This is a genomic window from Cobetia sp. Ld8 (assembly GCF_045066615.1).
GTDB lineage: Bacteria > Pseudomonadota > Gammaproteobacteria > Pseudomonadales > Halomonadaceae > Cobetia > Cobetia amphilecti.
The window spans coordinates 629836-687506 of the sequence record NZ_JBISHF010000008.1; the positions used below are offsets into that span (position 1 = coordinate 629836).

Genomic DNA, 57671 nt, shown 5'->3' on the forward strand with positions numbered 1-57671 from the left:
GGCTATCAAGCCGGTTGATCAAGGTATCCATGCGAACCTCTTTTCTCATTGCTTGGCAGAGAAGGCTGAACCGGACGGGCACTGTCCAGCGCCTGCCCGCATCATCTTGATAAGCATCGTGATGAACATCTTGATAAGCATCGTGACGAGCAGGGGCGGCAGCTGGCGTTTCGAGAGTCATCTTCTGCCACGGTCATCTATCCGACCTTGGGTATCCATCGGGTCGATGCCAACAGCACGCGGCCATCACGCCTCGCGGCGGGCTTCCACGGCCTGACGCAGGCGATCGATCAGCGGCTTGAGGCGATCATGCTTCATGGTCATGGCGGCCTTGTTGACCACCAGACGCGTGCTGATGTCGGTGATCAGCTCACGCGGTTCCATACCGTTGGCACGCAGGGTGTTGCCGGTGTCGACGATATCGACGATCTCGTCGGCCAGATTCATCAGCGGGGCCAGTTCCATCGCGCCGTAGAGCTTGATGACTTCGGCCTGGATGCCCTGCTCGGCGTAATAGCGACGCGCGACATCGACGAACTTGGTCGCGACACGGCGGCGAGCGCCCTGCTGCTGCTGACCGACGACACCGGCAGTCATCAGGCGGCACTTGGCGATTTCAAGATCCAGCGGCTCGTACAGGCCTTCGGCACCATGCTCGAGCAGCACGTCCTTGCCGGCGATACCGAGATCGGCGGCACCCAGCTGCACGTAGGTCGGCACGTCGGTGGCACGGATGATGACCAGCTTGACGTCCGGCAGATTGGTATCGAAGAGCAGCTTGCGGCTCTTGTCGAGATCTTCCAGCGGCTCGATGCCAGCGTCAGCCAGCAGCGGCAGGGTTTCCTTGAGGATACGCCCCTTGGAGAGGGCGACGACCAGTTGCTTGCTCATGGGGTATTCGCCCGTGCTTGTACGTAGGAATTCGGCACGCGCTGCCGGTCAATCAAGGCCGACAGCGCGAGGTGGGGCACTGATCAGCCGGCGGAGCGACGGATGATCACGTTCAGCCCGGACAGCTTCTCTTCGATGCACTCGTAACCGCGGTCGATGTGATAGATGCGGTCGACCATGGTCTCGCCGTCGGCGACGATCGCCGCGATCACCAGCGAGGCAGAGGCGCGCAGGTCCGTCGCCATCACCGGCGCGCCGGACAGGCGCTCGGTGCCGGTCACGACTGCGGTGTTGCCCTCGAGCGCGATGTGGGCGCCCATGCGGTTGAGCTCCTGCACGTGCATGAAGCGGTTCTCGAAGATGGTCTCGATCACGGTGCTGGTGCCTTCCGCGACCGCATTCATCGCCACGAACTGGGCCTGCATGTCGGTGGGGAATGCCGGGTACGGCGCCGTGCGGATATTGACTGCCTTCGGGCGCTTGCCGTGCATGTCAAGCTCGATCCAGTCATCACCGGTGGTGATGGTGGCACCGGCTTCTTCCAGCTTGGCCAGTACGGCGTCCAGGGTGTCGGCGCGCGTACGCGTGACACGCACCTTGCCGCGCGAGGCAGCCGCCGCGACCAGGAAGGTACCGGTCTCGATGCGGTCCGGCATGACGGAGTATTCACAGCCGTGCAGCTTCTCGACACCGTCGATGACGATGGTGTCGGAGCCCTGGCCTGTAATCTTCGCGCCCATCGCGATCAGGCACTCGGCCAGATCGACGACTTCCGGCTCACGCGCAGCGTTTTCCAGCACGGTGCGGCCATCGGCCAGGGTCGCGGCCATCAGCAGGTTCTCGGTGCCGGTGACGGTCACGACGTCAAAGACGATGCGCGCGCCCTTCAGGCGGCCACCCGGCGCCTTGGCGCGGATATAGCCATTCTCGACCGTGATCTCGGCCCCCATCGCCTCCAGGCCACGGATGTGCAGATCCACCGGACGCGAGCCGATGGCGCAGCCACCCGGCAGCGAGACCTCGGCACTGCCGAAGTGCGCCAGCAGCGGGCCAAGCACCAGAATCGAGGCACGCATCTTCTTGACCAGCTCATAGGGCGCGTGACAATGCTCGACCTTGGAGCCATCCAGCTGCACGGTCATGTTGTCGCCCATCACCGGCTCGACGCCCATGCGCCCGAGCAGCTCGAGGCTGGTCGTGATGTCCTGCAGATGCGGCAGGTTGCTGATGGTCACGGGACCTTCCGACAGCAGCGTGGCTGCCAGAATGGGCAGTGCCGAATTCTTGGCGCCGCTGGCCCAGACTTCCCCGTTGACCGGCCCGTTGCCAGTGATGATCAGCTTATCCATGAAATGTTCCGGTCAACCCTGAGCGTTGCCGGCGGCAGCTTCGAACTGCGCCGGGGTATAGGTACGAATGCTGATGGCATGCAGCGCGCCAGAGCGGATCTCGTCATTGAGTGCGGAGTAGACCAGCTGCTGGGCCTTGACGCGGCTCAGCTCGGCAAAGACATCCCCCACGGCGACGACCTGGAAATTGCAGCCCTCACCCTGGATATGAAAATCGACGTTCTCGATACGAGCCTCGAGCAGGGCCTTGACATCATTCGGTTGCATGACGGGCGGTGACTCCTTCGCGGTACATGTCGGGATCGTGGCAGGGAATCCTTGCGCGACGATCGATGCGATATGACCGCACATGGTAATCAAAAGCGCGCGGGAACGCGATTGGCAGTCAATCGCTGCCTCCACGTTGCCGCGCGCATGAATGGCGATACGGACAAGCCTCGAGCCTCCAGCAGAGCGGTGCGGCCTGACAGACGGCCAGGCCGCCGCTGACTCAGGACGTCTCGAGTGACAGCGGGGGCTCTGCGCTGATCTCGGCGACATTCAGCCCCGGCAGCAGGTTTTCCAGTCCGGAGACTGCCGCCAGTCGGCTCAATGCGGGAGACAGCGCGAGGTGAGCGACATGCCCACCATGCTCCGCCAGATGGCGCTGCCACTCGAGCAGTACGCTCAGGGTGGCGGTACTGGCGCTATCCACGCCGCACAGATCGATGGAAACCCCATCCTCGCGGCGCCCCAGCCATTTCCTGCCGGAATCCGCCAGCTCTGCGGCATTGTCGAAATCCGGCTGGCCACTCAGGCTCAGCCGTGCGTCACCGGCTTCCAGCGTGACGCCCTCGCGATCGAAGAGAGTTTTCATGGTCATGGCGACGACAGGGCTCAGCTGTTGCCCTGATCCCCCTCACCCTTCTCGAGATCGACATCCGGCTGCCAGCCCTTGATGACGGCATCGATATCGCGGCCGTTGTCACGCATGGCCTGATCGAACTGGTTGCGGAAGGTCAGGCCCAGGTTGACGCCATTGACGATCACGTTGACCACCTTCCACTCGTCGTTGCGCAGACGCATGGAATAGGCCACCGGGTAGACCTTGCCCTTGGTATCGACCACGTCCATGTAGACGGTGTCCTGGTCTTCATAGCGACGCTCGCCTTCGCTGTCCTTCACGTCCAGCCTGGCATAATCGAAGCTCACCAGACCCTTGGCGTAGGTACCGATCAGGGTGTCATGGAAGACCTTGGAGAATTCGGTGCGCTGCTCAGGAGAGGCGCCCTTGAAGTACTTGCCCATCACGCTGGCGGCGATGTAGCGATAATCCACCACCGGCTTCAGCGCGGAATCCACCAGGGTTTCCAGCTCGTCGACGTTGTCCTTGTAGTAGCTCTCGCGGCTATCGATCTTGGTGGTCAGGCCCTCGACCGTGTCGCGCAGCAGCACGTCCGGCTCCTGCGGGGCGGCCATGGCCAGCGGGCTCAGCGCCATCAGGGCGGACAGGCTCAGCACGCTCAACGGACGAATCAGCTTCTTGAGGCTAGAGGTCATCGGGGTTGCTCCTTGAAAATGTACATCGTGCTCGAACGTGAAACCGCAGGCACCGAGTCAGGTCTGTCGGTGCATCACACGCGTGCGCCGGGTGCCTGCACTTCGATGAACAGCGCATCGAGAATCAACACTTCGAGAGTCAGCTCTTCGAAAAATTGGACACGAACTGCTGGATCAACTCTTCCAGCACCAGTGCAGACTGGGTATCGCGAATGGTATCGCCGTCCTCCAGCACGTCCGGGTCTCCCCCGGTGCTCAGGCCGATGTACTGCTCGCCCAGCAGGCCGGACGTCAGGATGGCGGCGGTGGTGTCCTTGCTCAGCTTGCCACGCAGGCTGCTGTCCAGCTTCATCGTGACACGGGCGTCAAACCACTTCGGGTCCAGCTCGATCTTCTCGACGCTGCCGACGGCAACACCTGCCATCGTGACCTTTGACCGCGCCTTGAGGCTTCCGATCCCTGAGAAGTTGGCATTGAGCACGAAGGTGTCATCGGCCTGCTGGAAAGTGACGCCGCTGACACGCAGTCCCAGGAAGACCATTCCCAGGAAACCAGCGAGTATGAACAGGCCCACGCCGAACTCGAGCATGCGGGTACGTTTCATCAAATCTCTCCGAACATGACGGCCGTGAGGACAAAGTCGAGTCCCAGCACCGCCAAAGATGAATAAACCACGGTACGTGTGGTGGCGCGCGAAATGCCTTCCGAGGTCGGGATCAGGTCATAGCCCTGGAAGACGGCGATCCAGCTGACCACCAGCCCGAAGACCAGTGACTTGATGACGCCGTTCATGACATCACCGATGAAATCGACGTTCGACTGCATGCTGCTCCAGTAGGCGCCCTCGTAGATGCCCAGCCAGTCGACCCCCACCAGCTTGCCGCCCCAGATGCCGACGACACTGAAGCCGATGGTCAGCAGCGGCAGCGAGACGAACCCGGCCCACAGGCGCGGCGCGACGATGCGCTTGAGCGGATCGACACCGATCATCTCCATGCTGGTCAACTGCTCGGTGGCCTTCATCAGGCCGATCTCCGCCGTCAGCGCCGACCCCGCACGCCCGGCAAACAGCAAGGCCGCGACCACTGGCGCCAGCTCGCGCAGCAGTGACAGCGACACCATCTGCCCCAGCGCCTCCTCGGCGCCGAAACCGACCAGAATGGTGTAGCCCTGCAGCGCCAGCACCATGCCGATGAACAGCCCCGAGACCAGCACGATGGCCAGCGACAGCACACCGACGAAGTGCATCTGCCGTACCCACAGGCCGATGCCCTCACGGGACGGAATGCCGATACCGGCCTGCACCAGCAGCATGCCGGCACGCCCGATGGCCGCGATCACGTCGATGCTGCTGCGGCCCAGTGACGTGATGGCCCCGAGCGGGCCACGATTCAGACCACTCATGACTCTCTCCTGCGGGTTGCCGATTCGCGACCATCGAGAATGTCGCCGGCGAAGTCCGGGGCGGGGTAATGGAAGGGCACCGGGCCATCCGGCTTGCCGTGGATGAACTGGGCCACGCGCGGGTCCGACTCGGCGTTCAGCGCCTCGGGGGTGCCCTGTGCCATCACCTTGCCATCGGCGATCACATAGACGTAATCAGCGATGGTCAGCGTTTCCTTGATGTCGTGCGAGACCACCAGCGCCGTCATGCCCAGCGCATCATTGAGGCGCCGGATCAGATTGACCAGCACGCCCATCGAGATGGGGTCCTGCCCGGCAAAGGGCTCGTCGTACATGATGAGGTCCGGGTCCAGCGCGATGGCTCGCGCCAGCGCCACACGCCGCGTCATGCCGCCGGAGAGTTCGGCCGGCATCAATTCACGCGCGCCGCGCAGCCCGACGGACTCGAGCTTGATCAGCACGATGTCACGAATCATCGCATCAGGGAGATCAGTATGGACGCGCAGCGGGAAGGCGACGTTCTCGAACACGCTCAGGTCAGAGAACAGGGCACCGCTCTGAAACAGCATGCCCATGCGACGGCGCATGCGAAACAGCTCGCGCCGCGACAGGCCATGCACGTGCAAGCCGGCGATCTCGACGCGCCCCGCCGAGGGCGTCAACTGGCCGCCGATCAACTTGAGCAGTGTCGTCTTGCCGGTACCGGAAGGCCCCATGATGGCGGTTATCTTGCCGCGCGGGATCTTGAGGTCGATGCCGGAGAATATCTCGCGTTCTCCACGGGTGAACCGCAGGCCTTCGACACGAATCAGGGCGTCATCGAGATTGATCTCGCCTGCCGCGCCGCGTGAAGAAGCCTGCGCATCCTGGCCGTCCGCACCCGTCCGGGTTGCGGTCTGACCGGGCAAATCAGTCATAGAAGCATCCGCTGTGAGGGACCTTCGCCGTGACGAGCCACACGCAGTCGGCTCGCGAACAGGTCGAATGTCCGAGTCATGGGATCCAAGGATCAAGTTAGTTAGCGAACATCGTATCCGAACCCACCCCTGTGCCGCCAGTCTCATCAAGGCAACAGAGCCGTGCCGCGGGTGGTGATGCGCACAACAATGCGCTCGGCAGCACGCTCGACAATGGGAACATGGCCACTGTCTTGCAAAGGATTGGGGGGATGCGTTTAATGGCGCGGTTCCCGGCGATACGCCACCGCCCTGCCCCCTGCCCCGAGAGTTCTGATGCTATATCCCATCCTTGCAGTCGTCATCGGCCTGATTGGTCTTGTCTGGAGTGCTGATCGCTTCGTCGAAGGAGCCGCGGCCACTGCGTGGCGCGCCGGGATGAGCAAGCTGCTGATCGGGATGACCATCGTCTCCGTCGGCACCTCTGCCCCCGAGATCGTCGTCTCCATCATGGCCTCTCTTGATGGCACTCCGGATATCGCGACCGGCAATGCGCTGGGCTCCAACATCGCCAATATCGGCCTGGTGCTCGGCGTCACGGCGTTGATCGCCCCGATTCCGGTGCATTTCGGGCTGGTGCGCCGCGAGCTTCCGCTGCTGCTGGCGGCCACGGCGCTGGGCGGTTATGCGCTGTCCAACAGCGGGCTCGAGCGTCTCGATGGCATCCTGTTGCTGGCCCTGCTGGTCTTCACGCTGGTGTGGCTGTTCAAGGTCGATTCGCCGAGCGAGGCGGAAAGCCAGGATGACGTGCCCGAGATGAGCACCGGACGCGCCATCTTCTGGCTGCTGGTCGGGCTGGCGGTGCTGATCGCCAGCTCGCGTGCGCTGGTGTGGGGGGCGACCGACATCGCCCAGGCACTCGGCGTGCCGGAATTGATCATCGGCCTGACCGTGATCGCCATCGGCACCAGCCTGCCGGAACTGGCCGCCAGCGTGGCCAGCGCTCTCAAGCGCCATCACGACATCGCCATCGGCAACGTCATCGGTTCCAACCTGTTCAACATCCTCGCCGTGCTGCCCGTGCCGGGCCTGCTGGCGCCGGGCCCGGTGGATGGCAGCGCCATCAGCCGTGACTATCCGGTGATGCTGGGGCTGACGCTGCTGCTGGCCGCGCTGCTCATCTGGCAGCGCCGTGGGCGCATCGGCCGCGGCCCAGGTGTTATCCTGCTCGCCTGCTATCTGGCCTACACGGCCTGGCTTGCCATCAGCCTGACTCGCTGACGGCAGCGTCTTCATCATCGTTTGCCACGCCGCCGCGCGGGATGACACGCCCTTTCCGCGCGGTTTGAGCCCTGGCCAACCACAGGCAACAATTCGATCATGACCGAGCCTTCCAGCACCCCGCACGCCACCGCGCCTGGCACTTCTGCTTCAAGTCAGTCCGCCGCCAGCCAGTCCGCCGCCGATGAGACTCCGGCCAGCCAGGCGGATTTTCGCGCCAGCGCCCGCCGCACCTTCGCCATTGAGGAAGCGGCCATCGCCGCGCTCGAAAGCCATCTCGATGACGACTTCGACCGCGCCTGTCAGCTGATGCTGGCCACCAAGGGCCGCGTCATCGTCACCGGCATGGGCAAATCCGGCCATGTCGCCAGCAAGATCGCCGCCACCCTGGCCAGCACCGGCACGCCGGCCTTCTTCGTCCACCCCGGTGAAGCCAGCCATGGCGACCTGGGCATGATCACGCCGGCCGATGTGGTGCTGGCGCTGTCCAATTCCGGAGAGACCGCCGAAGTCACGGCGCTGCTGCCGCTCTTGAAGCGCATGGGCACCCCGCTGGTCTCGATGACCGGCAAGCCCGGCTCGACCCTGGCGCGTGACGCCGAGGCACATCTGGACACCAGCGTCGCCCAGGAAGCCTGCCCGCTGAATCTGGCACCCACCGCCTCGACCACCGCCGCGCTGGTGATGGGCGACGCCCTGGCGGTGGCGCTGCTGGAGGCCCGTGGCTTCACTGCCGAGGAATTCGCGCTTTCCCACCCGGGCGGCAGCCTGGGCCGACGCCTGCTCCTGCGTGTCCAGGACGTGATGCACCACGGCGATGCCCTGCCGCGCGTGGCGCTCGGCAGCCCGCTGCGCGATGCGCTGCTCGAGATCACGCGTCAGGGCATGGGCTTCACCTGCGTGATCGATGATGACGACCACCTGGTCGGCGTCTATACCGATGGTGACCTGCGCCGCACCCTCGACCAACACGGCGATCTGCGCGCGCTGAAGGTCGATGATGTCATGACCCGCGGCGGCAAGACCGTGCGCGCCAGCATGCTGGCCGCCGAAGCGGTGCGCATCATGGAAGAAAACCGCATCAGCGTTCTGGTAGTCTGTGACGAGGATGAGCACCCCATCGGAGCCATCCATATGCACGGCCTGCTGGCCAGCGGCGTGATCTGAACTCCCGCGGGCGTTCGCTGTCTCTGTTCGACGGCAGATCGTCCCGGCAAGACGCCACCGCTCAACGCCCATCAGCGCCGTTCACAGGACAGCGTCAAGCATGCACGGAGTGCGAGGAGAAAGACCATGAGCGACACGAATTCCCTGAGCGAAGAATATCCGCAGGACATCATCGACCGCGCACGCCGCGTGCGTCTGCTGGCTCTGGATGTCGACGGCGTGCTCACCGACAACCGTCTGCACTACGATGCCAATGGCGTCGAGACCAAGTCCTTCCACGTCCAGGATGGCCATGGCCTCAAGCTGGTGCTGCGCAGTGGCGTTCGCGTTGCGCTGATCACCGGCCGCAGCTCGCCGATGGTCGAGCGTCGCGCCAAGGAACTGGGCATTCAGGATGTCATCCAGGGCCGTGAAGACAAGCTGGTCGCGCTGACCGACCTGTGCCGCGAGCACGGGATCGAGCTGGAAGAAGTCGCCTATTGCGGCGATGACCTGCCGGACCGCGAAGCCATTCGTCGTGTCGGTCTCGGCGTCAGCGTGCCCAACGCCATGGCCTACGTGATGAGCGAGGCCAACTGGGTCACCTCACGCCAGGGCGGCGATGGCGCCGTGCGCGAGCTCTGTGATCTGCTGCTCAAGGCCCAGGGCCACTGGGCCTCGGTGCTGGATACCTACCTGCAGGAGTCGCGCCCCTGATGTTACGTCTGTCCCGCCCTTCTCCGCGCCTCTGGCTGATGCTGCTGTTGCTGCTCGTCGGTGGCGTGCTGGCGCTGATCGAGCAGCGCAACAGCCTGGAATCGACCGTCAATGTCGAGGTCGACAGCAGTGAGCCGGATTACTATCTCGACGGGGCAGACATGACACGCTTCGATGCGCGCGGCGTGGCGATCCAGTCCATGACCTCGCCGCATATCGAGCACACGCCAGGCGATGACGTGACCCGGGCGCAGACCCCGAAGATTCGCACCAACGACAGTGAAGACCGCCGCTGGTATGCCACGGGAGACAGTGGCGTGTTGAGCGCCGGCGGCGACACCTTCACCCTCGAGGGCAATGCCAGACTGCGCCAGCCCGATGACCGGTGGACCCTCGATACCGATGTCCTGCACTACAGCCGTGATCAGAATCGCGCCTGGAGTGACGTGCCGGTCGTGATCACCCAGAATGGCCAGCATGTCGAAAGCGACAGCTTCAGCGCCGACCTCTCCCAGGATTCCGCCGTGCTGCAGGGCCGTGTTCGCAGCGTCCTGCAACCCGGCACAGGCCAGAGCGAGGCCAGCAAGGAAGCCGAGCGCATCGACTCGGGCACCGACAGCACCAATACCGATGATGGGCGCGTCAACAGCACCTTCGAGGCAGCGCCTGCCAGCGGTGAATGAACCCGCCGGGCTGGCCGTCAAGCCATGACCCGCGCCGCAACACCTTCTTCTCTGCCGCTCGATGGCATCATTGCTCGGGCGGCGATCCCGTCATGCCAAGGAGCCACCATGACTTCCACGACTCGCAAGCCCTTGACGGCCTGTCGCCAGACCCTCAACAGCGGTGTCATGGCGCTCTGCCTGGCACTGGGCATGTCCACCTTCGCCCCGGCCGCCATGGCGCTGGACAGCGATGCCAGCCAGCCGATCAACATCGCCGCGGACGCCCTGTCACTCGATGACAAGGCCGGTACCGCCACCTACACCGGCCAGGTGGAGATGCGCCAGGGCAGCATGAAACTCGATGCCAGCCGCGTCGATATCAGCCGCGCCGGCAGCGGCGAGATCTCGCTGGTCAAGGCCACCGGCAAGCGTGCCTACCTGGAACAGCAACCCGCGCCCGACGAGAAGCTGGTCAAGGGCTGGGCCGACACCATCCGCTACCATGCACTGGAGCGCCGCGTGGAGCTGGTCGGCAACGCGCGTCTCGAGAAAGGCGATGACACCTTCGAAGGCGGCTACGTGGAGTACTTCCTCGACAAGCGCCAGGTGAACGCCAACAACAGCAAGACGGCACAGCAGACCGAAGGCGGTCGCGTGCACATGACTCTGACGCCGCGCGGCGCCAATGCCAGCAAGGAAAACTAAGTCATGACTGCTGCTACTCCGCGTACGCTGAGCGCTCGCCATCTGGCCAAGGCCTACAAGGGCCGCAAGGTGGTCAAGGACATCTCGCTGGAGATCCGCCAGGGCGACATCGTCGGCCTGCTGGGCCCCAATGGCGCCGGCAAGACGACCTCGTTCTACATGATCGTCGGGCTAGTGCGCGCCGATGCCGGCAACGTCTCCATCGATGACAAGGACCTCTCCGCTGCCGCCATGCATCAGCGTGCACGCGCCGGCATCGGCTATCTGCCGCAGGAAGCGTCGATCTTCCGCAAGCTGTCGGTGGCCGATAACATCATGGCGATTCTGGAGACCCGCAAGGACCTGGATCGCAATGGCCGCAAGGCACGCCTTGAAGAGTTGCTCGAGGAATTCAGCATCACGCACATCCGCGCCAGCGCCGGCATGAGCCTGTCCGGTGGTGAGCGTCGTCGGGTCGAGATCGCCCGTGCACTGGCCACCGAGCCGGACTTCGTGCTGCTCGATGAGCCCTTCGCCGGCGTCGACCCCATCTCGGTGGGCGAGATCAAGAGCATCGTGCGCCAACTGCGCGATCGTGGCATCGGCGTGCTGATCACCGACCACAACGTGCGCGAGACGCTCGATATCTGTGACACCGCCTATATCGTCGGCGATGGCCAGATCATCGCCCACGGTGACGCGGACTCCATCCTGGCCAACCAGCAGGTGCGCGACGTCTACCTGGGCCACGAGTTCACGCTCTAGGGTCAGCGGCTGCGCTGAGTCCTCGCGAGGCGAAAGCTTCAAAAGCCGCTGCGTGATTTTATCGCGTAGCGGCTTTTTCATGTCTGACATCAGACGCATGCATGACGTCCATACCACCTTGGTGGAAACATGGCATGCAAGTTGCTTGAATATTCACGGCAACCACTTGTCAGTGCCCCGAGTCACGGTATAGCGTAGTAAGCACGTTCCTTTGCCGTGAATTGACTGACTCCATGAAACCCACCCTGCAACTCCGCCTCGGCACCTCGCTGACCATGACGCCGCAGCTCCAGCAAGCGATCCAGCTGCTGCAGCTGTCGACGCTCGACCTGCGTCAGGAGATTCAGCAAGCCCTCGAGTCCAACCCCATGTTGGAGCTCGACGAGGACTACGAGTCGCTGGATGTCGTCGAGACACAGGATTCAAGCGAGATCTCCACTGCCGACTCCTCGAGCGAGATTCCCGAGGAATACCCCCTCGACAGTGACTGGTCGGACCTCTACCAGGACCACGCCGGTAGCCTGACCAGCTCCGGCAGTGGCAGCGGGAGCGAAGAAGGGCCGGACTTCGATCGCAATACCAGTGTCGAGAGCCTGCAGGACCACCTGCGCTGGCAGCTGGCGATGACCGACCTCGATGGCCGTGAACGCCAGATGGCGGAGAGCTTGATCGATGCCGTCGACGGTGCCGGCTATCTGAGCCTGTCACTCGATGAGCTGGTCGATGGCCTGCGTGGCCAGGGCCTGCCCGGCCTGAAGGCCTCCGAGCTCGAGCAGGTATTGCTGCGTCTGCAGCAGTTCGACCCGACTGGCGTCTTCGCTCGTGATCTGCGCGAATGCCTGCTGCTGCAACTGGCGCTGCTGCCGGATGATCTGCCGCTGCTGGCGCAGGCGCGCCGCTTGGTACGTCAATTCCTCGAGGCACTGGGCAACGATGACCGCAAGCTGCTCAAGCGGCGCCTGAGCCTTGACGATGACGAGCTGGACCACGTCATCCGCCTGGTACGCGCGCTCGACCCGCGTCCGGCATCCGCCTGGGGCGAGCCCGCCAGCGATTACGTGATCCCTGATCTGCTGGTGCGCCATACCCGCCATGGCTGGCAGGTCGAGCTCAACCCGGAAGCGCTGCCCAAGCTGCGCATCCAGCCGGAATACGCCGCGCTGATCAAGCGTGCCGACAAGTCCGCCGACAACACCTTCCTAAAGGACAACCTGCAGGAAGCGCGCTGGCTGATGAAGAGCCTGTCATCACGCAATGACACCCTGCTCAAGGTCGGCCGCGAGATCATGGCACGCCAGATCGACTTCCTCGAGCAAGGCGAGGAAGGCATGAAGCCGCTGATTCTGGCCAACATCGCCGAAGTGGTCGAGATGCACGAATCGACCATCTCGCGGGTCACGACCCAGAAGTACATCCACACCCCGCGCGGCGTCTTCGAGCTCAAGTTCTTCTTCTCGAGCCAGGTTGGTGGCAGCGGCAGTGGCGACGCCCACTCAAGCACCGCCATTCGTGCCCGCATCCGCAAGCTGATCGCGGAAGAGCCGGCCCGCAAGCCTCTCTCCGACTCACGGCTGGTCGATCTGCTCGCCAGCGATGGCATCGAGGTCGCACGCCGTACCGTGGCCAAGTATCGCGAAGCGATGGGCATCCCCTCCTCCAGCGAGCGCAAGCGTCTGGCCTGACGCATCACCTGCGGCTGCCATGCCCAGCTCTCACCTCCACAATGGCAGCCGTCGCCAACCTCAAGCGTTGGATTTTCCGCTCATCAGCCTCTGACTTCGCGGGTAGCGTTATGCCTGTCGCGCGCTCTGTCATGCCGTCAACCGCTCGCCAATTGCCCGTCATGGCCCATGACAGCGCGCAGAATGATGGTAAAAAACCGCCGTTCCGGCAGCGTCATTTACCGTCAATCGCATGTTTTTAAAGTCACTTTTGCGCGTATTGCACCTGGATGACACCCGAAGAACCTCCCGGAACGTCGCTTGCTCCACGCAATCGAAGCGCCTGAAAGGCGACGTACATGCAGGGATTGGCGACGAAAACCCGCCTTCTTGCGCGTCTTTCACGCACCACCCACCAGACGTGCCCTTGAAGTCCACTCCGTTACCCCTCACTGAGTTGAAGACAAGCACTGAGCCACGATGCAGCGCAGCGTTGATCTTTGCGCAAAGCTTGGGCATTGTCGGTACAGACGCTCACGACATCTGACGCCACTGGCAAGGGTGCGAAAACATCGCCAGACGGTGGCCGTCAAGCCTGTTGCAGAGCGTCCGATCAGGGTTTGCTCGTAGTCAAAAAGGGTTACAATTGAATGGCAACCCGCTGGATAAAGGAGCGTGTCCATGCAAGTGAATATCACCGGGCATCATGTGGAACTTACCGATCCTCTCCGCGATTACGTCAACGAGAAGCTCGCTCGCCTCGAACGGCATTACGACAACATCACCAATGTTCAGGTGACACTGTCGATCGAGAAGGAGCGCCAGCAGGCTGCCTGCACCTTGCACGCGGCAGGCGCTGACCTCCACGCCCTGGCAGAAGACCCCAACATGTACGCTGCCATCGACGCGCTCGCCGACAAGCTGGATCGCCAGCTGGTCAAACACAAGGAAAAGTCCCAGGCTCGCTCTCAGGGCACCGGGACCCGTTGACCTTCAGCCATGACACTTGATCAGATCCTTCCCCCCGAGCGCACGCTGTACGGTGTCCCCGGGGGGAGCAAGAAGCGGGTGCTTGAATTCTTCAGCACCTTCATCGCACAGAACATTCCCAGCCTGGACAGCCAGGAAGTCTTCTCGCGCCTGATCGGGCGCGAAAGACTGGGGTCGACCGGCATTGGCCACGGTGTGGCCGTGCCCCATGCACGCAGCCCGCATTGCAAGACGCCAATCGCTGCGTTTCTGAAGCTCGGTGAACCCATCGACTTCGATGCCATCGACGGAGAACCCATCGATCTGCTGTTCGTGCTGCTGGTGCCTGAGGAAGCGGATGAGACCCATCTGACGCTGCTCGGGCAGGTTGCGGAATTGCTCAATTCCCCGACCAATCGCTCGGCCCTGCGCCAGGCAGACAGCCAGCGTGCACTCTTTGAGGCATTGACCCAAGCCATCGCCGAATTACCGGCGCGCTGAATGACAGGCCCGGACATCGTCCGGGCTTTCGTCTTGCTGGCCTTCCATCGGCCGACGTACAGCGCACTGATAGCGGGCAGCCTTCTGCCCCACCCCTGCATTCTTTCGACGTTGACCTCGCCCTTGGAGAGCACTTCATGAAGATCGTGATCATCAGCGGCCGCTCCGGCTCCGGGAAATCCATCGCTCTCCAGGCGCTGGAAGACATTGGCTACTATGCCATCGACAATCTGCCCGGCATGCTGCTGGCGCCACTGGTCGATCAGCTCGAAAAGGACAGCCCGGCGCGCCGGCGCATCGCGGTCTCCATCGATGCCCGCAACCTGCCGGAAGCCTTGACCCGCTTCCCCGAATTGCTCGACAACGTCCGCCAGAGCGGCATGGACGTGCAGGTCGTCTACCTGACCACCGATTCGCGAGTGCTGCTGGAACGCTACTCGGCGACCCGTCGTCGTCACCCTCTGACGCGCGACAACGACCATACCCTGGCCGAGGCCATCGAGATCGAGCAGAAGACGCTCGCTCCCATTCGCCAGAAGGCCGATCTGGTCATCGACTCGACCAACCTGAGCGTGCACGACCTGCGCTCGCGCATCACCGAGCAAGTCGCCCAGCACAGCTCCCGCCACCTGACGCTGACCTTTGAATCCTTCGGCTTCAAGCATGGCGTGCCGACCGACGCCGACATGGTGTTCGATGCCCGCTGCCTGCCCAACCCGTACTGGGACATCAATCTGCGCGGCGATACCGGTCGCGATGACAGCGTGGCCGAATTCCTGCAGCGCTACCCCACCGTCCAGGCGATGCATGACGATATCGCCGGCTGGCTGGAACGCTGGCTGCCCGCCTATCAGGACAGCAACCGCAGCTATCTGACGGTGTCCGTGGGCTGCACTGGCGGCCAGCATCGCAGCGTCTACCTGTGCGAGCAGCTGGCAAGCTACTTTGCCGAGCGCCTGCCTGAGGTGCGCCTGCGTCACCGCGAGCTGGGCATTCATACCGCTCTGAGCAACGCGGGTGAGGCGAGTGATCAGCAAGAGCATCAGCAGGAGCATCGCGATGGCCTCTCGTGAGCTGACGCTGACCAACCGCCGCGGGCTGCACGCCCGCGCAGCCACCAAGCTGGTCAATTGCTGTGCGCCCTATTGCGCGACGGTGATGGTCAGCCATGGCGAGCGACGCGCCAATGCAGCCAATGTGATGGCATTGCTGATGCTGGCCGCGCCCTGCGGCACGACACTGCTGATCGATGTCGAGGGCGAACAGGCCGATGAGGCGATGCTGGCCATCGAGGCGCTGTTCGAAGCGCGTTTCGAGGAAGACGAATAACCGCCACTGACAGCGCTGTGCATTTGCGCTGTGTGTTAGCGCTGTACATCAGGGATGTGCATCGCGGCTCATTCGTCTGGCTCTCGCCTCCTTGCCCCTTTCACCCTTTGCGCACAGCCTTCCTTTAGGCCCTCCCCCTTTTCGGTCAGCCCCTCGCGCAGCTTCCTTGGGCAGCTCCATCACTGCTCACGCAGGATGTCTGTGCCTGTTCTTGCACCTCTCCTTGCGCCTACCCTTGTACCAATCCCAGCACCTCTCCTTGCGCCTGGCAGCCATGCAACGCTGCTTTTGTGCCAGTGGCGGGACGCGGATTGTCCTTTCGATAAGAAACACTGTTTTCTTTTGTCGACGTGCCCCCCTACGCCAATGGTAGAATCAGCGCTGTCCTTCATGTCGACAGGGGAAGCCGACAGATGAGCAAGACGTCTCGTAAACTCAAGCCAAGACTTGATCGCCTGTCACAGGCGCTGGAAAGCGGCGAGCTGGAACAGGCAAGACGCATGCTCAATCGCGGCCTCGCGCCAGTGGACGTGGCCCACCTGCTGGAATCCTCGCCCCCCAAGGAGCGTAATCTGCTCTGGGAGCTGGTCGATGCCGAGCTGCAGGGCGATGTCCTTCAGTACCTTGGCGAAGACATCCAGACCGACTTCCTCAAGGACATGGACGCCGTCGACGTTCTCGCCGCCACCGAGAACCTGGAACCGGATGATGTCGCCGACATTCTGCAGCGCCTGCCGAATGCGGTGATTCTCGAAGTCCTCGACTCCATGGAGGCGCAGGAGCGCCTGCGCGTCGAAACGGTACTGTCCTTCCCGGAGGACACCGCCGGCGGCCTGATGAACACGGACACCATCACCATTCGTCCGGACATCACCCTGGACGTGGTGCTGCGCTATATCCGCCGCCACGAGCGCCTGCCCGACTCCACCGATACCCTGCTGGTCGTCTCGCGTCGCGATGAATTCATCGGTGCCCTGCCCATCAATCGCCTGCTGGTCTCGGACCCCGGCGTCACGGTGCGCGAAGTGATGGACACCGACAGCGTGGTGATTCCGGCCCTGATGCCGGAAACCGAAGTCGCCTCGCTGTTCGAGAAGCACGACCTGATCTCGGCGCCCGTGGTTGGCGGCGATGGCAACCTGCTGGGTCGCATCACCATCGATGACGTGGTCGACGTCATCCGTGGCGACGCCGAGCACCAGGTGATGTCGATGGCGGGGATGGATGAGGACGAAGACACCTTCTCTCCCGTGATGCGCACCTCGTGGCGCCGCGCCGTCTGGCTCGGCATCAACCTGCTGACCGCCTTCATGGCCTCCGCCGTGATCGGCATGTTCGAAGGCACCATCCAGAAGATCACCGCGCTGGCCGTGCTGATGCCCATCGTCGCCAGCATGGGCGGCATCGCGGGCTCTCAGGCACTCACCGTCCTGATTCGCGGTATCGCGCTGGGCCACGTCAAGAGTGGCAATGTCCGCTGGCTACTCAAGCGCGAGGTCATCGTCGCGGGGCTCAACGGCCTGTTATGGGCCGTGGTGGTGGCAGGCATCGCCATCGTGTGGTTCGGGGATGTCCAGCTGGGGGCCATCATCGGCGCCGCGATCATGATCAACCTGTTGATCGCCGCCGTGACGGGCACGCTGCTGCCGGTACTGCTCAAGAAGCTCAATATCGACCCTGCCCTCTCCGGCAGCGTGATATTGACCACCGTGACCGACGTGATCGGCTTCATGGCCTTCCTCGGGCTGGCGACCTGGCTCTACCTGTAATACGCCCGACGGGTTCCAGTGACTTCTCCAGAAACAACACGGCCGCTCCCTTGGGAGCGGCCGTGTTGTTTCTCGCCTGTCGCGCGATCAGAGAGGCGTCAGCGATCAGCCTTCCAGCTCTTCGTCTTCGCCTTCGGACATGCCCGCGACGGTCATGCCATCGATCAGCCAGCTACCGCTGTGGATGCTGCCACGCGTATCGACATCATCGCCGACCGCCAGCAGATTGGCCGCCATGTCGCGCAGATTGCCGGCAATGGTGAACTCCTCGACCGCATGCTGGATCTCGCCGTTCTCGACCCAGAAACCGGAGGCGCCGCGAGAGTAGTCACCGGTGACGCCGTTGACGCCCTGGCCCATCAGCTCGGTCACCAGCACGCCGGTGCCCATCTGCTTGAGCATCTCATCGAGCGAGGTCAACGGCGCGGTGATGCGCACGTTGCGCGCGCCGCCAGCGTTGCCAGTGGTCTGCATGTTCAGGCGACGGGCACTGTAGGCGCTCAGCATGTAGCTCTGCACCTTGCCATCGGCAAAGTAGACATTGTCACGCGTCGCGACGCCATCGTTGTCGAAGGCGGCGCTGGACATGCCACCGACTTCCCGCGGCTTCTCGCCCAGCGTGAACCAGTCGGGGAACAGCGGCTGCCCCAGGCTATCGCACAGGAAGCTGGACTCACGGTACAGCGAGCCGCCGGCGATGGCAGACAGGTAGTGACCGACCAGCCCGGCCGACATCTGCGGGTCGAACAGCACCGGCATGCGCCCTGTCGCCACCTTGCGCGCATTCAGGCGTGCCAGCGTGCGGCGAGCGGCTTCACGCCCCACCGACTCGGGAGAGCGCAGGTCTGCCGGATTGCGCACGCTGGTGTAGTCATAGTCACGCTGCATGCCCTGTGCATCCTTGGCGATCAGCATGCACGACATCGAGTGACGACTGCCGCACTGGCTGGCCAGGAAACCATGGCTGTTGCCATAGACCTGCACGCCTTCACCACTGGAGAAGCTGGCGCCCTCGGACTGCGCGATGCCTTCCACTTCCAGCCCGGCACGCTCACAGGCCAGCGCCAGGTCAGTCGCTTCATCGACGCTGATCGCCCAGGGGTGATGCGCCTTGAGATCAGGGAAGTCGGTGGCCATCAGCTCGGCCGGTGCCAGACCGGCAAAGCTGTCTTCGCCGGTATAGTGCGCGATGGAGACCGCCTTCTCGACCGCGGCACGAATCGAGTCGCTGCCGGCATCGGAAGAGGTCGCGCTGCCCTTGCGATTGCCGAGATAGACGGTCACGCCGATACCCTGGTCACGCGACAGTTCGACCGTCTCGACTTCGCCGTCACGCACCGAGATACTGACGCCCTGATCGACGCTGGCACCGACCTCACAGGCGTCGGCACCCAGGCTGCGGGCAAGCTCGAGAGCTTCGCTGACGCGACGCTCGAGCAGTTGTTGCTGAGCAACGGCATCAAAGGCCTGGCTCATGTTGTTCTCCTTCTGAGGAGACGGGGGCCCGGCAGTGCTATACTGCCGCAAATTTCCCCGACTCATTGGAATTGGCATGCGTAAAGAAAGACCCGAGGAGCTCGTCGAGCGCCCCAGCAAGTCCCAGTTGAAGCGCGAGATGATCGAGCTGCAGGCGCTGGGCAAGAAGATCATCGATCTGCCGGAAGGCCAGCGCGCCAAGTTCCCGCTCTCTGACGACATGCTGGCCGCCATCGAGGAGACCCATCGCATTCGTAGTCACGAAGGCCTGCGTCGCCACATGCAGTACGTCGGCAAGCTGATGCGCAAGGAAGACCTGGACGCCGTGCGTGCCGTCTTCGAAGCCATGGAGCAGCAGAACGTGCGTCGCGATGCTTCCTTCCAGCGTCTCGAACGCTGGCGCGATCGCCTGCTGGACGACGATGAAGCCTTCGTGATCTTCGTCGAGGATTATCCTCACGTGGACCGTCAGGCCCTGCGTCAGCTGATCCGCAATGCGCGTGCCGAACGTGACGCCGGCAAACAGCCCAACAGCGCCAAGAAGCTCTTCAAGCTGCTGCGGGCCGAACTCGACCTCTGACACGGGTCCTGCCGCTCTAGCACTGCTCTGACGTACTGCTTCTGACGTGCTGATCCTCAAGCGCTTCCTCGACACCGCCATGGCCCTGCCACGGCGGTGTCGTCGTATTCATCGCTTCATTGTGAACGCGACCCGCTCAGGATTGCGTGCCGCCGACCGTCAGCTCATCGAGCTTCAGCGTCGGCTGACCGACGCCGACGGGCACGGACTGGCCGTCCTTGCCACACACGCCGACACCGGTATCCAGCTCCAGGTCGTTGCCGATCATCGAGACGCGGCCCATGGCTTCCGGCCCGTTGCCAATCAGGGTGGCGCCCTTGACCGGCGTGGTCACCTTGCCGTCTTCGATCAGATAGGCTTCGCTGGCGGAGAACACGAAACGTCCTGAGGTGATATCGACCTGACCACCGCCGAAGCTGACCGCGTAGAGGCCACGCTTGACGCTCTTGATGATCTCCTGCGGATCGCGATCGCCACCCAGCATGTAGGTATTGGTCATGCGCGGCATCGGCAGGTGCGCGAAGGACTCACGACGCGCATTGCCCGTCGGCGCCATGCCCATCAGGCGGGCATTGAGCTTGTCCTGCATGTAACCGGTGAGGATGCCGTCCTCGATCAGCGGCGTGTACTGCCCCGGGGTGCCTTCGTCATCGACGGACAGCGAGCCGCGGCGATCGGCCAGGGTCGCATCATCGACCACGGTGACGCCGCGTGCCGCGACCTGCTCACCCATGCGGCCCGAGAAGGCAGAGCTGCCCTTGCGGTTGAAGTCACCTTCCAGACCATGACCGACCGCCTCATGCAGCAGCACGCCCGGCCAGCCATTGCCCAGCACCACCGGCATCTGACCGGCCGGTGCATCGATGGCCTCGAGATTGACCAGCGCCTGGCGCACGGCTTCACGCGCGTAACGCTCGGCGACATTCTCATCGCGCAGACGGGTCAGCGGGAAACGACCACCGCCACCGGCACTGCCACGCTCGCGACGGCCATTGCGCACCGCGATCACGCTGATGTTGAAACGCACCAGCGGACGCAGGTCCGCGGCGAGGGTGCCATCGCTGGCACGCACCATCACCACCTCGTAAAGCGCCGACAGCGAGGCCGATACCTGACTGATGGACGGGTCAAGGCTGCGCGCGATGCGGTCCGCTTCCTTGAGCATCGCGACCTTGTCCTCGGCGCTCAGGCCATTCAGCGGGTCGATGCCCGCATAGAAGGACGGTGCCTCGGTGATGATCGAGCGCGCGACCGTGCCGCTGCTGCCGCTGCGCGAGATACCCGCTGCAGTACGGCCAGTGTCGGCAAGCGCGGCGGCATCGATCTGATTGGAATACGCGAAGCCGGTCTTTTCCCCCGCCAGTGAGCGTACGCCCACGCCGCCATCGATGTTGTAGCTGGCGTCCTTGACGACGCCGTCTTCCAGCACCCAGCTCTCCTGCCAGATACGCTGGAAGTAGAGGTCGGCATAGTCGGTGCCCGGGCCCATGGCATGTGCCAGGCCAGCATCCAGATCATCCAGGCTGAGCCCGCCCGGGGTCAGCAACAGGGCCGCGGCATCGTCGAGCACGCGACCGGAACTCGCATTTTGCGTCATTCGGCACTTTCCAGAGTAATGTTCGGGTCGCCCCAGGGGCCTGATACCCGATAGTGAATTTGCGTCACCTTGTCGATGAAGCGGCCGAAGATCTTGTCGGCCACGAACAGCGCCCCGCCCACGGCGGGCGCGCCTGCCAGCACGGCGGCCAGCGGAAGGTTCTGGCTGACCGGCACCGTGATGGCCATGCGTTGATCAAGGGTACCGCGAAGCAGATCGACCTGCCCGTTGAGTGTCACGGTGGTGGACGGCGCCTCGATACGCAAGGGGCCATCGCTTTCCAGCCGCCCATCGAAGAGCGTCGCTGCGCCGCGCACCTTGTCGAAGGCCGTCCCCTTGTCGGTGACGTCAGAGAAGTCCAGCGACAGGCGGCGCAGCAGGTTATCCACATTGACCAGCCCCAGCAGGCGGGCGGAGGTCGAGCCCAGATTCAGGAAGCGTCCGTCATCCAGCTTGATCTCGACGCGACCATTGGAGCGCGACAGGGCAAAGTCCTGCGGCGCGCCGGGCCAGGCCAGCTTGACCTCGGCCCGGGCGCGGTCCGCCTCGATGCCGCGCGGCTGGGAGAGACGCTCGAGCAACCCGCCCAGGTCACTGCCATCGGCGGACAGGCGAGCGCGCGTCAGACTGTTGGTGCCGGCATCCTCCCAGGTGATGTTGCCCACCGCGGTGATCTTGCCCAGCGTGATGGAGAGCGGCAACACCACCAGCTGCTGGCTGTCGGCGGTCCAGTCGGCACTGATCGGCCCCAGCTGCTGATCGCGCCAGATGAGGTGTGCCAGACGCAGACTGCCCGCGGGCAGGTCGGCAAGCTCAGCGGGATACGGCGTCGGCTCGATGCCGACATCGATAGCCTCGGTAAAGTTGCCTGGCGCACTGGCGGTCTGCGTCTCCTGCTCGGCATCCGCGGGCCACAGGGCATCGAGATTCAGGGTGTCCAGGTCCAGAATCAGCGGTCGCGCGGCGCCTGACTGCCACACCAGCTCGCCACTGGCGAGCTGACCATCCAGCGTCGCGGCCAGCCCCAGCCCTTGCTGCTGCGAGCTCTGGCGCGGCGCGGCCTCGAGCGTCATCGGCCCCGTACACCGGGACTGGATCATCAGGCAATCGGTGGCAACGCGCAGGCGTGACAAGGCACGCAGGGGGTCGCTCTGCTCAGCGTCGCTGCCCCCATCACTCGCGCTGCCATCACCGGAGAGCGCTCCCGCCCACGACTTCCAGAGCTCGGGGGCGAGGGTCGGCGTGCGCCAGGCGATGTCCCAGCCGGTCTGGGTGGGCCACTGCGGGTCACTCGGCCAACGCTCCAGCCACAGCTGCCCCGTCATCGGCACCGTACTGCCATCGTCACGCGTATTGCCGCCTTTCCAGCGTGCACGGGCGCGATTGTCGAGGCGAACATCGCCGCCACCCTCCGCGAGCCCGATATCCACCGCCAGCGGAGCCGCCTGATCGCGCGTCTTGCCAAAGGGTGCCGGCAGATTGATGGCGACTCCCTTGAGGTCACTCGAGAGCGCCAGACTGGCGCCGTCATCCGGCAGCATCAGGCGCGCCTGGTAGTTGAACTCGCCGCCCAGCGCGCGCGGGCTCTCGCCGTCCTGCAAGGCGGCCCGGGTGTTCTCGGCGGCATCGCCGATCAGGTGCTCGGGCGCGCCCAGCCAGCTCAGCACCGGTGCCAATGGCGCCTTGCCATCGAAGGTGATCGCGCCCTTGCTGCTTGAATCTGCCTGTCCGATGTAGAGCGCCGCCTTGACCGCACCGCCGAACAACTTGCCGGAGAGATTGCCGGCCAACTGTTCACGGCGCCCCTCGGGGCGGGATGGGTCATGCACGAACTCGAGTGGCCCGCGAATGCCCTCAACCTCGATGCCCGGCCCCGGGAAGGCCAGCGTCGCCGCCTGGCGCTCGCCGACCTTGCCCGCCGCCGTGATGCGCGTCTGCTCGGCGTCCTCCAGCGGCACGCGGATATCCATCGTCGCATCCACCGAGCCCTTGCCCTGCCATTCGGCGATCAGCGCTGCGGTATCCTCGAGCGGCGCATGCGAGAGCAGGTCGAACAGCGCCTCGACGCTGCCGGTCACATCACCCTGAATCTTCAAGGTGTTGTCCTGCATGTCGACGTCGGCCTGACGCACCGCCAGGGGCGCTGCACTGCCCAGCGCCGTGGCCGGCTGAGAGTGCGCCGCCGCGACCGTGGCACTCAGCGTATTGTCATGCAGCGCGAGGTTGCCCTTCACGCCCTCCAGCGCAGGCCAGCCCTCGGCATAACCGAGTCGCCCATCCTCAATGGCCAGCTCAAGGTCCATCGAATCGCCGGGGCCATAGCCATTTTCACCATTGTCGTCATCCCACACCTGAGTGAGATGCAGGCTGCCCTCGGGGACCTGCCCCGCGACATCGCGTGTCAACCACTCGCTCAGCGCCGGGTCCAGCACCTTCATCGGCAACCAGGAGGCCAGCGGAATGCTGCGGGCGTTCACGTCGCGCATCTCGAGATCCAGCTGGAAGCGATCATGGTCCTGTGCGGGAATCTGCAGGCCGAAGCCGCCCGTCACATCGGCGCCAGCGCGCTGGATATGCAGGTCATGCCCCGAGACGCTGCTGCCACTGTCATCGACCTTGACCTCGACCACTCCGTCGGCAGCCTCGAGCTGCCAGCCGTCGCCGAAGACCTCGGGGAAGTGGAAGCGCATGCCCTGGTCACCGCGAAACGCGATCCGGCTCGCGATGCCACCCTCATCAAGACTCTGCGCGGTGACCCAGGCCGCCAGGGGTCCGAGCCCCGGGGCACCCTGCCAGGGTTCCACCTCGGCGCCGGTGAGGCCCAGCGCCAGCTTCATGGTCAGCGGGGCATCGAGGCCAATCCCGGCCAGCGACAGGGAGAGGCCAGTGGCCGTGCCACGCGGATCGAGAGACTCGAGCACATTGCCCAGCTCGCCGAGCGCCAGCACATTGCGCCAACGTGCCACCTTCTCCAGATCGAAACTGCTGGTGACCAGCGACACGCTGCCCTCGGCGAGATCCCCCGACAGCGAAATACGCTCTGGCAGACTGGCAAGCGCCGCGGAGACTTCTGGCGATGACGCCGCTTGCGGCGCTTGGCCGTCACTATCTGCCACCGAAGCGTCGGCCGCCGGAGTGCCGGCCACCGGGGCGTCATCGAGTTGCGAGGCGCCGACCGAGATCTGATTGAGCCAGGCCTGCCAGCGATCACTGCCCGCCAGGTCGCGCAGCCACTGGCCACGCGCATGAATGTCCTTGAGCGCCAGCTGGGCGCCATGGTGATCCAGCGTCAGGCGATTGAGATCAAGACGCAGACGAGCATCTTCCAGTCGCGCGTCACGCCAGCGCGCCCACAGCGTCGCGTTGCCATCGGCGTCGCGCAGCATCAGGCTGTCGCGCTCGCCCATCAGGCGCCCGACACTCGCCAGCGCACCGGCGTCCAGCTCCACCTGCAGCTGGGCCGAGTAGTCGGCGAGGCCGTCATCTCCCGGCAGCACCTCCAGCACGGCGCTGACACCGGCCTGAGGCGATTCCCCGACCCGCAACTGGCCTTCCAGATGCGCGCGATCGCCTTCTCCCGACAGCAGCAGCTCGGCGGCATTCAGGTTGAGGGTATCGTTGCGACCATGCAGCACCAGACGCACGTCCTCGAGCCGCACACGCTGACGCGCCAAAAGCGCCAGCCCCTGCTCCGTCTGCGCAAGGCTCATCTGTCCTTCGGGTTCGAGCGCTTCGGGAGGACGCGGCGGCCCTGGCCAGCCCCAGCTGCCATCTTCGCGCTGGTACAGATGCACGATGACGCCGGTGGCGGTGGCGCGATCAAAGACAGGCGCCAGATGGCGCAGGGAGGAAAGTACATCGAGACGGGTTTCCAGATGCGACACGCTCAACAGCGGCGCCGCCTGCATCTCGTTGGGTCGAAAGAGGTTGAGACCCGACAGCTTGATGGCCGGATCAAGGTGATCCATGCGGCCCTCAAGCGATGACATCCCCACATTGGAGTGGGTCTGGGTGGCAATGAAGTCACTGATGGACTCACTGCGCGAATCCAACGTGGTCAACCACCAGCGCAGGCCCCCGATCAGGATGGCCAGCACCGCCAGCAGCACCGCGAGCGCCATCAGCAGCCCGCGCGCCCAGCGCCGCCCACGCGAGGGTGGCGCTGGCGTCGCAGCTGACGAAGACGGGGCGTCTTCGACGCCCTCCTGCGCCGCCTCTTGCGAGGTAGAACGTGCCGCCTCTGGTGAGGTAGAACGGGTCACTGGTGGTTCTCCGAACAGGACAGACTCACGATGTGGATAACGCGACTCCCGGCTTCATCGCAGGCGCGGCGGCTGACAGATCACATGAGCACAATATCGTACTGCTCCTGGGTGTAATGCGCCTCGACCTGGAAGCGGATGGTCTTGCCGATGAAGCTCTCGAGGTCCGCCACGGCCGCGGATTCCTCGTCCAGCAGGCGATCGACCACGTTCTGCGAGGCCAGCACCATGTAGGTATCCGGGCTGTAGGCGCGCTCTTCGCGCATGATCTCGCGGAAGATCTCGTAGCAGACCGTCTCCGGCGTCTTGAGGGTGCCGCGCCCCTGACAGGTCGGGCAGGCCTCGCACAGCACCTGTTCCAGACTCTCGCGCGTGCGCTTGCGCGTCAGTTGCACCAGGCCCAGCTCGGTCACGCCGGTCATCTTGTTCTTGGCATGATCACGCTCCAGCGACTTCTCGAGCACTCGCAGCACCTGGCGCTGGTGCTCGGTCTCTTCCATGTCGATGAAGTCGATGATGATGATGCCGCCGAGATTGCGCAGCCGCAGCTGGCGCGCGATGGCGGTCGCCGCCTCGAGATTGGTCTTGAAGATGGTCTCTTCGAGGTTGCGATGACCGACGAACCCCCCGGTGTTGACGTCGATGGTGGTCATCGCCTCGGTCTGGTCGATCACCAGATAGCCGCCACTCTTGAGCTGCACCTTGCGGCCCATCGCCTTGTGCAGCTCATCCTCGACACTGAACAGATCGAAGATCGGCCGCTCGCCGGGGTAATACTCGATGCGCCCTTCCATGTCCGGCATGAACTCGCTGGCGAACTCCTTGAGCCGAATGAAGTTCTCGCGCGAGTCGATGCGCACGCGCTCGATCTCGTCACGCATCACGTCGCGCAGCGTGCGCATGAACAGCGGCAGATCATCATAGATCACGCTGGGCACGGCGGCGGTCAGGCGACGCTCGCTGACCTTGCGCCACAGGCGCAGCAGGAAGTGCATGTCCTGCTTGAGCTCGGCCTCGCTGATGCCTTCGGCCGCCGTGCGCAGAATGAAGCCGCCGGGCGCTTCCGGGTCCAGCGCCGTCAGGCACTGCTCGGTGAGCTCCTTGAGGCGGTCACGCTCGGCATCGCTCTCGATGCGCTGCGACACGCCGGTATGCGGCGAGTCCGGCATGTAGACCAGGTAGCGTGACGGCACCGACAGATGCGTGGTCAGCCGGGCGCCCTTGGTGCCGATGGGGTCCTTGGTGACCTGCACCACCAGTGGCTGGCCTTCGCTGAGCAGCTCGCGGATCGAGAGCTGCTCATCATGCGGCGTGTGCGCCGGCATGACTTCCTGGGCATGGATGAAGGCGGCCCGTTCGAGACCGATGTCGATGAAGGCCGCCTGCATGCCGGGCAACACTCTCACCACCTTGCCACGGTAGATGTTGCCGACGATGCCGCGTCGCCCGCTGCGTTCGATGAAGGCTTCCTGCAGGACACCGTTCTCGACCACCGCCACGCGGGTCTCCATCGGTGTCAGGTTGATCAATACCTCGCCGCTCATAGCGCAAGTCCTTGTAAAGTCGTTGCTTGCGATTATGACATAGCAAGGGAGCCCCCGGCTGTGATCTATCGACTAAGGATTTCCTGCAACGGGTATTTTGTGCCACGCACGCAAGCCATCGTCCATCACGATGGCGCTGGAGTGCTGTCTCGACACCCGACTGACGCAGTGCGGAACATCCCCCCGTCAGAGCGGTTGCCACGGCTGAACGCCCGCCTTGCTCAGAAGCTCTGCGGTCTCATGCAGCGGCAGTCCGACCACTGCGCTGTAACTGCCCTCTAGATGACTGACGAAGACGGCGCCGAGCCCCTGGATGGCGTAGCCACCTGCCTTGTCAGCCGGCTCACCGGTCGCCCAGTAGCGCGCAGCCTCCTCAGGGGTGATGGTGCGGAAAGTCACGCGGCTCTCGACCAGCTCGCTCGCGCAGCGCATGTCGCGCCCGGCGTCGCCATGACACAGCGCCACGCCACTGAGCACCTGATGGCTGCGCCCCGACAGGCTGAGCAGCATCTCGCGCGCATCGGCCTCATCGCGCGGCTTGCCGAGAATGCGTCCATCCAGTGCCAGCGCGGTATCCGCGCCGAGCACTCGCCGCCCCGCCGTCTGGCCTGCCGTCCGCTGCGCCAGGGCCGCGAAGCCGGCCTGCGCCTTCTCCCGCGCCAGACGCAGCACGTAATGCTCCGGCGACTCATTGGCCTGCGGCGTCTCATCGATATCCACCGGCGCCACCTCACACTGGATGCCGATACTGGCCAGCAGGTCGCGACGACGCGGCGACCCCGAGGCCAGAATCAATTCCGCATGAGCAGCGCCCTGTTGATCAGTGCCCTGTTCATCAGTGCCCTGTTGAGCAATGCCCTGAGGCCTTACTTTGCGCTGCCCCGCGGCGTCAGAGTTCGCAAAGAGTGAGGAAGTGGGGCTTTCGGTATCAGGTGTGGATGGCCTGGAAGTGGATGACCTGGAAGTGGACGACATGGAAGACCTCGTGAAGAGAAACATGGCTGACAAGTACCAGAAAGCCGCCCGTAGGCGGCTTTTGGAAGCTCATAAGAAGCGCTATCGACGTGCCAGTGGCACTCAGGCCGCGACCCGCCGACGCAGCATCTGCAGCAGGGTATAGAGCCACGGCCACAGTGCGCCACCGATGACCGCCGAGAGCAGGAACGACAGGCTGACGGGGCCGGCACCGAACAGGCTGCGCAGCCATTGATCCAGCAACTGCGCGATGCCCAGCACCACGATCACCAGCAACGCCTGCTGCAACAGTGAATAGGCGCGAATGCGCTGATAGAGCAGCACACCCATGAAGGCCGTCAACGACAGTACCAGGGCGTTGTGCCCCAGCGGTGCGCCCTGCAGGACATCCAGCGCCAGCCCGAACAGGAAGCCGTGGAAGACTCCGACACTCTGCGGCGAGACGATGCACCAGTAGACCAGCATCAGACCCAGCCACTGGGGCCGCCAGATCAGCCATACATCCGGCAATGGCATGACCTGCAGACACAGCGCCAGCAGCAGCGAGAACCAGCACAGCAAGGTGGTCTGGGGACGAAAGGCCATCAGTTGTTCTCCCCGGCAGCATCGGTGGGTGCCTGAGCGTCTGCCGCATCCTCGGCGGAGCCTTGTGCGGCGTCGTCACCTTCAGGTTTGGGCGCCGCCAGGTTGTCACGCGGCAACTCATCGAGGCTGTCATCGACATACAGGTTGTCGGTATCCACCGGCGGCGGCATCTGAATCAGGAAGTTGCGCGAGCGCTCCAGCTGCGCGATGGGCTCGGCACTCACGCGGGCGAACGGCTTGCCGGGATCATGATAGACCTCGGTGACACGTGCCACCGGCAGGCCGCGCGGAAAGCGCAGCGCCAGTCCGGAAGTCACCAGCAGATCACCGACACGAATATCGGCGGTATCCGGCACATGCAGCACATCGACCTGGTCGATCTTGCCACTGCCCTGGGCGATGAAGCGCAGACCATTGCGATTGATCTCCACCGGCACGGCGTGACTGGCATCACTGATCATCAGCACGCGACTGTTGTAGGCCGAGGTGGAGATGACCTGGCCGACGAGGCCATAGGCATCGAGCACCGGCAAGCCGATGCGCACGCCATCCTGCTCGCCGCGGTCCACCACCATGCGGTGGGAGAACGGGTCAGCATCGAGGGTCAGCAATTGGGAGGTGATATAGGGGATATCGCTACGCTGCCCGGCATTGAGCAATTCGCGCAGGCGCGTATTCTCGGAGGTCAGGCTCGCCATGCGTTGCACACGGCTGGACAGATTGAGCAGCTGTTCGCGCAGCGCGCGATTCTCGTCGGCCAGCTCCTGCTGGTCGGCAAACACCAGCGCGCCCCAGCTGATGCCTTCCGTCGGCAAGCTGACGACCCACTGCACGGGCGATACCAGCGTCGCCATGCTGGCGCGCACATCGACCATCCAGCTGAAGCGATCTTCGGCAAACATCAGCGCGAGTGACAGCACCGCGCACAACAGCATGCGGTAGCCGGGCACGGGGCCACGCGTGAACAGGGGTTTGATAGCACTTCCTCCGACAGGCCGGGACCAGCCGTACAGCACACAGCATGCCCGGCCCCGGACGAGGTCAATCGCTCGACAGCAGCTCGAAGGTGTGCTGATCGATCATTTCCAGCGCCTTGCCACCGCCACGCGCCACGCAGGTCAGCGGGTCTTCGGCGATGATCACCGGCAGGCCCGTCTCTTCCGCGATCAGCTTGTCGATGTCACGCAGCAGCGCACCACCACCGGTCAGCACCAGGCCGCGCTCGGCGATGTCGGAGGCCAGCTCCGGCGGAGACTGCTCGAGCGCGCTCTTGACCACCGAGACGATGGCCGCCAGCGGTTCCTGCAGCGCATCGAGGATCTCGTGGGAGTTGAGCGTGAAGGAACGCGGAATGCCCTCGGCCAGGTTGCGGCCGCGCACGTCGATCTCGCGCAGCTCGCCACCCGGGTAGGCACAACCGATCTCTTCCTTGATGCGCTCGGCCGTCGCCTCACCGATCAGGCTGCCGTAATGGCGACGCACATAGGAGGTGATGGCTTCGTCGAAGCGGTCACCGCCGATACGCACGGATTCGGAATAGACCACGCCGTTGAGCGAGATGATGGCGATTTCAGTGGTACCACCACCGATATCGACCACCATGGAGCCCATCGCCTCTTCCACCGGCAGGCCCGCACCGATCGCGGCAGCCATCGGCTCCTCGATCAGGTAGACCTCACGCGCGCCGGCCCCTTCGGCCGATTCCTTGATGGCGCGACGCTCGACCTGGGTCGACATGCACGGCACACACACCAGCACACGAGGGCTGGGTGTCAGGAAGGTGCTCTGATGCACCTTGCGGATGAAATGCTGGAGCATCTGTTCGGTAACGGTGAAGTCGGCGATGACGCCGTCCTTCATCGGACGGATGGCCGTGATATTGCCGGGGGTACGCCCCAGCATGCGCTTGGCATCGGCACCGACGGCCGCCACACTGCGGGCATTCCCGGACTGGCGAATGGCCACGACTGAGGGCTCGTCGAGCACGATACCGCGACCGCGCACATAAATAAGCGTGTTGGCAGTACCCAGATCGATCGACAGATCGCTCGAGAACAGCCCACGTAAACGTTTAAACATGGAAGTTGATCACCTAGTCCAGACCGGAACCCTGTGCAGACGCGAACGGTACCATTGCCACCCCATGGCGGCAAGCTGACACGCCTGCCAGAGCGACGCAGATGTGGTACATTTCACGCCGAATCACACTGTAACGGCGCATTCGGCGACAGATTGCTCCATCGCTGCAAAGCGCGCTGTTTTACAGGGTAACGGGCATCGGGTTTGCCGGGACACCACAATTTTCGAATTCGGCCTTTCGCGTACCTTGCGCCAGCCGATTCCGCGTGGTCGTCTCCGACTCCTGCCGTCACCTCAAGCCTCTCGAAGCCAAGACAGGGAAACTTCAATGGCCCTTGAACATTCAGATGTGCTGCGTGCCGCTCACCTCGCACGCCTGGGTCTTGCCTCGCAGGATGCCGAAGCCTACGTCGAGGATCTCGACCGGATTCTCGCCATGGTCGACCAGCTGCAACAGGTCGATACCGACGGCGTCGCACCGCTGGCGCACCCGCTGGAAGCCACGCAACGCCTGCGCGCGGACGAAGTCACCGAATCGAATCAGCGCGAGCGTTTTCAGCAGGTGGCCCCGGCCACAGAGCAGGGTCTGTATCTGGTTCCGCGCGTCGTCGAGTGATCTCGCCTGGCAGGTCGCTCACGCATCGTGACCGGCTGCCATCGGATACCACGTCACGCGGCACGCCCCGTCCGCCCCGGAATTTCTGCGGACGATGCCCGGCGCATCGTCTGCACTGATGGAATCGAACATGTCATCGTCCATTGCACTACATGACAAGACGCTCAGTGAGCTGGCGCAAGGCCTGGAGGCCGGCGAATACACCAGCCGCGAGCTGACGGAAGCCTTCCTGGCCCGTATCGAACGCCTCGACGGCGAGCTCAACAGCTACATCACCCTGTGCCGCGAAGACGCGCTGCGTGATGCGGATGCCGCCGATGCGCGCCGTGCCGCTGGCAATGCCGCCGCGCTGACCGGCGTACCGATGGCCATCAAGGACATCTTCTGCACCGAAGGTGTGCGCACCAGCTGCGGTTCGAAGATGCTCGACAACTTCGTCGCGCCCTACGACGCCACCGTGATCGAGAAGCTCAAGGCCGAAGGCGTGGTGATTCTCGGCAAGACCAACCTCGATGAGTTCGCGATGGGCTCCTCGAACGAGAACAGCCACTACGGCGCCGTCAAGAACCCGTGGGATCTGTCCGCCGTCCCGGGTGGCAGCTCCGGTGGCAGTGCCGCCGCCGTCGCCGCAGGCCTTGCGCCGGCCGCCCTGGGCACCGACACCGGCGGTTCCATCCGCCAGCCGGCCGCCTTCTGTGGCATCACCGGCCTCAAGCCGACCTACGGTCGCGTCTCGCGCTACGGCATGATCGCCTACGCCTCCAGTCTCGATCAGGGCGGCCCGATGGCCCGCTCCGCCGAAGACTGCGCGCGCCTGATGAACGTGATCGCCGGCGCCGACCCGCGCGACTCCACCAGCGTGGTGCGTGGCGTGCCGGATTACGTCGAAGGACTGGACTACAACCTCAAGGGGCTGAAGATCGGCCTGCCGAAGGAATACTTCGGCGAAGGCCTGTCCGAGGAAGTCGAAGCTTCCGTGCGTGCCGCGATCAAGGTCTTCGAGGATGCCGGTGCCAGCGTGCAGGAAATCTCGCTGCCGCATACCCACCTGGCCATCCCGACCTACTACGTGATCGCGCCGGCCGAGGCCTCCTCCAACCTGTCGCGTTACGACGGCGTGCGTTTCGGCCATCGCTGCAAGGACCCGCAGGACCTGGAAGACCTCTACAAGCGCACCCGCGAGGAAGGCTTCGGCGACGAGGTGAAGCGTCGCATCATCATCGGCACGCACACCCTGTCCGAAGGCTTCTTCGATGCCTACTACATCAAGGCCCAGAAGGTGCGTCGCCTGATCCGCCAGGACTTCCTCGATGCCTTCGACCAGGTCGATGTACTGATGGGCCCGGCGGCACCGACCCCGGCGTTCGATCTCGGCGCGCACAAGGACCCGCTGTCCATGTACCTGCAGGATCTCTACACCATCGCCATCAACCTGGCGGGCATTCCGGGCATCAGCGTGCCGGCCGGCCTGGCAGGCAAGCGCCCGGTGGGCCTGCAGATCCTCGGCCCGCACTTCGGTGAGCAGACCCTGCTGGGCGTCGCGCACCAGTTCCAGCAAATCACCGACTGGCACCGCCAGCGCCCGGAATTCGGACAGGAGCAAGCCTGATGCAATGGGAAGTCGTAATCGGGCTTGAGGTTCACGCTCAGCTCGCCACCCAGTCAAAGATCTTCTCCGGCTCATCCACCACCTACGGTGCCGAGCCCAACACCCAGGCCAGCGCCGTGGACCTCGGCCTGCCGGGCACCCTGCCGGTGCTCAACGAGCAGGCCGTGGCCATGGCCGTGCGCTTCGGCCTCGCCGTCGATGCCGCCGTTGCCGGTCGTTCGGTGTTCGAGCGCAAGAACTACTTCTACCCGGATCTGCCCAAGGGCTACCAGACCAGCCAGATGGATCAGCCCATCGTCGGTCCTGGCGTGCTCGAGATCCTTCTGGAAGATGGCACGCGCAAGTCGATCCGCATCCACCACGCCCACCTCGAGGAAGATGCCGGCAAGTCGCTGCACGAAGACTTCCAGGGCATGACCGGTATCGACCTCAACCGTGCCGGCACACCGCTGCTGGAAATCGTCTCCGAGCCGGACATGCGTTCCGCCAAGGAAGCGGTGGCCTACGTGAAGGCGATCCACGCCATCGTCACCTACCTGGGCATCTCCGACGGCAACATGGCCGAAGGTTCCCTGCGTTGCGACGTCAACGTCTCGGTGCGCCCCAAGGGCCAGGAAGCCTTCGGCACCCGCGCGGAGATCAAGAACGTCAACTCCTTCCGCTTCATCGAGCGTGCCATCCACTTCGAGGTGGAGCGTCAGATCGAGCTGATCGAGGACGGTGGCAAGGTCGTGCAGGAAACCCGCCTGTATGATCCGGACGCCGACGAGACGCGCAGCATGCGCACCAAGGAAGAAGCCAACGATTACCGCTACTTCCCGTGCCCGGACCTGCTGCCGGTGGAAGTGGACGAGGCCTACATCGAACACCTGCGCCAGACCCTGCCGGAACTGCCGGCCGAGAAACGCGCGCGTTTCGAAAGCGAACTGGGCCTGTCCGCCTATGACGCCAGCGTGCTGTCCGCCAGCCGCGAGATGGCCGACTTCTTCGAGGAAGTGAAGGATGTCTGCGGCGACGCCAAGCAGGCCGCCAACTGGGTGCAGGGCGAGCTGGCCGGTCGTCTCAACAAGGAAAACCTCGACATCACCGTCAGCCCGGTCTCCGCGGCCCAGTTGGGCGGCCTGATCAAGCGCATCGTCGATGAAACCATCAACGGCAAGGCCGCCAAGCAGGTGTTCGCCGCACTGTGGGATGACGAAGGCAAGAGCGCCGACGAGATCATCGAGTCGCGCGGCCTCAAGCAGGTCACCGACACCGGTGCCATCGAAGCCGTGGTCGATCAGGTGATCGCCGACAACCCGGCCCAGGTGACCCAGTATCAGGAAGCCGAGCCGGACAAGCGTGGCAAGATGATCGGCTTCTTCGTCGGTCAGGTGATGAAGGCCTCGCGCGGCACTGCCAATCCGCAACAGGTCAACAAGGTGCTGAAAGACAAGCTGGATAGTCTCAGCTGAGCCTGTCCATCAGTCGCTGAATGAAAAAAGCCCCCACCGTCATCACGACGCTGGGGGCTTTTTCATGCTCTATCGAACGGCAATCAACAACCGCCTATGCAGGCTCACGACCGCCACACACCTGACAGCCGGGGTCGCGCTTGAGGCCCATGCGGCGCCATTCACCGCTCAGGCCATCGAAGGTGGCAAGGCCGCGATGCACGCTGCCGGCACCGCTGATCAGCTTGAGCGCTTCCAATGCCTGGAAGGCGCCGATGATGCCGACCAGCGGCGCGATGACCCCGCTTTCGGCACAGGTCAGCTCTTCATCGCCCAGCTCATCCGGCGGATACAGGCAGCCATAACACGGCGCCTGTGGCTCACGGCGATCGAACACCGCCAGCTGGCCGGAGAAGCGTATCGCCGCGCCGGACACCAGCGGGGTGCCCGCTGCCACGCAGGCGGCGTTGATCGGGAAGCGTGAGCTGAAGCGATCAGTGCAATCGAGCACCACGTCTGCGGCGGCCACCTGCTCGGACAGCGCCTCACCCTGCAGGCGCTCTGACAACGCGATCACCTCGGTATCGGGATTGATCGCCAACAGCGAGGCGGCGAGTGATTGCGCCTTGGGCTGATCGATGTCGGCGTCACCATGGGCGATCTGGCGCTGCAGATTGGACAACTCGACGTGGTCATCATCGGCCACCACCAGGGTGCCGATGCCCGCGGCTGCCAGATAGAGCGCTGCCGGGCAACCCAGACCACCCGCCCCGATCACCAGAACCCGCGCCACCAACAGGCGCTGCTGCCCGGCGATGTCGACCTGAGGGAGCAGGATCTGGCGCGAGTAGCGCAGCAATTGCGAATCTTGCATGGGAGAAAAGCCGCCTATCGGTAAATGAAGTGAGAAGCCACGAGCCCTGCCCGACAACAACAGGGCTTGCCATTACTTGGCATCCAGCTCCTCGATATCGGGCACATGCAGCGAGAACTGCTCCTTGACCTCTTCCATCACCACATAACTCTTGGATTCCTTGACGCCCGGCAGCGTCAGCACCACATCGCCGAGCAACTGACGATAGGCGGACATTTCCGGAATCCGGCACTTGAGGATGTAGTCGAACTGACCGGAGACCAGATGACATTCCTGGATCTGCGGCAGCTTGGAGACGGCGCGGCGGAACTCATCGAACACCGACGGCGACTGCGTCTCGAGACTGATCTCGACGAAGACCAACAGATTGGCCTTGAGCGCCTTGGGGTCGAGCACCGCCTTGTAACCGCGGATGACGCCGGCACGCTCGAGGCGTTTGACGCGCTCCAGGCACGGCGTGGTGGAAAGGCCGACTTCCGAGGCGAGGTCGACATAGGAGATACGGGCATTCTCTTGCAGGCAACGCAGAATCTTGAGGTCGATGCGGTCCAGAGAGCGTGATTTTGCTTTCATTGTAATAGTTTTCCCAGCAGGGTGACTTGCAGCAGGATCATCCGTGCTCCTGGCTTCCGTGCAGTCAGGCCGTCGGATAACAAGGGGGTTATCAGATGACCATGCCAATCATGCAGGTTCATTACTATCATACCCGGCCAACAGGGGATACGCCTTCACTGGCGGTACTGTGACGAGGATTCCACGCAGACTCCACTGAAAACGGTGGAATGCACTACAGGGGTGCCAAGCGCGAGGATGTCAGCGGGGAGCACGCACGGGCACCGCTACCCGGCGCCCGGCGATCATCAGGCCAGCTTGCCCAGCGTGATGCGTTCGCGCCCGCCCAGGTCTTCCAGGGTCTCGACGTCGACGAAGCCGCCGGCACGCAGTGCCTCGCGCACTTCATTGCCTTGGGTAAGGCCATGTTCCAGCATCAGGTGGCCGCCTGCGGCCAGGTGCTGCGGCGCAGTGGCGATCAGATGCAGGAAGTCCGCCAGCCCTGCCTCGGCCGCGACCAGCGCCGAGCGCGGCTCGAAGCGCACATCGCCCAGCGCGAGATGCGGGTCATCATCGGCCAGATAAGGGGGGTTGGCGGTAATCAGCGCAAAGCCGCTCTCGATAACGGCACTGAACCAGTCACTTTGGCGGAATTCGGCATTGGCGATCGCCAGACGCTCGGCATTGCCGCGTGCAAGCTGCACGGCCTCCTCGATGAGATCGACCCCCAGCACCTGCCACTGCGGGCGATGACGCGCAAAGGCCAGCGCGATGGCACCGGTGCCGGTGCCGAGATCCAGCAGCTTGCCGCTGGTGGCCTCGGCCAGTTCCAGCGCGCACTCCACCATGACCTCGGTGTCCGGGCGCGGAATCAGCGTGGCCGGCGAACAGGCCAGCGTCAGGCCATAGAACTCACGCCGCCCGAGCAGATGCGCCACGGGATGACCCTCGGCGCGACGCGCCAGCAGCGCCTCGAAACGTGCCACGCCCTCGGCGCCGGCCTCGCTCTCGAGATCACGATCGCCCCAGGTGTAGAACCAGGTGCGCTCTCGTCCCATTACCTCGCCCAGCAGCAGCTCGGCATCCAGACGCGGAGAATCGCTGCCCGCCTCGCTCAGACGGGCAGTCGCGGCTGCCAGGGTGACATCGATTCTCACCTTATTGCTCCTGCAGTGCGGTCAGCTGATCGGCCTGGTATTCCACCACCAGCGGCTCGATCACTTCGTCCAGCTGGCCGGCGATCACTTCATTGAGCTTGTAGAGCGTCAGGTTGATGCGGTGATCGGTCAGACGCCCCTGCGGGAAGTTGTAGGTGCGGATGCGCTCGGAGCGATCCCCGGAGCCGACCAGCTTGCGACGGGCATCGGAGGTGGCCTGTGCCTGGGTGTCCACCGCGGCCTGCTTGAGGCGCGCCGCCAGCAGTGACATGGCGCGCGCACGGTTCTTGTGCTGGCTGCGCTCATCCTGACACTCCACCACCACGCCGGTGGGCAGGTGGGTGATGCGAATCGCGGAGTCGGTAGTATTGACGTGCTGACCACCGGCGCCGGAGCTGCGATAGGTATCCACGCGCAGGTCGGCCGGATTGATGTCGACGTCGCCGACTTCATCGGCCTCGGGCATCACCGCCACGGTGCAGGCCGAGGTATGGATACGCCCCTGGGATTCGGTGGCGGGCACGCGCTGTACGCGGTGCGCGCCGGACTCGAACTTGAGGCGCGAGTAGACGCCCTCGCCCTTCACGCGGGCGATGACTTCCTTGAAGCCGCCGTGCTCGCCGTGGCTGGCGCTGACGGTCTCGACCTTCCAGCCCTTGAGCTCGGCGTAGCGCGAATACATCTTGAACAGGTCACCGGCGAACAGCGCCGCCTCGTCACCGCCCGTACCGGCGCGCACCTCGAGGAAGACGTTGGCGCCATCATCCGGGTCACGCGGAATCAGCAGCTGGGTGATCTCGGCTTCCAGCGTCTCGAGCGCCGCATCGGTATCGCGGACTTCCTCACGCGCCATGTCGCGCATCTCGGGATCACTGTCCTCCGCCATCGCCAGCGCGGCGTCACGGTCTTCGTTCAGGCCGCGATGGCGGCGCCATGCCTCGATCAATGGCTCAAGCTCGGCATACTCCCGCGACAGGTCGCGGAACCTGGCCTGGTTCCCGATCACTTCGGGCTCCGACAACAGTGCGGAGATCTCCTCGAAGCGGTCATGGAAGGTGTCGAGCTTGGTGATGAGGCTGTCTTTCATGAAGGGTCCTGTGATGAATCAGCCGGCGCGAGCAGAAGCGTCTGGGCCGTCTGAAGAATATCCTGGCGATCGTCTCCCGAGGCCTGGCGCAGTGCCAGCGTCGGGTGATGCATGAAGCGATTGGCCAGCTGGCGTGCCAGCTGCGCGACCACTTCCTGGGGGTCGCGTCCCTGATCGAGCTCCGCCAGCGCCTGCGCCTCGCATTCGGCGCGCAGTTGCTCGCCATGGCTGCGGTAGCGCTTGATGACTTCGCCGCCACTGCGCACCCGCTTGAGGTGCAACCAGGCGTTGACGCCCTGGCGAATCAGCTCTTCTGCCTGAGCAGCGGCCAGCTCGCGGTGGCGACGATTCTCGTCGATCACTTCCTGCAGGTCATCGACCGTATAGAGGAAGACGTCGTCGAGGTCGCCGACCTGCGGCTCGATATCGCGCGGCACGGCGATGTCGACCATGAACACCGGCTTGTAGCGGCGCTTCTTGAGTGCGCGTTCCACCATGCCCTTGCCGAGAATCGGCAGCTGGGAAGCGGTGGAGGCTATCACGATATCGGCATTCTCGAGGGCATGCGGAATGCCTTCCAGGCCGATGGCGCTCCCGCCCAGCTCATCGGCCAGACGCTCGGCGCGCGACACGGTGCGGTTGGCGATGCACAGGTTGGCGATGCCCGCTTCCTTGAGATGGCGCGCGACGAGCTCGATGGTCTCGCCGGCACCGATCAACAAGGCGTTGGCCCGCGAGAAGTCATCGAAGATGTGGCTGGCCATGCTGACGGCGGCGTAGGCCACCGAGACGGGGTTCTCGCCGATACCGGTCTCGGTACGTACCTGCTTGGCGACCTGGAAGATATGCTGGAAGAGCTGCTCGAGCTCACCGCCCAGCCCCACCGAGTTGCGCGCGAATTGATAGGCGTCCTTGAGCTGGCCCAGAATCTGCGGCTCGCCCAGTACCATCGAGTCCAGCCCCACCGCGACACGGATCAGGTGGCGTACCGCCTCTTCTCCCAGGTGCTGATAGCTGCAACGCGACAGCTCCTCCACCGGCAGGCGATGAAAACGCCCCAGCCACTCGAGCACCGACTTGGCGCCATCGCTGGTCACGCAGTACAGCTCGGTACGGTTGCAGGTCGACAGCACCGCCGCTTCGGAGACCGCCGGCAGGCGCTTCAATTCGCCCAGCGCGGCATCGAGCTGCGCAGGCGTGAAAGCAACGCGCTCGCGCACGTCAACGGCGGCGGTGCGGTGATTGATGCCAAGGGCAAGAAGGGTCATGGAGTCAGTCGTCAGGGTCTGGCCGGCAGGAATCGGCGTCAATGTCAGGCGGCTCTTGGTGCTGGTCTGCCGCGCGGCCAAGGCCAGGACAGCAGGTAATCCGCGCAGGCTCGGTGCCTTTACACCTGTCGACTCAAATGGGGACAAAGGCGGCTGACATAAAGGCACGCAGGGCTGCCGAAGCGGCTGAGATCGTAATATTAGCGCGCTCATTCTACCACAGCGTCTGTACCACGCGACCCCGCAGCATGTCGCAGCCGATGAGGATTTTCCATGATGATGGCAGGCTATCGCTATCAGCCCGCGCGGCGTCTCTGTCGGCATACGAGGCATCCGGTGGGTCATGCCACTTCCTCGCGTCGGCAACGCTATCCCCGCTCGCCACCAGCCGTTATGCTGCGAGACACGACGCCTTCGTCAGCGCCACGCTGCGCGCATGACCCGGCCTGCGGCTCGACCGCCCCGATCCCTCATCCTGCTCCCACTGACAAACGCGAGGTTGCATGCACGCTTCGACTGCCGCTGAACATAGCCCCCCGCACGCGTACGCCATCCTTGATGCCCCCCGTCGCCCGCGCGGCGGGTGGAAGTCCTGCGTCGTGGGCGGGTTGCTGCTGGGCATGACCGGCTGTCAGTCGATGAGCGACTCCGCGCCCCTGATGGCGCAGCCCGACCCGCTGGCCACGGCGCCGCCCATCCAGCAGGGTCTGGATGCCGACAGCCTCAATCAGCTGCTGAGCGCCGAACTCGCCGGACAGCGCGGTGACTATCCTCGCGCCGCCAATGGCTACCTGGCCGCCAGCCGTCACTTCGATGACCCGGAACTGGCGCGACGCGCCGTGCTCGCGGCCCGTTTCGCCGACAACCCGGCTCTGCTGGAGCGCGCCGCCGAACGCTGGCAGCAACTCGATGAGTCCGCCAGCGAGCCCGGCATCATCCGCGCGCGCCTGGCGGTCGAGCGAGGCGACTGGCAGGCCGCGCTCGAGCAGCGCCTGATGCTCACCGCCAGTGGCGGCAATGGCAATCTGGCGACCCTGGCCGAGCAGGCGATCGATGCCGGTGCCGAACTCGAACCCCTGCTGGCGATGCTGGAGACGCATATCGCCCAGTATCCCGAGCAGCCGATGCCCGAAATTGCCGCGGCACTGTTCGAGGCAGCGCTGGGCAATGAGACACAGGCGCGTGCACGCTTGGTGCGCCTGGAAAGTGCCCACGCCACGCTGGCGGAGCTATGGCTGGCGCGCAGCGAGATCGAACGCAGTGCGGGGCGCCTCGAGGCGGCGCGGCGTGCGGTGGCCCAAGGCCTAGAGATCGCTCCCGATGACAGCCGCCTGATCCTCAGCGCCGCGCAGACCGAACTGGCCAGCGGCGATCTGGACGCCGCACGCGAGCGTATCGACAGCCTCATCACCCGCCATCCCAACGCACCACGCCTGCGCCTGGCGCTGGCCAGCCTCTATCTTGATGCCGATTCCCCCGAGGACGCCCATCGCCTGCTGCTGCCGCTGCTCGACGAAGACCCGGTGCCGGACGCCGCCTATGCCCTGCTGGGGCTGGCCGCCGAGTCCAGCGGCGATGTAGACAACGCCATCCTTTACTACCGTCAGGTGCCGGACGGCGAGCGCTACATTTCCAGCCGCGCCCGCGCCGCCCAGTTGCTGGTCGAACACGAGCGCACGGACGAGGCCCGTCAGTTCCTGGCCGTGGAACGCCTGCGCCATCCGCGTCATGCCATGACGCTGCTCAGCTTCGAGATCGACCTGCTCGACTCCCAGGAGGCGCATGCCGAGGCCGACGCCCTGCTGAGCAGTAGCATCACCACGCGCCGCAAGGCGCTCAAGCAAGCCATCGCCGCCCAAAAGACCGACACGCGCAACACGCTGGAAAGCGAGCTGGGCAGCCTGTTGTTCCTGCGCGGCATCCGCCGTCTGGAAGATGATCAGCTGGGCGGCATGGAAGAAGACCTGCGGGAAGTCATCGCGCTGGAGCCCGACAACGCCAGCGCCTACAACGCGCTCGGCTACACCCTGCTGGTGGAGACGGACCGCCTCGAGGAAGCACTGGCCCTGATCGAGCGCGCCCATGCGCTGTCGCCCGACGACGCGGCCATTCTGGATAGCCTCGGCTGGGGCCGCTATCTGACCGACGACCTCGACAATGCGCTGGCACCGCTGGAAGCCGCCTGGGCCCAGCAGCAGGATGCCGAGATCGGCGCCCATCTCATCGAGGTGTTGTGGGCGCTGGGCCGCGAGGATGAAGCCCGTGGTCTGGCGGTAGAGCTGAGCGAGCGCTTTGAAGAAGCCAGCGAGCTCGAAGCCCTGTTCCAGCACATCCCCGAGCTACGCCCGGTCGTCGACGCGCCCTGAAGGGCACTGCCACGCTACCCGGCACTTTCTGCCCACTGGCGAGTCCATTATCCTGACCCGTCAGTGTGTGGAGTCTCACTCACCGTCACTCATCTTCTCGCCATCCGGAAGGCCTTCGCGTCATGATCACTTCTCCCCTGTCACTTCCCCTGCTGAGCCAGGCACGTCGTCTGCTCGGGCCAGCCCTGCTGGCCATGACACTGGTACTCAGCGGCTGCGCCAGCCAGATGGCCAGCGACAATGCCGGTGACCTGACGCGCAGCGACGGCGACTGGCAGCAACAGGACGCGCAACTTGCCGCCCTGATCCACTGGCAGCTGGCAGGCAAGGTCGGCATTCGCACTCCCGAGGAAGGCCACAGCGCCAACCTCGACTGGCAGCAGGACGGCGATGACTACCACATGCTGATCACCGGCCCGCTGGGTGCGGGGCGCACGACCCTGGTGCGCGACGCCGATGGTGTGCGCCTTTCCTCCTCCGAGGGTGACTTCGAGGCCCCGGATGCCGAGAGCCTGATGCTGGCGCAACTGGGCTGGTCATTGCCGCTGGGCGCCCTCGACAACTGGGTGCGCGGCGTACCGGCCGCTGGCGAACATGACCTCGAGACAGATCAACTTGGCTTCCCGACCACCCTCTACCAGGACGGCTGGGAAGTGGACTATCAGGATTGGACCCGTGCCGAAGGCCTGTGGCTGCCGCGCAAGATGAAGCTCTACTACGGCGACCTCACCGCCACGCTCATCGTCAACCAGTGGCAGGCGCTGTGATCGTGACACCTTCTCCTTCTTCCATGACGACCCCGACAGCCGCATCCGCATCGACCATAACTCTCACCCTGCCCGCTCCGGCCAAGCTCAACCGCATGCTGCATATCACGGGCCAGCGTGCCGATGGCTATCACGAGCTGCAGACGCTGTTCCAGTTTCTCGAGCACGGCGACAGCCTCAGCTTCACGCTGCGCGACGATGAGGCCATCCGCCTCTCGCCAGCCATTGACGGTGTGCCCGAAGAGGCCAACCTGATCGTGCGCGCCGCGCGCCTGCTGCGAGAAGCCGCACACGCGCAGGGCAAGGTCGCGTCACCCACCGCATTGCCCGGTGTCGATATCACGCTGGAGAAAGTGCTGCCGATGGGTGGCGGCCTGGGGGGCGGCAGCAGCGACGCCGCCACGACCCTGCTGGCGCTGGACAGACTCTGGGGGCTCGAGCTTGGCGAAGACGCCCTCGCCGAGCTCGGCCTGTCGCTCGGCGCGGATGTGCCGGTGTTCGTGCGTGGCTTCGCCGCCTGGGCCGAAGGCATCGGTGAACGCCTGGTGCCAGCCCCGCTGGACACCCCATGGTTCGTGGTGATCCACCCCGGCGTCGAGGTCGCGACACCCGCCGTGTTCGGCCACCCGCAATTGACACGTTCCAGCCTCGCGATTAGTATGGCGCGCGCACTGCAGGGGGGCCGCAACGACTGTGAAGTCGTGGTGCGCACTTTGTACCCGGCAGTCGCCGACGCCCTGGACTGGCTGGACCAGTTCGGCACCGCCAGACTGACGGGCACCGGCGCCTGTGTGTTCTGTGCGTTTGACGACGCACGACAGGCCAGCGAGGTGCTGGGTCGACTCGAACTCGAGCGCCCGATGTGGCACGCCTTCTCGGCACGCGGTTGCAATATCTCCCCTCTACATGCCGCTCTGGCTTCGGCCTGAGCACAGCAACTGGTTGAAGTGAACGTTGCTGGGGTATCGCCAAGTGGTAAGGCACCGGTTTCTGGTACCGACATTCCCAGGTTCGAATCCTGGTACCCCAGCCAATCCTGGCCGTTCCCGGTCAACCCGGAATTCTCCACTCCCGAGATCCCACAAGACTCCAAAGGTGGCTGCGCGTGTCAAAACTGATGGTATTCGCGGGGAATGCCAATCCCGCTCTCGCCCGCAAGGTAGCTGAAGCCCTCGATACCCGCCTGGGCCATGCAACCGTCGGTCAGTTCAGCGATGGCGAGATTGCGGTAGAAATCAACGAAAACGTTCGCGGCAAGGACGTCTTCATCATGCAGTCCACCTGCGCACCGACCAACGACAACCTGATGGAGCTGATCCTGATGGTGGACGCGTTGCGTCGTGCGTCTGCGGCGCGTATCACTGCGGTCGTTCCCTACTTCGGTTACGCCCGTCAGGACCGCCGCGTGCGCTCTGCTCGCGTGCCGATCTCGGCGAAGGTGGTCGCGGACATGATGGTCAAGGCTGGCGTCAATCGCGTCATGACCATGGACCTGCATGCCGATCAGATCCAGGGCTTCTTCGATGTGCCGGTGGACAACGTCTACGGCTCACCGATCCTGCTCGACGACATCGAACGTCAGAACTATGACAACCTGATCGTCGTCTCCCCGGATGTGGGCGGCGTGGTACGTGCCCGTGCCATCGCCAAGCAGCTCAACTGCGAGCTGGCCATCATCGACAAGCGTCGTCCCCAGGCCAACCAGGCCCAGGTGATGAACATCATCGGTGATATCAAGGACCGCACCTGCGTGCTGGTCGATGACATGATCGATACCGCCGGCACCCTGTGCAAGGCGGGCGAGGCACTCAAGGATCATGGCGCCAACCGCGTCGTGGCCTATGCGTCCCACGCGATCCTGTCCGGCCCGGCGGTCGACAACATCACCAACTCCGTCCTCGACGAAGTGGTGGTTGCCGACACCATCCCGCTGTCCGACGCCGCGCGTCGTTCCGGCAAGATCCGCCAGCTGACAGTCGCTGGCCTGATCGCCGAGGCGATCCGTCGCGTCAGCAATGAAGAATCCGTCAGCGCCATGTTCCACTGAGTCCTGTCGGCGGGCCCTGCTCGCCGCTGCTCGGGGAAGAGGCACTGACAACGGCAGATGATCCGTCATCTGCCGACAAGCGGCCGGCCCGGAAATCTCCGGGCCGGCCTCATGGATCCGGTAGCGCTCTGGTCGCGGGGGCTACCGGATTCTCATTAGACCCTTGAGGTATCTGCAAAATGAAACTGTTCAAACTGAATGCTGAAGTTCGTGAAGACCTGGGGAAAGGTGCGAGCCGCCGCCTGCGTCGTACGAACGACTTCGTGCCGGCCATCATCTACGGTGCCGACCAGGCTCCGACCCCGGTCATGATCGACAAGCCGAGCCTGTACAAGGCGGTTGACGATGAGGCGTTCTACTCCTCCATCATCACCCTGAATGTTGCGGGCAAGACCGAGAAAGTCGTCATCCGTGACCTGCAGCGTCACCCGTTCAAGCCGCTGCTGACTCACGTCGACTTCCTGCGCATCGATCCGACCCACAAACTGACCATGAACGTGCCGCTGCACATCACTGGTCAGGAAGCCTGTGTCGGTGTCAAGGACCAGGACGGCGTCCTGCACGTCCTGGCGACTGACGTCGAAATCAGCTGCCTGCCGGAAGCCCTGCCGGAATACCTGGAGCTGGACGTGTCCAAGCTGGAAGTTGGCCACACCCTGCACCTGTCCGACATCGCTCTGCCGGAAGGCGCCGAGTCCGTTGCCCTGTCCCACGGTGCCGATCACGACACCGCTGTGGTCAACGTCACTCGTCCGAACATCTCTGCTGACGCAGAAGATGCTGCTGAAGGCGAAGAAGCACCTGCTGCAGAATAACGCAGCCTGATCAAGGAGCCAGACAGCGCATGTCACGAGTGAAAGCGATCATCGGCCTCGGTAACCCGGGGAACGAATACGAAGACACCCGTCACAATGCCGGCGTCTGGCTCCTTGACGCTCTTGCGCGCCACGGTCACACCACGTTGCGTCCGGAACGCAAGTTCCATGGCCAATACGCGAAGGTCCACTTCGCCGGTCAGGATCTGCATTTGCTGTTCCCATCGACGTTCATGAATCGCAGCGGTCAGGCCGTGGCCGCATTGTGCAACTTCTACAAGCTCGCCCCGGATGAACTGCTCGTCGCCCACGATGAGCTGGACATCGACCCCGGCACCGCCCGCTACAAGCAGGGTGGCGGCCATGGCGGTCACAACGGGTTGCGCGACATCATCAGTGCACTGGGCAACGACAAGTCGTTCCATCGTGCCCGCATCGGCATCGGCCACCCCGGCAATGCCAAGCTGGTGACCAACTTCGTGCTCGGACGTCCCGGCAAGACTGAACGCCAGGCCATCGACGACGCCATCGACGAAGTGGTGATGACCCTCCCCGACGCCATCAGTGGCGAATGGGCACGGGCCATGAATCGCCTGCATTCCTTCAAGAGCTGAACCTCTGCATCACCCCTCTCCGAATTTCGGTGATTCGCTCAGCGCATCACCTCGCTTGCGTGCGCGCGTCTCGCCACGCGATCAGCAGCAAAAGGCATCATTTGTCGCGCGACATGCGCCCAATGGATGACCTCGGCGGCATGAGGCCTTACACTTCCCGCCTGTCTTCATTCCGTGCCTGCCCACTCGTTTCCCCGCATGCCCAGTGCCTGTGCACTCAGAGCCTGCTGGTCGAGACGACTGCCAGTGCCACGCCCCATTCGATACGTCACACCAGGATCTAGCGCCATGGGTTTCAATTGCGGCATCGTCGGCCTGCCGAACGTCGGCAAGTCCACTCTCTTCAATGCATTGACCAAGTCTGGCATTGACGCCGAGAACTTCCCCTTCTGCACCATCGAGCCGAACACCGGTATCGTGCCGATGCCTGACCCTCGCCTGAACGCGCTGGCCGAGATCGTCAAGCCGGAGAAGGTGATCCCGACCACCATGGAATTCGTCGATATCGCGGGTCTGGTCGCGGGCGCTTCCAAGGGCGAAGGTCTGGGCAACAAGTTCCTGGCCAACATCCGCGAGACCGACGCCATCGCGCACGTGGTGCGTTGCTTCGAGGATGACAACGTCATCCACGTCGCCAACCACGTCGACCCGGCCGCCGACATCGAGACCATCAACATCGAGCTGGCCCTGGCCGATCTCGACAGCGTCGAGCGCAGCATCCAGCGTCTGGCCCGTGTCGCCAAGGGCGGCGACAAGGAAGCCATCGCCACCAAGGCCGTGCTGGAACGTATCCAGCCGCACCTGGCCGAAGGCCAGCCGCTGCGCAGCTTCGGTCTCAGCGATGACGACCTGAAGATCGTGCGCGGCTTCGGCTTCCTGACCCTCAAGCCGACCATGTACATCGCCAACGTCAGCGAGGAAGGCTTCGAGAACAATCCCTACCTCGATATCGTGCGCGGCATTGCCGCCAACGAAGGCGCCAGCGTCGTGCCGGTGTGCAACAAGATCGAAGCCGAGATCGCCGAGCTGGACGAGGAAGAGCGCGAGATGTTCCTCGACGAGCTGGGCATGGAAGAGCCGGGCCTGGACCGCGTCATCCGCGCCGGTTACGAGCTGCTGGGCCTGCAGACCTACTTCACCGCTGGCGTGAAGGAAGTGCGTGCCTGGACCGTCAAGATCGGCGCTACCGCACCGGAAGGCGCTGGTGTCATCCACACCGACTTCCAGAAAGGCTTCATCCGTGCCGAAGTCATCTCCTATGACGACTTCATCGCCTACAAGGGCGAGCAAGGCGCCAAGGATGCCGGCAAGTGGCGCCTGGAAGGCAAGGACTACATCCTCAAGGATGGCGACGTGGTGCACTACCGCTTCAATGTCTGATGGCTCATCGGTGCCCGGCGACGCCCGGGCCCAGCTGACGCCCTGACAGCCTGCCCTGACAGAACGCCCCTGATCTCTCACGAGGTCAGGGGCGTTCTGCGTTGTGGTGCGGCAAACTGTACAAACAGGGACACCGATCAAGCCATGGAGTTCTCAACCAGTGGAGACCTCAACCAGCGATGGACTCAGACCGCTGAGGGCTCTGCCAGCGGCACCTGCAGCCACTGCGCGGCCTGCCTGGCGAGCTGGTCCGCCAGCGACTGCGCCAGCCGCGAACGCCCCGCCTCGCGTCGCCACACGGCACTCAGCACCAGCTCACCCGCCTGAGGCAGCTGACGAGCGCTCAAGCCGCGCTCCGTAGTGGCGGCATGCGCCGTGAGCGCATCGACCACCGCCAACCCCTCCCCCGCCTGAACCAGCGCCGCCGCCAGTGGATAGGTCTGCACACGCGTCACGATGCGCGGTGAAGATGGCAAAGCGCCTGAAGCTTCCTGCGCCACGCTTGCCAGCAGACCATCGAGTCGCCGCGCCAGCGGGTCGTGCGCTCCCAGCGCGATCAGGCGCTGACCGGCAAGCTCCGCCACCGTCATCGGCGCCTGGTGACAGTCCTGTGCCCAATACCCTTCAGGCGCAAGCACCAGTAGCGGCATGCGCACCAGCGGACGCGTCATCAGCGCAGGATGCGTCGGCGCACTCAGCGTGAAGGCGATATCGACCTCATGCAGCAACAGGGCATCGACGATCTCGCGGGTATGCTGGGTCGCCAGCTCACAGCTGACTCGCGGCTGACGCCGGCGCCACTGACCCAGCGCCTGCGGCAGCAATTGCTGGGCGATGGCAGGCGTCGCCACCACCTTGAGCGTGCGCGCCTCGCCCTCACGCAAGCCATCGACCAGCCGCCTGACATCATCCAGCTGACCGAGCATCCCCTGACTGGCCGCTTCCAGCTTGCGCGCCTCCTCGGTGGGATGAAGCTGCCCTGCACTGCGCGTGAACAGCGTGATGCCCCACTGGCGCTCGACCTGCTGCAGCGCCTTGCTCGCCGCCGGCTGGGAGATATGCAGCAACCGCGCCGCGCCGGTCACGCTTCCGGCCTGCAGGACGGCGTGAAAGATCTCCAGGTCCCTGAGCCGCATGCGCTATCTCCCTGTCCGGTTGTCTAGAGGGCTTACTTGAGGGCGTACTTGAGGGCGCACTTGAGCGCCTGCGCATCAGGTTACCCCATAACCTCGGGTTATGGTGCAGCACATCCTTTTCATTCGCCACTTACGCACGCGACCGGCAAGCTCGAGCACAACGAAACACGACCTTCACGACCCGGGAGCCCAGCATGCAACGCCACGTGACCGTCATCGGAGGCGGCGTGATCGGCCTCGCCAGTGCCCATGCCCTGGTGCGCGCCGGCCACTGCGTGACCCTGATCGACGCCCATGCCGAGGTCGCCAGCGAGACCAGCCACGCCAATGGCGGCCAGCTGAGCTATCGCTATGTGGCGCCATTGGCCGATAGCGGCGTACCCCGCCAGGCCATCAAGTGGCTTTTGGCAGGCAATGAGGCACCGCTGAAACTGCGCCCGAATCTGGACCCCGCACAATGGCGCTGGATGGCCCGCTTTGTGGCCGCCTGCAATCACCGCACGCATCAGACCAGCGCAGCGCAGATGCTCTCTCTGGCGCTGCACAGCCAGGCGATCATGAGCGAGTGGCGCACTCGAGACGCGCTCGGCGACTTCGCTTGGCAGCAGCGCGGCAAGCTGGTGATCCATCGTGACCCGATGGCGCTCGACAAGGCGGCCGCCGCGCGCGTCGCCCCGCAGGACCAACAGGTGCTCGATGCGCGCCAATGCATCGCGCTGGAGCCCTCACTGGCCCATCAGCAAGCCCATCTGTCGGGCGGCATCTTCAGCGCCTCGGACGAGACGGCGGATTGCCATGCCTTCTGTCAGGCGCTGGAGCGCAAGCTGCAGGCCTCCGGGCGCTATACGCGCATCGCCAATACGCGCGTCGCCGCGCTGAGCGCACGCAACGGCCGCATCGCGCAACTCAAGCTCAGACACCTTGATGGCCGCCGAGAACGCCATGCCGTCGAAGAGGTCGTCATCGCGGCCGGCAATCATGCCGCCGAGCTGGTGCGCCCCCTGGGCATCCGCCTGCCCCTGCAGCCGCTCAAGGGCTATAGCCTCACCTTGGCGCTGGCAGCTGACACCCCGGAGACGGCCGCGCCGCGCATCAGCGTCACCGACTCGGCACGCAAGGTGGTCTATGCCGATCTGGAGTCGTCGGCATCACGCCAGCTGCGCGTCGCGGCGATGGTGGATATCGGCCAGCGGGAACGCGACAGCTTTCACCCCGAACTGGATGAGCAGCGCATTGCCGCGCTGCGCAAGCTGGCCAGCACCACCTTCCCCGCAGCCGGCGATTTCGCGCAGGCCACTCCCTGGGCCGGACTGCGCCCCAGCACGCCCAAGGGACCGCCGATCCTCGGCCGTCCCCGGCAAGCGAACAGCCCGGACAATCTGTGGCTGAACGTCGGCCATGGCAGTCTGGGTTTCACGCTGGCCTGCGCCAGTGGCGACCTCATCGCACGCGCCATCTCGCGAGAGGCTATACCCAGCTCTCTCTCCGACAGCCTACCTGATGCCCTCGCTGCGCGGCCGGGACGCTAGCCTGATGAATTCCCTGCCACTTTTTCGCGCTGATGCGTTGACAACATCGCGGACAATCCGTAATATTCGCCTCCGTTGGACGGCTACATAGCTCAGCTGGTTAGAGCACATCACTCATAATGATGGGGTCCCCTGTTCAAATCAGGGTGTAGCCACCAACCAAGATTCGAAAGGCCTGACTGCTTGCAGTCAGGCCTTTTTCGTTGTGCGCGATCCATACGCAAGACTCGCGCATCCGGCGCCCTGCGCCGCAGCCCTCGAGCCAGGTCGCAGGCATCAAAAAGGGCGACCCGTAGGCCGCCCTTTTTCCAGGCTCGTCTTTTTACGATATTACGCTACGCGCCCGCTCTCCCAGCACAATCCGGCTCGACTCAGTCCAGCTGCTCGCGATTGCAGAAGGCTACCAGCACCTTGATCAGCATGGCGACATCGGCACTGCCGGATGTCTCACGAATCGAGTGCATGCCCCACTGCGGCAGCCCCACATCCAGAGTCGGCACCCCCACCTCACTGGCGGTGATCGGCCCGATGGTGCTGCCACAGCCCATGTCGGCACGACTGACGAAGGTCTGCACCGGCACATCCTGCTCGCGACACATCTCACGGAACAGCCCGGCCGTGGTGCTGTTGGTGGCGTAACGCTGATTGGCATTGACCTTGATGACCGGCCCGGCATTCAGCTTCGGCCCATGCCCCGCATCATGCTTGTCGGCGAAATTGGGGTGCACGGCGTGGGCATTATCGCAAGAAATCATCAAGGAGCGCTGCACGAGGCACTGATAGCCTTCTTCGCTGTCCAAGCCGACGTAGTGATTGATGCGCTTGAGCACATCGGCCAGGAAGGGCCCCTGGGCGCCACAGGCGCTGGCACTGCCGACTTCTTCATGATCGGTGGTGACGAACAGCGCCCCCTGACTGCCATCGGCCTCCAGCAGTGCCTCGAGACCGACGAAACAGGACAGCAGATTGTCGAGGCGCGCACTGGTGATCAACTCACCTTTCAACCCCGACTGCGCCGCCGGCTGCAGATCATGCAGACCCAGCTCGAAGTCGACGACATCCGCGACCCGCACGCCGTGCTGCTCCTCGATCAGCTCGATCAACAGCGCATTGAAGGCCTCCGCGGGTGTCCCGGCCTCGTCCCCCAGCTGCATGACCACGGCTGACATCTGGGTCTGGGCATTGATGGCACGCCCGCTGTTGACGTCACGATCCAGATGGATCGCCAGGCTCGGCACGCAAGCAAACGGACGCATGACCGTCAGCAGCAGCGTCTCGCGACGACCGTCCGCATGCCGCACCTGGACACGGCCCGCAAGCCCCAGATCGCGATCGAACCAGGTGCTCAGCAACACGCCGCCATAGGTCTCGACGCCCAGCGCCAACCAGCCCTGACTGGCCTGTGCCGGATTGGGCTTCAGGCGCAGGCAGGGCGAATCGGTGTGCGCACCGATCATCCGAAGTGAGCTCAGCGACGTATCACCCTTCGGGAGCTGAAAGGCGATCAACGAGGAATCATTGCGCGTGACATAGGCGCGCTCACCGGGCGCCAGCTGCCAGGAAGACGTCTCGCTGAGGCGGCGATAGCCCGCCTGTTCAAGACGCTGCGCCATGGAAGCCGTCGCGTGCCACGGCGTGGGAGAAGAAGACAGGAAGTCGAGCAGTGCGGGAACGCGGGAATCCGCAATCGCATGAGTCATGATGGCGTCTGGTCCTCGAAGATATATGCAAGGCACTGTATAAGAAGAAACATGATGGGGAAAACCTGTGACGACCCTTCGATGACATGACTGCCATCCAGCCACCATTCAGCGGGGCGTCGAGAAGCGCGGCATGCCAGCCAAAGCCCTGCGCTGACAGAGTTTTCACAACCCCAACGCATCAACGCCAGACAACTGTGTATGGTGCGTGAGACTGCTACAATGCCCGCTCGACCCCCTGCGGGGAGGTCGTTCAGGGAGCAGAGTGTACATGAATCGGGAGTGCTTCATTGATGAGCCTGTTCGCAAACGTCCGGCGCACGGCATTCGTTGCCCTGTGTCTTGCCATGGCCGGCCCTGCCAGTGCCGCGGTCACCCCTACTGACGCCGATGCACAGGCTGCTCGCGAAGTTGCCGAGTCTTTGCGCTATGGGCATTACGAAGATGTGACCCTGGATGACCACTGGGCCAACCGCGCCTTTACGCAATACCTCAAGACTCTCGACCCCCAGAAAGCCTATCTGCTGGATGCGGACATCAGCGAGTTCAGCGACCTGCGCCATGATTTCGACGACGCCATGGTCGATGGTGATCTCGAGCGTATCTATGGCCTCTACGAGCGCTATCAGCAACGCCTCACCGCACGCCTCACCTGGCTGGTGAAGACGCTGGATGCCAAGCCGAGCTTCGATTTCGACAAGGATGATCGCCTGGCGCTGGACCGCAAGGACAGCCCGTGGGCCGATAGCGAGCAGGAGCTCGACGAGCTGTGGCGCAAGCGCCTCAAGAATGCCTGGCTGTCGATGTCGCTGTCCGACAAGAGCGATGACGAGATCGCCAAGACGCTCAGCGAGCGTTATTCCAACCAGCTCAAGCGCATCAAGCAGACCAACGATGAAGATATCCTGACGCTGGTGATGCATGCCGTGACCGGCAGCATCGACCCGCACAGTGAGTACTTCTCTCCGCGCCAAGGGGAGTCCTTCGACATCCAGATGAAGCTGTCACTGGATGGCATTGGCGCCCTGCTGCAATCCGAAGGTGAATACGTCAAGGTCTCGAGCCTCGTGCCCGGCGGCCCTGCCGAGAAGGATGGCGAGCTCAAGCCGGCCGACCGCATCGTGGCCGTCGGCCAGGGTCAGGGCGACAGCGAGTGGACCAACGTGGTCGGCATGCGCCTGGATGACGTCGTGGACCTGATCCGCGGCCCGAAGGGCTCCGTCGTGCGCCTGGAAGTGATTCCGGCCCAGTCGCTGGATGTCACCAAGACGCGTGAACTGGATATCACCCGCGACACCGTCAAGCTCGAGGACCAGGCCGCCAATGCCAAGGTCATCGACGTCAAGCGCGATGACGGCGTCCACAGGATCGGTGTCATTCATGTGCCCGCCTTCTATGTCGACTTCGATGCCTGGCAGGCCGGTGAAGACGACTACCGCAGCACCACCCGCGACGTGGCGCGCCTGATCGACGAACTGAAGGCCAAGCAGGTGGAAGGCATCATTCTCGATCTGCGCAACAACGGCGGCGGCGCCCTGCAGGAAGCCAATTCGATGATCGGCCTGTTCATCGATCGCGGCCCCACCGTGCAGGTGCGTGACGCACGCGGCCGTATCAGCCTCTACGGCGATACCGACGCCGGCACCCACTATGACGGCCCGCTGACCGTGCTGGTCAACCGCCTCTCGGCCTCGGCGTCCGAAATCTTCGCCGGCGCGATTCAGGACTACGGCCGCGGCCCGATACTCGGCAGCCAGACCTTCGGCAAGGGCACGGTGCAGACCATCTCCTCGCTGAGCGAAGGCGAGATCAAGCTGACCCGCGCCAAGTTCTATCGCATCTCCGGCGACTCGACCCAGAACAAGGGTGTCAAGCCGGACATCGCTTTCCCCAGCGTCATCGACCCGCAGGAGATCGGCGAATCCAGCCTCGACTACGCGCTGCCCTGGGACCAGGTGCGCCCGGTGAAGTATCGCCGCTACGGTGATCCGGCACGCTATCTGGCCGCATTGCGCGCCCGCCACCAGAGCCGCGTCGAACAGGACCCCAACTTCAGCTACCTGAAGAGCGAAGTCGCACTGTCAAAGGCACTGCGCGCGCAGCAGACCAGCATCAGCCTCAATCGTGAGCAGCGCAAACGCGAGATGGATGCCCAGGAAGCCGAGCAGCTGGCACTGGAAAACAAGCGCCGTCGTGCCCTCAACCTCGAGCCACTGACAAGCTTTGCCGAACTCGATGCCGCCAGCGACCACATCTCTTCCCCCGAGAGTGATCCCGAGCAGGAAGCCGATATCGAAGAAGCCAGCAGCGACAAGGAAGCCAAGGACCCGATCGATCAGGCCCAGCTTCAGGAAAGCGCCGAGATCCTGCTCGACTACGCCCACCTCACCGGTGATCGCTAGACTCTCGTGATCCACACCACGGCCACCGCCTGACGGACACGATCGACCGCCAAGGCCCCTGCTCTCATGCAACACCGAGCGCAGGGGCTTTTTCATGCCACAAAGAAAGCCTGTGGCACGCAGCATCACGGCCGCGCGAGGCAGCAACGCGCGCACAACAATGCACAGGCAGCAACACATACGAAGCAACGACAAGGCAGAAAACGTAGCAGCAGAAACGGAATGGCATGCATCGCAACGCCAGGCAGCTGCCGCGCAGAGGATGACAGCAGAATGCTGGCGACGCGGGAACACGCTCTCGAGGCAGAAAGCACGAAATGCCGAAGCAGGGTGTGGAGCAGGAGCGGACTGGCGAGCAGAACTGACAAGCAAGGATCGCGAGCAGCGCTCAGACGCAAAACTGATGAACAGGGCTTGCGAATAGGGGGCAGGCGCAGAGCCAACAAGCAAAGCTCAGGCAGCGATGGTGCGACCAGCAGAGAACACGAGGGGAAGCAGGGAAGTGATATTGGCTCCTCGAACAGGACTCGAACCTGTGACCCAATGATTAACAGTCATTTGCTCTACCAACTGAGCTATCGAGGAACAACAAAATATCGATCGATATCAGGGCGATATCGAAGCTGACGACGAGGAACTCATCTATCAGCGTCATTTCCGGCATTGGCAGGAAGCCTTGGATTGGCTCCTCGAACAGGACTCGAACCTGTGACCCAATGATTAACAGTCATTTGCTCTACCAACTGAGCTATCGAGGAACGACCGGAAATTCATCTGTCAGTGACATCATCATGGATGCTATCAGGCTGACATTTCAAGCATGCTGCATGTGCTATTGGCTCCTCGAACAGGACTCGAACCTGTGACCCAATGATTAACAGTCATTTGCTCTACCAACTGAGCTATCGAGGAACAACCTTGAACACGCGACGAATTATACGGAAATACTCAATGGCGTCAACCACCTTCGGCCATTCAGACCACCGCAGAACTCGCTCGATTCCTCCTGCCGGATCCACCTCCGAAAGCGCACTAAGCGACATCCAGATGTGACAAGGCCCGCACGGATGCAGGCCTTGGAATCACTGGTGGCTACACCCTGATTTGAACAGGGGACCCCATCATTATGAGTGATGTGCTCTAACCAGCTGAGCTATGTAGCCACACGACGAGGCGTATATTGCAGGTCAGGCTGCTGAATTGCAAGCACTTTTTATCAAAAGCTCAACAGACGAGCCCGACAGGCCGATCAGATCCCCAGCGATGTCTTCACCGCGGCAAGGCCAGGCTGGCCCTCTACGGTCTCGACTCCCTTGAGCCAGGCCTCCAGCACCTGCGGGTTCTGCTTGAGCCAACTGGCCGCCGCGTCATCCGGGTCTTCGCCGCCATCCATGATGTCGCCCATCAGCTGGTTTTCCATCTCCAGGGTGAACTCAAGATTGGAAAGCAGAGCCCCGACGTTGGAGCATGCTTCGCTGTAGCCCGCGCGGGTATTGGTATACACCGTCGCACCCCCCAGATTCGGCCCGAAGTAATCATCGGCCCCTTCCAGATAGCCCATCTCGAAGCGGGTATTCATCGGGTGCGGTTCCCAGCCGAGGAACACGACCCACTCCTCGGCGGCAATCTTCGACTTCACTTCCGCCAGCATGCCGGCTTCCGAGGAGTCGATCATCTCGAACTCACCCATGCCGAAGGCGTCGTCATCGATCATGTCGGCAATGATCATGTTGCCGTCGTTGCCCGCCTCTATCCCGTAGATGCGACCATCGAACTTCTCGAGATTGTCGGCAAGGTCCGCCACCGAGGTCACGCCGGCATCCAGCACATACTGCGGCACCGCCAGGGTGTATTTCGCGCCCTCCAGATTGGCGCGCGGGCGATCGACCTGCCCCTTGTCGATGTAGGGGTCACTGATGGAGGCCATCGACGGCATCCAGTTGCCCAGGAAGACATCGAAGTCATCATTCTTCATGCCGGCATAGGCGATCGGCACCGAGATGGTGTCAGAGGTCGTCTCATAGCCCAGCCCCTCCAGCACGGCACGCGTCAGGGCGGTGGTGGCCGTGATGTCCGTCCAGCCGACTTCGGCGAAACGCACCGTGCGACATTCCTCCGACACGGCGGCCTGGGCCTGATTCGCCATGACCGGCACGGCGATAACGCCCAGTGCCAACAGCACCTTACCAGGTGATCGTTTCATGCTAACCCCTTGTTTTATTGTTCGTTGTCATTCAACTCTCGAGCGTCGCTGCAACGTTCAACCTACGTTGAGATCGACATGCTGCCCCTCCATGTTCTACCGCACTGTAGCGCTTTTACCAACCGGCCTCGCCAACCCACAGTCTTGAACGCCCGCCTATCGCTGGCCGCCACCGGCCCTCGATGCCTCGCCCGCCTCCCCCTCCTGACCATCCCTGACTGCTTCCGACTGCCCCGCCTTGCCTCAACTTGACGCATCGGGAACCAGCCTCTACACTTTTTGTTAATTGAACGTTCAATAAAAACCTTGCACACGACAGCATGGTGCAGCGCTCGCGGCAAACCGGTGATGATCCAGTACCATGGCCACACCAAGTGTCACACCGACCCGATATACGAAAAGGACTCCGTTGATGCCCAAAGTGGGAATGGAACCTATCCGCCGCCGCCAGTTGATCCAGGCCACCATGCAAGCCATCGATGAGGCAGGACTCGCCGACGCGACCGTGGCCCGCATCGCCCGTCACGCAGGTGTGTCCACCGGCATCATCAGCCACTATTTCGGCGGCAAGGATGGCTTGATGGAAGCCACCATGCGCCAGATTCTCACTGACCTGCGCAGCGCCGTCAGTGAGCGTCGCGCCGCACTGGCCGACGATGACGTCCGCAGCCATCTGCGCGCGGTGATCGACGGCAACTTTGATCGCAGCCAGGTCAGCCAGAGCGTCTCCAAGACCTGGCTGGCCTTCTGGGCCTCCAGCATGCACCGCATTCCGCTGGAACGCCTGCAGCGGGTCAACGACAGGCGGCTGATCTCCAATCTATGTGCCCTGTTCCGCCGCTGCATGCCGCTGAACGAGGCACGTGATGCCGCGGCCGGACTGGCCGCCTTGATCGACGGCCTGTGGTTGCGCGGTACGCTGGACCCGACCGGCCTCGATGTCGAGCGCGCACGCCGCCTCGCCTACGAATACGCTGACTACCAGCTGACACGTCACATGGCAGTATCCCTGAACGCGACAGACTCCCCCACTTCCCCTGAACCCAGTAAGGAGCGCACGCATGGCTAACGGCAACGCAAGCTTCCCGACCCAGACCCTCTACATCGGTGGCCGTCGGGTCGAGGCCACCTCCGGCGAGACCTTCGAGACCGTCAACCCGGCCACCGGCGAAGTCATCGCCGAGATCCAGCAGGCCAGCGGTGCCGACGTCGATACCGCCGTCGAAAGCGCCCTGCAGGGTCAGAAGGTGTGGGCCGCGATGACCGGCATGGAGCGTTCACGCATCCTGCGTCGCGCCGTGGACCTGCTGCGCGAGCGCAACGACGAACTGGCGCTGCTCGAGACTCTCGACACCGGCAAGCCGCTGTCCGAGACCGAAGCGGTCGACATCGTCACCGGTGCCGATGCACTCGAGTACTACGCGGGCCTCGCGCCGGCCATCGAAGGCAGCC

Annotated in this window: 52 protein-coding genes and 6 tRNA genes (2 of these 58 only partly in view); 29 read left to right on the top strand and 29 right to left on the bottom strand. The window is 63.9% G+C overall.

What is annotated here, in order from left to right; all coding sequences use genetic code 11:
* From hisD to ACJJV2_RS13680, 9 genes are all read right to left on the bottom strand, one after another.
* Positions 1–31, bottom strand: the start of a protein-coding gene (hisD, locus tag ACJJV2_RS13640) for a histidinol dehydrogenase (protein ID WP_107335420.1). 1274 nt of this gene lie to the left of the window's left edge; only the first 31 of its 1305 coding nucleotides appear in the window; the start codon lies at positions 29–31; its stop codon lies beyond the left edge, outside the window.
* Positions 32–246: 215 nt separating this feature from the next.
* Positions 247–891, bottom strand: a complete 645-nt coding sequence (gene hisG, locus ACJJV2_RS13645) for an ATP phosphoribosyltransferase (protein ID WP_043332537.1) — start codon at positions 889–891, stop codon at positions 247–249.
* Between the two features lie 83 nt (positions 892–974).
* A complete protein-coding gene (gene murA, locus ACJJV2_RS13650; protein ID WP_405281689.1) occupies positions 975–2240 on the bottom strand; it encodes a UDP-N-acetylglucosamine 1-carboxyvinyltransferase in 1266 nt (421 codons plus the stop codon).
* A gap of 12 nt (positions 2241–2252) precedes the next feature.
* Entirely contained in the window at positions 2253–2507 is a 255-nt protein-coding gene (locus ACJJV2_RS13655) for a BolA family protein (RefSeq protein ID WP_043332541.1), read from the bottom strand.
* A gap of 223 nt (positions 2508–2730) precedes the next feature.
* The gene (locus tag ACJJV2_RS13660) at positions 2731–3102 is read right to left on the bottom strand and encodes a lipid asymmetry maintenance protein MlaB (protein ID WP_054555102.1); all 372 of its coding nucleotides are present in this window, start codon (positions 3100–3102) and stop codon (positions 2731–2733) included.
* A 14-nt stretch (positions 3103–3116) separates the two neighbouring features.
* Positions 3117–3779 (bottom strand): phospholipid-binding protein MlaC, encoded by a 663-nt coding sequence (locus ACJJV2_RS13665; RefSeq protein ID WP_043332543.1) that lies wholly within the window; start codon positions 3777–3779, stop codon positions 3117–3119.
* Positions 3780–3918: 139 nt separating this feature from the next.
* Positions 3919–4383 (bottom strand): outer membrane lipid asymmetry maintenance protein MlaD, encoded by a 465-nt coding sequence (gene mlaD / locus ACJJV2_RS13670; protein ID WP_043332545.1) that lies wholly within the window; start codon positions 4381–4383, stop codon positions 3919–3921.
* Entirely contained in the window at positions 4383–5183 is an 801-nt protein-coding gene (mlaE, locus tag ACJJV2_RS13675) for a lipid asymmetry maintenance ABC transporter permease subunit MlaE (RefSeq protein ID WP_043332547.1), read from the bottom strand. The genes mlaD and mlaE overlap by 1 nt, the downstream gene beginning before the upstream one ends.
* Complete coding sequence (locus tag ACJJV2_RS13680) at positions 5180–6100, bottom strand: ABC transporter ATP-binding protein (protein ID WP_082388135.1); 921 nt, start codon at positions 6098–6100, stop codon at positions 5180–5182. Before ACJJV2_RS13680 ends, mlaE begins: the two co-directional genes overlap by 4 nt.
* A 315-nt stretch (positions 6101–6415) precedes the next feature.
* Here ACJJV2_RS13680 and ACJJV2_RS13685 point away from each other — a divergent pair, with 315 nt between their 5' ends.
* From ACJJV2_RS13685 to mgtE, 12 genes are all read left to right on the top strand, one after another.
* Entirely contained in the window at positions 6416–7360 is a 945-nt protein-coding gene (locus tag ACJJV2_RS13685) for a calcium/sodium antiporter (RefSeq protein ID WP_043332549.1), read from the top strand.
* Positions 7361–7459: 99 nt separating this feature from the next.
* Positions 7460–8527 carry a KpsF/GutQ family sugar-phosphate isomerase gene (locus ACJJV2_RS13690; protein WP_405281694.1) on the top strand — a complete coding sequence of 356 codons (1068 nt, stop codon included), beginning with the start codon at positions 7460–7462 and terminating at the stop codon, positions 8525–8527.
* A 126-nt stretch (positions 8528–8653) separates the two neighbouring features.
* Complete coding sequence (locus tag ACJJV2_RS13695; protein WP_052384400.1) at positions 8654–9223, top strand: HAD family hydrolase; 570 nt, start codon at positions 8654–8656, stop codon at positions 9221–9223.
* Positions 9223–9906: an LPS export ABC transporter periplasmic protein LptC gene (gene lptC / locus ACJJV2_RS13700; RefSeq protein WP_405281696.1), complete on the top strand. Its 684-nt coding sequence runs from the start codon at positions 9223–9225 to the stop codon at positions 9904–9906. The genes ACJJV2_RS13695 and lptC overlap by 1 nt, the downstream gene beginning before the upstream one ends.
* A gap of 108 nt (positions 9907–10014) precedes the next feature.
* Complete coding sequence (lptA, locus tag ACJJV2_RS13705; RefSeq protein WP_225347607.1) at positions 10015–10593, top strand: lipopolysaccharide transport periplasmic protein LptA; 579 nt, start codon at positions 10015–10017, stop codon at positions 10591–10593.
* A gap of 3 nt (positions 10594–10596) precedes the next feature.
* The gene (lptB, locus tag ACJJV2_RS13710) at positions 10597–11337 is read left to right on the top strand and encodes an LPS export ABC transporter ATP-binding protein (protein WP_043332551.1); all 741 of its coding nucleotides are present in this window, start codon (positions 10597–10599) and stop codon (positions 11335–11337) included.
* 233 nt (positions 11338–11570) lie between these two features.
* A complete protein-coding gene (locus ACJJV2_RS13715; protein WP_054555105.1) occupies positions 11571–13019 on the top strand; it encodes an RNA polymerase factor sigma-54 in 1449 nt (482 codons plus the stop codon).
* Between the two features lie 660 nt (positions 13020–13679).
* Positions 13680–13988: a ribosome hibernation-promoting factor, HPF/YfiA family gene (gene hpf, locus ACJJV2_RS13720; protein WP_043332555.1), complete on the top strand. Its 309-nt coding sequence runs from the start codon at positions 13680–13682 to the stop codon at positions 13986–13988.
* Between the two features lie 9 nt (positions 13989–13997).
* Positions 13998–14468: a PTS sugar transporter subunit IIA gene (locus ACJJV2_RS13725; RefSeq protein WP_043332557.1), complete on the top strand. Its 471-nt coding sequence runs from the start codon at positions 13998–14000 to the stop codon at positions 14466–14468.
* A gap of 137 nt (positions 14469–14605) precedes the next feature.
* The gene (gene rapZ, locus ACJJV2_RS13730; protein WP_107335427.1) at positions 14606–15541 is read left to right on the top strand and encodes an RNase adapter RapZ; all 936 of its coding nucleotides are present in this window, start codon (positions 14606–14608) and stop codon (positions 15539–15541) included.
* Complete coding sequence (locus ACJJV2_RS13735) at positions 15528–15797, top strand: HPr family phosphocarrier protein (RefSeq protein WP_043332560.1); 270 nt, start codon at positions 15528–15530, stop codon at positions 15795–15797. The genes rapZ and ACJJV2_RS13735 overlap by 14 nt, the downstream gene beginning before the upstream one ends.
* 413 nt (positions 15798–16210) lie before the next feature.
* Positions 16211–17566: a magnesium transporter gene (gene mgtE, locus ACJJV2_RS13740; protein ID WP_043332561.1), complete on the top strand. Its 1356-nt coding sequence runs from the start codon at positions 16211–16213 to the stop codon at positions 17564–17566.
* 105 nt (positions 17567–17671) lie between these two features.
* Here mgtE and pmbA read toward each other — a convergent pair whose 3' ends face one another.
* Positions 17672–19042 carry a metalloprotease PmbA gene (pmbA, locus tag ACJJV2_RS13745; RefSeq protein ID WP_153635169.1) on the bottom strand — a complete coding sequence of 457 codons (1371 nt, stop codon included), beginning with the start codon at positions 19040–19042 and terminating at the stop codon, positions 17672–17674.
* 76 nt (positions 19043–19118) lie between these two features.
* Between pmbA and yjgA the strand changes: the two genes are divergently transcribed.
* Positions 19119–19622: a ribosome biogenesis factor YjgA gene (gene yjgA / locus ACJJV2_RS13750; protein WP_043332563.1), complete on the top strand. Its 504-nt coding sequence runs from the start codon at positions 19119–19121 to the stop codon at positions 19620–19622.
* Positions 19623–19758: 136 nt separating this feature from the next.
* Here the strand turns inward: yjgA and tldD are convergent, their stop codons facing one another.
* The 7 genes from tldD to ACJJV2_RS13785 all read right to left on the bottom strand — a co-directional run bounded on the left by tldD (position 19759) and on the right by ACJJV2_RS13785 (position 30664).
* Positions 19759–21219 carry a metalloprotease TldD gene (gene tldD, locus ACJJV2_RS13755; protein WP_166019164.1) on the bottom strand — a complete coding sequence of 487 codons (1461 nt, stop codon included), beginning with the start codon at positions 21217–21219 and terminating at the stop codon, positions 19759–19761.
* A complete protein-coding gene (locus ACJJV2_RS13760; RefSeq protein ID WP_405281706.1) occupies positions 21216–25481 on the bottom strand; it encodes a YhdP family protein in 4266 nt (1421 codons plus the stop codon). The genes tldD and ACJJV2_RS13760 overlap by 4 nt, the downstream gene beginning before the upstream one ends.
* Positions 25482–25561: 80 nt before the next feature.
* On the bottom strand, positions 25562–27025 hold the full coding sequence (gene rng / locus ACJJV2_RS13765; protein WP_043332570.1) for a ribonuclease G: 1464 nt from the start codon (positions 27023–27025) through the stop codon (positions 25562–25564).
* A 186-nt stretch (positions 27026–27211) separates the two neighbouring features.
* On the bottom strand, positions 27212–27820 hold the full coding sequence (locus ACJJV2_RS13770) for a nucleoside triphosphate pyrophosphatase (RefSeq protein ID WP_225996462.1): 609 nt from the start codon (positions 27818–27820) through the stop codon (positions 27212–27214).
* A 282-nt stretch (positions 27821–28102) separates the two neighbouring features.
* Positions 28103–28585 carry a rod shape-determining protein MreD gene (gene mreD / locus ACJJV2_RS13775; RefSeq protein ID WP_043332574.1) on the bottom strand — a complete coding sequence of 161 codons (483 nt, stop codon included), beginning with the start codon at positions 28583–28585 and terminating at the stop codon, positions 28103–28105.
* Positions 28585–29562: a rod shape-determining protein MreC gene (mreC, locus tag ACJJV2_RS13780; protein WP_405282229.1), complete on the bottom strand. Its 978-nt coding sequence runs from the start codon at positions 29560–29562 to the stop codon at positions 28585–28587. The genes mreD and mreC overlap by 1 nt, the downstream gene beginning before the upstream one ends.
* 64 nt (positions 29563–29626) lie before the next feature.
* Positions 29627–30664: a rod shape-determining protein gene (locus ACJJV2_RS13785; RefSeq protein WP_043332576.1), complete on the bottom strand. Its 1038-nt coding sequence runs from the start codon at positions 30662–30664 to the stop codon at positions 29627–29629.
* A 328-nt stretch (positions 30665–30992) separates the two neighbouring features.
* Between ACJJV2_RS13785 and gatC the strand changes: the two genes are divergently transcribed.
* The 3 genes from gatC (at position 30993) to gatB (ending at position 34343) form a co-directional block, all read left to right on the top strand.
* Positions 30993–31280, top strand: a complete 288-nt coding sequence (gene gatC, locus ACJJV2_RS13790; protein WP_054555110.1) for an Asp-tRNA(Asn)/Glu-tRNA(Gln) amidotransferase subunit GatC — start codon at positions 30993–30995, stop codon at positions 31278–31280.
* 130 nt (positions 31281–31410) lie between these two features.
* Complete coding sequence (gene gatA / locus ACJJV2_RS13795) at positions 31411–32889, top strand: Asp-tRNA(Asn)/Glu-tRNA(Gln) amidotransferase subunit GatA (RefSeq protein WP_153635165.1); 1479 nt, start codon at positions 31411–31413, stop codon at positions 32887–32889.
* Positions 32889–34343, top strand: a complete 1455-nt coding sequence (gene gatB / locus ACJJV2_RS13800; protein ID WP_405281712.1) for an Asp-tRNA(Asn)/Glu-tRNA(Gln) amidotransferase subunit GatB — start codon at positions 32889–32891, stop codon at positions 34341–34343. Before gatA ends, gatB begins: the two co-directional genes overlap by 1 nt.
* Before the next feature lie 94 nt (positions 34344–34437).
* Here gatB and ACJJV2_RS13805 read toward each other — a convergent pair whose 3' ends face one another.
* From ACJJV2_RS13805 to hemA, 5 genes are all read right to left on the bottom strand, one after another.
* A complete protein-coding gene (locus ACJJV2_RS13805; protein ID WP_405281715.1) occupies positions 34438–35196 on the bottom strand; it encodes a HesA/MoeB/ThiF family protein in 759 nt (252 codons plus the stop codon).
* 72 nt (positions 35197–35268) lie between these two features.
* Positions 35269–35769, bottom strand: coding sequence for an Lrp/AsnC ligand binding domain-containing protein (locus ACJJV2_RS13810; RefSeq protein WP_043335877.1), 501 nt, complete (start codon positions 35767–35769; stop codon positions 35269–35271).
* Positions 35770–36056: 287 nt separating this feature from the next.
* On the bottom strand, positions 36057–36905 hold the full coding sequence (gene prmC, locus ACJJV2_RS13815) for a peptide chain release factor N(5)-glutamine methyltransferase (RefSeq protein ID WP_405281719.1): 849 nt from the start codon (positions 36903–36905) through the stop codon (positions 36057–36059).
* A gap of 1 nt (position 36906) precedes the next feature.
* Complete coding sequence (gene prfA / locus ACJJV2_RS13820; protein ID WP_043335881.1) at positions 36907–37992, bottom strand: peptide chain release factor 1; 1086 nt, start codon at positions 37990–37992, stop codon at positions 36907–36909.
* Positions 37989–39260, bottom strand: a complete 1272-nt coding sequence (hemA, locus tag ACJJV2_RS13825) for a glutamyl-tRNA reductase (RefSeq protein ID WP_192838326.1) — start codon at positions 39258–39260, stop codon at positions 37989–37991. The genes prfA and hemA overlap by 4 nt, the downstream gene beginning before the upstream one ends.
* Positions 39261–39859: 599 nt before the next feature.
* Between hemA and ACJJV2_RS13830 the strand changes: the two genes are divergently transcribed.
* The 8 genes from ACJJV2_RS13830 to ychF all read left to right on the top strand — a co-directional run bounded on the left by ACJJV2_RS13830 (position 39860) and on the right by ychF (position 47249).
* Positions 39860–41626, top strand: coding sequence for a tetratricopeptide repeat protein (locus ACJJV2_RS13830; RefSeq protein WP_405281724.1), 1767 nt, complete (start codon positions 39860–39862; stop codon positions 41624–41626).
* 122 nt (positions 41627–41748) lie between these two features.
* Positions 41749–42393 carry a lipoprotein insertase outer membrane protein LolB gene (gene lolB / locus ACJJV2_RS13835; RefSeq protein ID WP_043335890.1) on the top strand — a complete coding sequence of 215 codons (645 nt, stop codon included), beginning with the start codon at positions 41749–41751 and terminating at the stop codon, positions 42391–42393.
* Between the two features lie 95 nt (positions 42394–42488).
* Entirely contained in the window at positions 42489–43322 is an 834-nt protein-coding gene (gene ispE / locus ACJJV2_RS13840; protein WP_405281728.1) for a 4-(cytidine 5'-diphospho)-2-C-methyl-D-erythritol kinase, read from the top strand.
* 29 nt (positions 43323–43351) lie between these two features.
* A tRNA-Gln gene (locus tag ACJJV2_RS13845) sits at positions 43352–43426 on the top strand.
* Between the two features lie 72 nt (positions 43427–43498).
* Positions 43499–44440: a ribose-phosphate pyrophosphokinase gene (locus ACJJV2_RS13850; RefSeq protein ID WP_172978614.1), complete on the top strand. Its 942-nt coding sequence runs from the start codon at positions 43499–43501 to the stop codon at positions 44438–44440.
* Between the two features lie 179 nt (positions 44441–44619).
* Positions 44620–45255 carry a 50S ribosomal protein L25/general stress protein Ctc gene (locus tag ACJJV2_RS13855; protein ID WP_043335898.1) on the top strand — a complete coding sequence of 212 codons (636 nt, stop codon included), beginning with the start codon at positions 44620–44622 and terminating at the stop codon, positions 45253–45255.
* A gap of 29 nt (positions 45256–45284) precedes the next feature.
* Positions 45285–45869: an aminoacyl-tRNA hydrolase gene (gene pth / locus ACJJV2_RS13860; RefSeq protein ID WP_405281733.1), complete on the top strand. Its 585-nt coding sequence runs from the start codon at positions 45285–45287 to the stop codon at positions 45867–45869.
* Between the two features lie 288 nt (positions 45870–46157).
* On the top strand, positions 46158–47249 hold the full coding sequence (gene ychF, locus ACJJV2_RS13865) for a redox-regulated ATPase YchF (protein ID WP_107335448.1): 1092 nt from the start codon (positions 46158–46160) through the stop codon (positions 47247–47249).
* Between the two features lie 185 nt (positions 47250–47434).
* Here the strand turns inward: ychF and ACJJV2_RS13870 are convergent, their stop codons facing one another.
* A complete protein-coding gene (locus ACJJV2_RS13870; protein ID WP_405281737.1) occupies positions 47435–48385 on the bottom strand; it encodes a LysR family transcriptional regulator in 951 nt (316 codons plus the stop codon).
* A gap of 194 nt (positions 48386–48579) precedes the next feature.
* On the opposite strand from ACJJV2_RS13870, the gene ACJJV2_RS13875 reads away from it, so the two are divergent.
* Positions 48580–49914 (top strand): FAD-dependent oxidoreductase, encoded by a 1335-nt coding sequence (locus tag ACJJV2_RS13875; protein ID WP_405281739.1) that lies wholly within the window; start codon positions 48580–48582, stop codon positions 49912–49914.
* 81 nt (positions 49915–49995) lie between these two features.
* Positions 49996–50072: transfer RNA gene (locus tag ACJJV2_RS13880), tRNA-Met, on the top strand.
* A 213-nt stretch (positions 50073–50285) separates the two neighbouring features.
* Here the strand turns inward: ACJJV2_RS13880 and ACJJV2_RS13885 are convergent.
* The gene (locus ACJJV2_RS13885; RefSeq protein WP_405281742.1) at positions 50286–51614 is read right to left on the bottom strand and encodes a M18 family aminopeptidase; all 1329 of its coding nucleotides are present in this window, start codon (positions 51612–51614) and stop codon (positions 50286–50288) included.
* A 293-nt stretch (positions 51615–51907) separates the two neighbouring features.
* Between ACJJV2_RS13885 and ACJJV2_RS13890 the strand changes: the two genes are divergently transcribed.
* Positions 51908–54016 (top strand): carboxy terminal-processing peptidase, encoded by a 2109-nt coding sequence (locus ACJJV2_RS13890; RefSeq protein ID WP_303594317.1) that lies wholly within the window; start codon positions 51908–51910, stop codon positions 54014–54016.
* A gap of 509 nt (positions 54017–54525) precedes the next feature.
* On the opposite strand, the gene ACJJV2_RS13895 is transcribed toward ACJJV2_RS13890, so the two are convergent.
* The 5 genes from ACJJV2_RS13895 to ACJJV2_RS13915 all read right to left on the bottom strand — a co-directional run bounded on the left by ACJJV2_RS13895 (position 54526) and on the right by ACJJV2_RS13915 (position 56162).
* Positions 54526–54601: transfer RNA gene (locus ACJJV2_RS13895), tRNA-Asn, on the bottom strand.
* A gap of 97 nt (positions 54602–54698) precedes the next feature.
* Positions 54699–54774 (bottom strand) — tRNA-Asn (locus ACJJV2_RS13900).
* A 78-nt stretch (positions 54775–54852) separates the two neighbouring features.
* Positions 54853–54928 (bottom strand) — tRNA-Asn (locus ACJJV2_RS13905).
* 174 nt (positions 54929–55102) lie between these two features.
* A tRNA-Met gene (locus tag ACJJV2_RS13910) sits at positions 55103–55179 on the bottom strand.
* 86 nt (positions 55180–55265) lie between these two features.
* The gene (locus ACJJV2_RS13915) at positions 55266–56162 is read right to left on the bottom strand and encodes a choline ABC transporter substrate-binding protein (RefSeq protein ID WP_405282231.1); all 897 of its coding nucleotides are present in this window, start codon (positions 56160–56162) and stop codon (positions 55266–55268) included.
* 469 nt (positions 56163–56631) lie between these two features.
* On the opposite strand from ACJJV2_RS13915, the gene betI reads away from it, so the two are divergent.
* Together betI and betB are read left to right on the top strand one after the other, a co-directional pair.
* The gene (gene betI / locus ACJJV2_RS13920) at positions 56632–57288 is read left to right on the top strand and encodes a transcriptional regulator BetI (protein ID WP_200018930.1); all 657 of its coding nucleotides are present in this window, start codon (positions 56632–56634) and stop codon (positions 57286–57288) included.
* Positions 57281–57671, top strand: the 5' end (the start) of a protein-coding gene (gene betB / locus ACJJV2_RS13925; RefSeq protein ID WP_043335915.1) for a betaine-aldehyde dehydrogenase. It continues 1091 nt past the right edge of the window; 391 of the gene's 1482 nt are visible here — the first part of the coding sequence; it begins with the start codon at positions 57281–57283; its stop codon lies beyond the right edge, outside the window. The genes betI and betB overlap by 8 nt, the downstream gene beginning before the upstream one ends.

Bases quoted from the DNA above. Each gene is read 5' to 3' on its own strand.
- ACJJV2_RS13810 (WP_043335877.1), bottom strand. From the start codon at position 35,769: ATGAAAGCAAAATCACGCTCTCTGGACCGCATCGACCTCAAGATTCTG.
- ACJJV2_RS13870 (WP_405281737.1), bottom strand. From the start codon at position 48,385: ATGCGGCTCAGGGACCTGGAGATCTTTCACGCCGTCCTGCAGGCCGGA.
- hisG (WP_043332537.1), bottom strand. From the start codon at position 891: ATGAGCAAGCAACTGGTCGTCGCCCTCTCCAAGGGGCGTATCCTCAAG.
- lolB (WP_043335890.1), top strand. From the start codon at position 41,749: ATGATCACTTCTCCCCTGTCACTTCCCCTGCTGAGCCAGGCACGTCGT.
- lptA (WP_225347607.1), top strand. From the start codon at position 10,015: ATGACTTCCACGACTCGCAAGCCCTTGACGGCCTGTCGCCAGACCCTC.
- gatA (WP_153635165.1), top strand. From the start codon at position 31,411: ATGTCATCGTCCATTGCACTACATGACAAGACGCTCAGTGAGCTGGCG.
- ACJJV2_RS13665 (WP_043332543.1), bottom strand. From the start codon at position 3,779: ATGACCTCTAGCCTCAAGAAGCTGATTCGTCCGTTGAGCGTGCTGAGC.
- ACJJV2_RS13695 (WP_052384400.1), top strand. From the start codon at position 8,654: ATGAGCGACACGAATTCCCTGAGCGAAGAATATCCGCAGGACATCATC.
- ACJJV2_RS13890 (WP_303594317.1), top strand. From the start codon at position 51,908: ATGAGCCTGTTCGCAAACGTCCGGCGCACGGCATTCGTTGCCCTGTGT.
- yjgA (WP_043332563.1), top strand. From the start codon at position 19,119: ATGCGTAAAGAAAGACCCGAGGAGCTCGTCGAGCGCCCCAGCAAGTCC.
- lptC (WP_405281696.1), top strand. From the start codon at position 9,223: ATGTTACGTCTGTCCCGCCCTTCTCCGCGCCTCTGGCTGATGCTGCTG.
- ACJJV2_RS13685 (WP_043332549.1), top strand. From the start codon at position 6,416: ATGCTATATCCCATCCTTGCAGTCGTCATCGGCCTGATTGGTCTTGTC.
- gatB (WP_405281712.1), top strand. From the start codon at position 32,889: ATGCAATGGGAAGTCGTAATCGGGCTTGAGGTTCACGCTCAGCTCGCC.
- ACJJV2_RS13660 (WP_054555102.1), bottom strand. From the start codon at position 3,102: ATGACCATGAAAACTCTCTTCGATCGCGAGGGCGTCACGCTGGAAGCC.
- ACJJV2_RS13885 (WP_405281742.1), bottom strand. From the start codon at position 51,614: ATGACTCATGCGATTGCGGATTCCCGCGTTCCCGCACTGCTCGACTTC.
- tldD (WP_166019164.1), bottom strand. From the start codon at position 21,219: ATGACGCAAAATGCGAGTTCCGGTCGCGTGCTCGACGATGCCGCGGCC.
- ACJJV2_RS13875 (WP_405281739.1), top strand. From the start codon at position 48,580: ATGCAACGCCACGTGACCGTCATCGGAGGCGGCGTGATCGGCCTCGCC.
- ACJJV2_RS13690 (WP_405281694.1), top strand. From the start codon at position 7,460: ATGACCGAGCCTTCCAGCACCCCGCACGCCACCGCGCCTGGCACTTCT.
- lptB (WP_043332551.1), top strand. From the start codon at position 10,597: ATGACTGCTGCTACTCCGCGTACGCTGAGCGCTCGCCATCTGGCCAAG.
- ACJJV2_RS13680 (WP_082388135.1), bottom strand. From the start codon at position 6,100: ATGACTGATTTGCCCGGTCAGACCGCAACCCGGACGGGTGCGGACGGC.
- ACJJV2_RS13915 (WP_405282231.1), bottom strand. From the start codon at position 56,162: ATGGCGAATCAGGCCCAGGCCGCCGTGTCGGAGGAATGTCGCACGGTG.
- mlaD (WP_043332545.1), bottom strand. From the start codon at position 4,383: ATGAAACGTACCCGCATGCTCGAGTTCGGCGTGGGCCTGTTCATACTC.
- ACJJV2_RS13735 (WP_043332560.1), top strand. From the start codon at position 15,528: ATGGCCTCTCGTGAGCTGACGCTGACCAACCGCCGCGGGCTGCACGCC.
- mlaE (WP_043332547.1), bottom strand. From the start codon at position 5,183: ATGAGTGGTCTGAATCGTGGCCCGCTCGGGGCCATCACGTCACTGGGC.
- ACJJV2_RS13855 (WP_043335898.1), top strand. From the start codon at position 44,620: ATGAAACTGTTCAAACTGAATGCTGAAGTTCGTGAAGACCTGGGGAAA.
- murA (WP_405281689.1), bottom strand. From the start codon at position 2,240: ATGGATAAGCTGATCATCACTGGCAACGGGCCGGTCAACGGGGAAGTC.
- rapZ (WP_107335427.1), top strand. From the start codon at position 14,606: ATGAAGATCGTGATCATCAGCGGCCGCTCCGGCTCCGGGAAATCCATC.
- ACJJV2_RS13725 (WP_043332557.1), top strand. From the start codon at position 13,998: ATGACACTTGATCAGATCCTTCCCCCCGAGCGCACGCTGTACGGTGTC.
- ACJJV2_RS13715 (WP_054555105.1), top strand. From the start codon at position 11,571: ATGAAACCCACCCTGCAACTCCGCCTCGGCACCTCGCTGACCATGACG.
- prfA (WP_043335881.1), bottom strand. From the start codon at position 37,992: ATGAAAGACAGCCTCATCACCAAGCTCGACACCTTCCATGACCGCTTC.
- ACJJV2_RS13655 (WP_043332541.1), bottom strand. From the start codon at position 2,507: ATGCAACCGAATGATGTCAAGGCCCTGCTCGAGGCTCGTATCGAGAAC.
- hpf (WP_043332555.1), top strand. From the start codon at position 13,680: ATGCAAGTGAATATCACCGGGCATCATGTGGAACTTACCGATCCTCTC.
- mgtE (WP_043332561.1), top strand. From the start codon at position 16,211: ATGAGCAAGACGTCTCGTAAACTCAAGCCAAGACTTGATCGCCTGTCA.
- mreD (WP_043332574.1), bottom strand. From the start codon at position 28,585: ATGGCCTTTCGTCCCCAGACCACCTTGCTGTGCTGGTTCTCGCTGCTG.
- pmbA (WP_153635169.1), bottom strand. From the start codon at position 19,042: ATGAGCCAGGCCTTTGATGCCGTTGCTCAGCAACAACTGCTCGAGCGT.
- ACJJV2_RS13785 (WP_043332576.1), bottom strand. From the start codon at position 30,664: ATGTTTAAACGTTTACGTGGGCTGTTCTCGAGCGATCTGTCGATCGAT.
- betI (WP_200018930.1), top strand. From the start codon at position 56,632: ATGCCCAAAGTGGGAATGGAACCTATCCGCCGCCGCCAGTTGATCCAG.
- ychF (WP_107335448.1), top strand. From the start codon at position 46,158: ATGGGTTTCAATTGCGGCATCGTCGGCCTGCCGAACGTCGGCAAGTCC.
- ispE (WP_405281728.1), top strand. From the start codon at position 42,489: ATGCTGCATATCACGGGCCAGCGTGCCGATGGCTATCACGAGCTGCAG.
- gatC (WP_054555110.1), top strand. From the start codon at position 30,993: ATGGCCCTTGAACATTCAGATGTGCTGCGTGCCGCTCACCTCGCACGC.
- pth (WP_405281733.1), top strand. From the start codon at position 45,285: ATGTCACGAGTGAAAGCGATCATCGGCCTCGGTAACCCGGGGAACGAA.
- hemA (WP_192838326.1), bottom strand. From the start codon at position 39,260: ATGACCCTTCTTGCCCTTGGCATCAATCACCGCACCGCCGCCGTTGAC.
- ACJJV2_RS13805 (WP_405281715.1), bottom strand. From the start codon at position 35,196: ATGCAAGATTCGCAATTGCTGCGCTACTCGCGCCAGATCCTGCTCCCT.
- rng (WP_043332570.1), bottom strand. From the start codon at position 27,025: ATGAGCGGCGAGGTATTGATCAACCTGACACCGATGGAGACCCGCGTG.